General features: G+C 71.9%; 52 protein-coding genes, 4 tRNA genes and 1 riboswitch (1 of these 57 only partly in view). Of the genes, 16 read left to right on the top strand and 40 right to left on the bottom strand.

All coding sequences use genetic code 11. The features are described 5' to 3' along the window. The 10 genes from AB0N63_RS11155 to AB0N63_RS11110 all read right to left on the bottom strand — a co-directional run. Nucleotides 1-1605 carry the 5' end (the start) of a DNA-directed RNA polymerase subunit beta' gene (locus AB0N63_RS11155; protein ID WP_365527182.1) on the bottom strand. It extends 2295 nt beyond the left edge of the window, so the window shows 1605 of its 3900 coding nt (coding positions 1-1605); the start codon lies at nucleotides 1603-1605; its stop codon lies off the left edge, out of view. A 102-nt stretch (nucleotides 1606-1707) separates the two neighbouring features. After that, entirely contained in the window at nucleotides 1708-5193 is a 3486-nt protein-coding gene (rpoB, locus tag AB0N63_RS11150; RefSeq protein ID WP_365527179.1) for a DNA-directed RNA polymerase subunit beta, read from the bottom strand. A gap of 635 nt (nucleotides 5194-5828) precedes the next feature. Next, nucleotides 5829-6218 carry a 50S ribosomal protein L7/L12 gene (rplL, locus tag AB0N63_RS11145; protein ID WP_365527176.1) on the bottom strand — a complete coding sequence of 130 codons (390 nt, stop codon included), beginning with the start codon at nucleotides 6216-6218 and terminating at the stop codon, nucleotides 5829-5831. A gap of 116 nt (nucleotides 6219-6334) precedes the next feature. Then, nucleotides 6335-6865: a 50S ribosomal protein L10 gene (rplJ, locus tag AB0N63_RS11140; protein WP_009190103.1), complete on the bottom strand. Its 531-nt coding sequence runs from the start codon at nucleotides 6863-6865 to the stop codon at nucleotides 6335-6337. A 748-nt stretch (nucleotides 6866-7613) separates the two neighbouring features. After that, nucleotides 7614-8549 carry a hypothetical protein gene (locus AB0N63_RS11135; protein WP_365527173.1) on the bottom strand — a complete coding sequence of 312 codons (936 nt, stop codon included), beginning with the start codon at nucleotides 8547-8549 and terminating at the stop codon, nucleotides 7614-7616. Between the two features lie 156 nt (nucleotides 8550-8705). Continuing rightward, nucleotides 8706-9431: a 50S ribosomal protein L1 gene (gene rplA / locus AB0N63_RS11130; protein WP_019980902.1), complete on the bottom strand. Its 726-nt coding sequence runs from the start codon at nucleotides 9429-9431 to the stop codon at nucleotides 8706-8708. A gap of 96 nt (nucleotides 9432-9527) precedes the next feature. Beyond that, complete coding sequence (gene rplK, locus AB0N63_RS11125; RefSeq protein WP_055493153.1) at nucleotides 9528-9962, bottom strand: 50S ribosomal protein L11; 435 nt, start codon at nucleotides 9960-9962, stop codon at nucleotides 9528-9530. A 170-nt stretch (nucleotides 9963-10132) separates the two neighbouring features. Next, complete coding sequence (gene nusG, locus AB0N63_RS11120) at nucleotides 10133-10999, bottom strand: transcription termination/antitermination protein NusG (RefSeq protein WP_365527168.1); 867 nt, start codon at nucleotides 10997-10999, stop codon at nucleotides 10133-10135. Nucleotides 11000-11080: 81 nt separating this feature from the next. Then, the gene (gene secE, locus AB0N63_RS11115; protein ID WP_164581840.1) at nucleotides 11081-11368 is read right to left on the bottom strand and encodes a preprotein translocase subunit SecE; all 288 of its coding nucleotides are present in this window, start codon (nucleotides 11366-11368) and stop codon (nucleotides 11081-11083) included. A gap of 108 nt (nucleotides 11369-11476) precedes the next feature. Continuing rightward, nucleotides 11477-11549, bottom strand: a tRNA-Trp gene (locus tag AB0N63_RS11110). Between the two features lie 281 nt (nucleotides 11550-11830). On the opposite strand from AB0N63_RS11110, the gene AB0N63_RS11105 reads away from it, so the two are divergent. Continuing rightward, nucleotides 11831-13057, top strand: coding sequence for a pyridoxal phosphate-dependent aminotransferase (locus AB0N63_RS11105; RefSeq protein ID WP_365527165.1), 1227 nt, complete (start codon nucleotides 11831-11833; stop codon nucleotides 13055-13057). Nucleotides 13058-13242: 185 nt separating this feature from the next. Beyond that, nucleotides 13243-14274, top strand: coding sequence for an adenosine deaminase (locus AB0N63_RS11100; protein WP_365527162.1), 1032 nt, complete (start codon nucleotides 13243-13245; stop codon nucleotides 14272-14274). 53 nt (nucleotides 14275-14327) lie between these two features. On the opposite strand, the gene AB0N63_RS11095 is transcribed toward AB0N63_RS11100, so the two are convergent. Both AB0N63_RS11095 and AB0N63_RS11090 read right to left on the bottom strand, forming a co-directional pair. Continuing rightward, complete coding sequence (locus AB0N63_RS11095) at nucleotides 14328-15056, bottom strand: thioredoxin domain-containing protein (protein ID WP_365527160.1); 729 nt, start codon at nucleotides 15054-15056, stop codon at nucleotides 14328-14330. Nucleotides 15057-15165: 109 nt separating this feature from the next. Further along, on the bottom strand, nucleotides 15166-15846 hold the full coding sequence (locus AB0N63_RS11090) for a TetR/AcrR family transcriptional regulator (protein ID WP_365527158.1): 681 nt from the start codon (nucleotides 15844-15846) through the stop codon (nucleotides 15166-15168). Between the two features lie 119 nt (nucleotides 15847-15965). Here AB0N63_RS11090 and AB0N63_RS11085 point away from each other — a divergent pair, with 119 nt between their 5' ends. Continuing rightward, entirely contained in the window at nucleotides 15966-16598 is a 633-nt protein-coding gene (locus tag AB0N63_RS11085) for an NAD(P)H-binding protein (protein WP_365527156.1), read from the top strand. Between the two features lie 121 nt (nucleotides 16599-16719). On the opposite strand, the gene AB0N63_RS11080 is transcribed toward AB0N63_RS11085, so the two are convergent. From AB0N63_RS11080 to AB0N63_RS11055, 6 genes are all read right to left on the bottom strand, one after another. Beyond that, nucleotides 16720-17775, bottom strand: a complete 1056-nt coding sequence (locus AB0N63_RS11080) for a UDP-N-acetylmuramate dehydrogenase (RefSeq protein ID WP_365527153.1) — start codon at nucleotides 17773-17775, stop codon at nucleotides 16720-16722. Nucleotides 17776-17882: 107 nt separating this feature from the next. Beyond that, nucleotides 17883-18311 carry a MaoC family dehydratase gene (locus AB0N63_RS11075; RefSeq protein ID WP_365527150.1) on the bottom strand — a complete coding sequence of 143 codons (429 nt, stop codon included), beginning with the start codon at nucleotides 18309-18311 and terminating at the stop codon, nucleotides 17883-17885. Nucleotides 18312-18318: 7 nt separating this feature from the next. After that, nucleotides 18319-18771 (bottom strand): MaoC family dehydratase N-terminal domain-containing protein, encoded by a 453-nt coding sequence (locus AB0N63_RS11070; protein WP_365527147.1) that lies wholly within the window; start codon nucleotides 18769-18771, stop codon nucleotides 18319-18321. A gap of 215 nt (nucleotides 18772-18986) precedes the next feature. Next, nucleotides 18987-19151, bottom strand: coding sequence for a 50S ribosomal protein L33 (rpmG, locus tag AB0N63_RS11065; protein ID WP_003948671.1), 165 nt, complete (start codon nucleotides 19149-19151; stop codon nucleotides 18987-18989). Between the two features lie 90 nt (nucleotides 19152-19241). Next, a tRNA-Met gene (locus AB0N63_RS11060) sits at nucleotides 19242-19314 on the bottom strand. A gap of 46 nt (nucleotides 19315-19360) precedes the next feature. Continuing rightward, nucleotides 19361-19433: transfer RNA gene (locus AB0N63_RS11055), tRNA-Thr, on the bottom strand. Nucleotides 19434-19715: 282 nt separating this feature from the next. On the opposite strand from AB0N63_RS11055, the gene AB0N63_RS11050 reads away from it, so the two are divergent. Together AB0N63_RS11050 and AB0N63_RS11045 are read left to right on the top strand one after the other, a co-directional pair. Continuing rightward, nucleotides 19716-20978, top strand: a complete 1263-nt coding sequence (locus tag AB0N63_RS11050) for an amidohydrolase family protein (protein WP_365527144.1) — start codon at nucleotides 19716-19718, stop codon at nucleotides 20976-20978. A 136-nt stretch (nucleotides 20979-21114) separates the two neighbouring features. Next, nucleotides 21115-21771, top strand: a complete 657-nt coding sequence (locus AB0N63_RS11045; RefSeq protein ID WP_365527142.1) for an SDR family oxidoreductase — start codon at nucleotides 21115-21117, stop codon at nucleotides 21769-21771. A gap of 40 nt (nucleotides 21772-21811) precedes the next feature. Here AB0N63_RS11045 and AB0N63_RS11040 read toward each other — a convergent pair whose 3' ends face one another. The 3 genes from AB0N63_RS11040 to AB0N63_RS11030 all read right to left on the bottom strand — a co-directional run bounded on the left by AB0N63_RS11040 (nucleotide 21812) and on the right by AB0N63_RS11030 (nucleotide 22868). Beyond that, a complete protein-coding gene (locus tag AB0N63_RS11040; RefSeq protein ID WP_365527139.1) occupies nucleotides 21812-22024 on the bottom strand; it encodes a hypothetical protein in 213 nt (70 codons plus the stop codon). A gap of 105 nt (nucleotides 22025-22129) precedes the next feature. Beyond that, on the bottom strand, nucleotides 22130-22642 hold the full coding sequence (locus AB0N63_RS11035) for a hypothetical protein (protein ID WP_365527137.1): 513 nt from the start codon (nucleotides 22640-22642) through the stop codon (nucleotides 22130-22132). 144 nt (nucleotides 22643-22786) lie between these two features. Then, nucleotides 22787-22868: transfer RNA gene (locus AB0N63_RS11030), tRNA-Tyr, on the bottom strand. A gap of 235 nt (nucleotides 22869-23103) precedes the next feature. Between AB0N63_RS11030 and AB0N63_RS11025 the strand changes: the two genes are divergently transcribed. After that, nucleotides 23104-23592 carry a YajQ family cyclic di-GMP-binding protein gene (locus AB0N63_RS11025; RefSeq protein ID WP_365527134.1) on the top strand — a complete coding sequence of 163 codons (489 nt, stop codon included), beginning with the start codon at nucleotides 23104-23106 and terminating at the stop codon, nucleotides 23590-23592. A gap of 122 nt (nucleotides 23593-23714) precedes the next feature. Here the strand turns inward: AB0N63_RS11025 and AB0N63_RS11020 are convergent, their stop codons facing one another. The 13 genes from AB0N63_RS11020 to AB0N63_RS10960 form a co-directional block, all read right to left on the bottom strand. Continuing rightward, a complete protein-coding gene (locus AB0N63_RS11020; protein WP_365527132.1) occupies nucleotides 23715-23981 on the bottom strand; it encodes a GlsB/YeaQ/YmgE family stress response membrane protein in 267 nt (88 codons plus the stop codon). 172 nt (nucleotides 23982-24153) lie between these two features. Next, entirely contained in the window at nucleotides 24154-24546 is a 393-nt protein-coding gene (locus AB0N63_RS11015) for a YccF domain-containing protein (protein ID WP_365527129.1), read from the bottom strand. Then, on the bottom strand, nucleotides 24543-25406 hold the full coding sequence (htpX, locus tag AB0N63_RS11010; protein WP_365527126.1) for a zinc metalloprotease HtpX: 864 nt from the start codon (nucleotides 25404-25406) through the stop codon (nucleotides 24543-24545). The genes AB0N63_RS11015 and htpX overlap by 4 nt, the downstream gene beginning before the upstream one ends. 321 nt (nucleotides 25407-25727) lie before the next feature. Further along, nucleotides 25728-27251 (bottom strand): NADH-quinone oxidoreductase subunit N, encoded by a 1524-nt coding sequence (locus tag AB0N63_RS11005; protein ID WP_365527123.1) that lies wholly within the window; start codon nucleotides 27249-27251, stop codon nucleotides 25728-25730. Continuing rightward, entirely contained in the window at nucleotides 27248-28822 is a 1575-nt protein-coding gene (locus AB0N63_RS11000; protein ID WP_365527121.1) for an NADH-quinone oxidoreductase subunit M, read from the bottom strand. The genes AB0N63_RS11005 and AB0N63_RS11000 overlap by 4 nt, the downstream gene beginning before the upstream one ends. Nucleotides 28823-28828: 6 nt before the next feature. Beyond that, the gene (locus AB0N63_RS10995) at nucleotides 28829-30823 is read right to left on the bottom strand and encodes an NADH-quinone oxidoreductase subunit L (RefSeq protein ID WP_365527118.1); all 1995 of its coding nucleotides are present in this window, start codon (nucleotides 30821-30823) and stop codon (nucleotides 28829-28831) included. Then, nucleotides 30820-31221 carry an NADH-quinone oxidoreductase subunit NuoK gene (gene nuoK / locus AB0N63_RS10990; protein ID WP_365527116.1) on the bottom strand — a complete coding sequence of 134 codons (402 nt, stop codon included), beginning with the start codon at nucleotides 31219-31221 and terminating at the stop codon, nucleotides 30820-30822. Before nuoK ends, AB0N63_RS10995 begins: the two co-directional genes overlap by 4 nt. Beyond that, entirely contained in the window at nucleotides 31221-31901 is a 681-nt protein-coding gene (locus AB0N63_RS10985; protein WP_365527114.1) for an NADH-quinone oxidoreductase subunit J, read from the bottom strand. Before AB0N63_RS10985 ends, nuoK begins: the two co-directional genes overlap by 1 nt. Further along, entirely contained in the window at nucleotides 31898-32500 is a 603-nt protein-coding gene (locus AB0N63_RS10980; RefSeq protein WP_365527112.1) for an NADH-quinone oxidoreductase subunit I, read from the bottom strand. Before AB0N63_RS10980 ends, AB0N63_RS10985 begins: the two co-directional genes overlap by 4 nt. Next, on the bottom strand, nucleotides 32500-33468 hold the full coding sequence (locus AB0N63_RS10975; RefSeq protein ID WP_365527109.1) for a complex I subunit 1 family protein: 969 nt from the start codon (nucleotides 33466-33468) through the stop codon (nucleotides 32500-32502). The genes AB0N63_RS10980 and AB0N63_RS10975 overlap by 1 nt, the downstream gene beginning before the upstream one ends. Continuing rightward, nucleotides 33465-34775 (bottom strand): NADH-quinone oxidoreductase subunit C, encoded by a 1311-nt coding sequence (locus tag AB0N63_RS10970; RefSeq protein ID WP_365527106.1) that lies wholly within the window; start codon nucleotides 34773-34775, stop codon nucleotides 33465-33467. Before AB0N63_RS10970 ends, AB0N63_RS10975 begins: the two co-directional genes overlap by 4 nt. Then, a complete protein-coding gene (locus tag AB0N63_RS10965; RefSeq protein WP_365527104.1) occupies nucleotides 34772-35515 on the bottom strand; it encodes an NADH-quinone oxidoreductase subunit B family protein in 744 nt (247 codons plus the stop codon). Before AB0N63_RS10965 ends, AB0N63_RS10970 begins: the two co-directional genes overlap by 4 nt. Next, the gene (locus AB0N63_RS10960; protein ID WP_365527590.1) at nucleotides 35506-35928 is read right to left on the bottom strand and encodes an NADH-quinone oxidoreductase subunit A; all 423 of its coding nucleotides are present in this window, start codon (nucleotides 35926-35928) and stop codon (nucleotides 35506-35508) included. Before AB0N63_RS10960 ends, AB0N63_RS10965 begins: the two co-directional genes overlap by 10 nt. Nucleotides 35929-36147: 219 nt before the next feature. On the opposite strand from AB0N63_RS10960, the gene AB0N63_RS10955 reads away from it, so the two are divergent. The 5 genes from AB0N63_RS10955 (at nucleotide 36148) to AB0N63_RS10935 (ending at nucleotide 43304) form a co-directional block, all read left to right on the top strand. Next, a complete protein-coding gene (locus AB0N63_RS10955; protein WP_365527101.1) occupies nucleotides 36148-37500 on the top strand; it encodes a sensor domain-containing protein in 1353 nt (450 codons plus the stop codon). A gap of 166 nt (nucleotides 37501-37666) precedes the next feature. Continuing rightward, a complete protein-coding gene (locus AB0N63_RS10950) occupies nucleotides 37667-39046 on the top strand; it encodes a sensor domain-containing protein (RefSeq protein WP_365527098.1) in 1380 nt (459 codons plus the stop codon). 343 nt (nucleotides 39047-39389) lie between these two features. Then, a complete protein-coding gene (locus tag AB0N63_RS10945) occupies nucleotides 39390-40049 on the top strand; it encodes a response regulator transcription factor (protein WP_365527587.1) in 660 nt (219 codons plus the stop codon). 254 nt (nucleotides 40050-40303) lie between these two features. Next, nucleotides 40304-42232: a 2-oxoacid:acceptor oxidoreductase subunit alpha gene (locus tag AB0N63_RS10940; protein ID WP_365527096.1), complete on the top strand. Its 1929-nt coding sequence runs from the start codon at nucleotides 40304-40306 to the stop codon at nucleotides 42230-42232. Further along, nucleotides 42225-43304, top strand: coding sequence for a 2-oxoacid:ferredoxin oxidoreductase subunit beta (locus AB0N63_RS10935; protein WP_365527094.1), 1080 nt, complete (start codon nucleotides 42225-42227; stop codon nucleotides 43302-43304). Before AB0N63_RS10940 ends, AB0N63_RS10935 begins: the two co-directional genes overlap by 8 nt. A 113-nt stretch (nucleotides 43305-43417) precedes the next feature. On the opposite strand, the gene AB0N63_RS10930 is transcribed toward AB0N63_RS10935, so the two are convergent. Beyond that, on the bottom strand, nucleotides 43418-43891 hold the full coding sequence (locus AB0N63_RS10930) for a helix-turn-helix domain-containing protein (protein ID WP_365527091.1): 474 nt from the start codon (nucleotides 43889-43891) through the stop codon (nucleotides 43418-43420). A gap of 91 nt (nucleotides 43892-43982) precedes the next feature. Here AB0N63_RS10930 and AB0N63_RS10925 point away from each other — a divergent pair, with 91 nt between their 5' ends. The 3 genes from AB0N63_RS10925 (at nucleotide 43983) to AB0N63_RS10915 (ending at nucleotide 46605) form a co-directional block, all read left to right on the top strand. Next, the gene (locus AB0N63_RS10925) at nucleotides 43983-44837 is read left to right on the top strand and encodes an SDR family oxidoreductase (RefSeq protein WP_365527089.1); all 855 of its coding nucleotides are present in this window, start codon (nucleotides 43983-43985) and stop codon (nucleotides 44835-44837) included. Between the two features lie 134 nt (nucleotides 44838-44971). Then, nucleotides 44972-45997, top strand: a complete 1026-nt coding sequence (rarD, locus tag AB0N63_RS10920; protein ID WP_365527086.1) for an EamA family transporter RarD — start codon at nucleotides 44972-44974, stop codon at nucleotides 45995-45997. 125 nt (nucleotides 45998-46122) lie between these two features. Beyond that, complete coding sequence (locus AB0N63_RS10915) at nucleotides 46123-46605, top strand: VOC family protein (RefSeq protein ID WP_365527083.1); 483 nt, start codon at nucleotides 46123-46125, stop codon at nucleotides 46603-46605. 115 nt (nucleotides 46606-46720) lie between these two features. Here the strand turns inward: AB0N63_RS10915 and AB0N63_RS10910 are convergent, their stop codons facing one another. Beyond that, nucleotides 46721-48103: a tetratricopeptide repeat protein gene (locus tag AB0N63_RS10910; protein ID WP_365527080.1), complete on the bottom strand. Its 1383-nt coding sequence runs from the start codon at nucleotides 48101-48103 to the stop codon at nucleotides 46721-46723. Between the two features lie 177 nt (nucleotides 48104-48280). On the opposite strand from AB0N63_RS10910, the gene AB0N63_RS10905 reads away from it, so the two are divergent. Then, nucleotides 48281-48874, top strand: coding sequence for a hypothetical protein (locus tag AB0N63_RS10905; protein ID WP_365527078.1), 594 nt, complete (start codon nucleotides 48281-48283; stop codon nucleotides 48872-48874). A gap of 129 nt (nucleotides 48875-49003) precedes the next feature. Here AB0N63_RS10905 and AB0N63_RS10900 read toward each other — a convergent pair whose 3' ends face one another. The 4 genes from AB0N63_RS10900 to AB0N63_RS10885 form a co-directional block, all read right to left on the bottom strand. Beyond that, the gene (locus AB0N63_RS10900) at nucleotides 49004-49954 is read right to left on the bottom strand and encodes an ABC transporter permease (protein ID WP_365527076.1); all 951 of its coding nucleotides are present in this window, start codon (nucleotides 49952-49954) and stop codon (nucleotides 49004-49006) included. After that, nucleotides 49941-50975, bottom strand: coding sequence for an ABC transporter ATP-binding protein (locus AB0N63_RS10895; RefSeq protein ID WP_365527073.1), 1035 nt, complete (start codon nucleotides 50973-50975; stop codon nucleotides 49941-49943). The genes AB0N63_RS10900 and AB0N63_RS10895 overlap by 14 nt, the downstream gene beginning before the upstream one ends. 91 nt (nucleotides 50976-51066) lie before the next feature. Next, nucleotides 51067-52293, bottom strand: coding sequence for a DUF2092 domain-containing protein (locus AB0N63_RS10890; RefSeq protein WP_365527071.1), 1227 nt, complete (start codon nucleotides 52291-52293; stop codon nucleotides 51067-51069). A 341-nt stretch (nucleotides 52294-52634) separates the two neighbouring features. Beyond that, a complete protein-coding gene (locus AB0N63_RS10885; protein ID WP_365527069.1) occupies nucleotides 52635-53645 on the bottom strand; it encodes a polyprenyl synthetase family protein in 1011 nt (336 codons plus the stop codon). A 574-nt stretch (nucleotides 53646-54219) separates the two neighbouring features. After that, a riboswitch (cyclic di-AMP (ydaO/yuaA leader) is annotated at nucleotides 54220-54415 on the top strand. Nucleotides 54416-54420: 5 nt separating this feature from the next. Here AB0N63_RS10885 and AB0N63_RS10880 point away from each other — a divergent pair. Then, nucleotides 54421-54900: a transglycosylase SLT domain-containing protein gene (locus tag AB0N63_RS10880; protein WP_365527067.1), complete on the top strand. Its 480-nt coding sequence runs from the start codon at nucleotides 54421-54423 to the stop codon at nucleotides 54898-54900. Nucleotides 54901-55101: the final 201 nt, after the last annotated feature.

The raw sequence follows: 55101 nt of genomic DNA, 5'->3' as shown, positions 1-55101 counted from the left end.
GTCCGCGTTGAACGCGGTGCACACGAGCGGGTGGATCTGGATGGCCTTGCCCTCGACCAGCTGCGGCTCGAAGGCCTGGATGCCGAGGCGGTGCAGCGTGGGCGCACGGTTCAGCAGAACCGGGTGCTCCGCGATGACCTCTTCCAGCACGTCGTACACGACCGTGCGGCCGCGCTCGACCATGCGCTTGGCCGACTTGATGTTCTGCGCGTGGTTCAGGTCCACCAGGCGCTTCATCACGAACGGCTTGAACAGCTCCAGCGCCATCGCCTTGGGCAGACCGCACTGGTGCAGCTTGAGCTGCGGGCCGACGACGATGACGGAACGCGCCGAGTAGTCGACTCGCTTGCCGAGCAGGTTCTGACGGAAGCGGCCCTGCTTGCCCTTGAGCATGTCGGACAGCGACTTCAGCGGACGGTTGCCGGGGCCCGTGACCGGGCGGCCGCGGCGGCCGTTGTCGAAGAGCGCGTCGACGGCCTCCTGGAGCATGCGCTTCTCGTTGTTCACGATGATCTCGGGCGCGCCGAGGTCGAGAAGCCGCTTCAGGCGGTTGTTGCGGTTGATGACACGGCGGTACAGGTCGTTCAGGTCGGAGGTCGCGAAGCGGCCACCGTCCAGCTGCACCATCGGACGCAGGTCCGGCGGGATGACCGGGACGCAGTCCAGGACCATGCCCTTGGGGCTGTTGGAGGTCTGCAGGAACGCGGAGACGACCTTCAGCCGCTTGAGGGCACGGGTCTTCTTCTGGCCCTTGCCGGTGCGGATGATCTCGCGGAGCTTCTCCGCCTCCTCCTCCAGGTCGAAGGACTCCAGGCGCTTCTGCAGCGCCGCGGCGCCCATCGAACCGTCGAAGTAGGTGCCGAAGCGGTCACGCAGCTCGCGGTAGAGCAGCTCGTCGCCCTCCAGGTCCTGGACCTTGAGGTTCTTGAACCGGGTCCAGACCTCGTCGAGGCGGTCGATCTCGCGCTGCGCGCGGTCGCGCAGCTGCTTCATCTCACGCTCGGCGCCCTCGCGCACCTTGCGGCGCACATCGGCCTTGGCGCCCTCGGCCTCCAGCTCGGCCAGGTCGGTCTCGAGCTTCTTGGCGCGGGCCTCCAGGTCGGCGTCGCGGCGCTGCTCGATCTGCTGGCGCTCGACGGAGACGTGGGCCTCCAGCGAGGGCAGGTCGCGGGTGCGGCGCTCCTCGTCGACGTACGTGATCATGTACGCCGCGAAGTAGATGACCTTCTCCAGGTCCTTCGGGGCGAGGTCCAGCAGGTAGCCCAGCCGGCTCGGGACGCCCTTGAAGTACCAGATGTGGGTGACGGGGGCGGCGAGCTCGATGTGGCCCATCCGCTCACGGCGCACCTTGGCGCGCGTGACCTCGACGCCACAGCGCTCGCAGATGATGCCCTTGAAGCGGACGCGCTTGTACTTGCCGCAGTAGCACTCCCAGTCCCGGGTGGGGCCGAAGATCTTCTCGCAGAAGAGCCCGTCCTTTTCCGGCTTGAGGGTGCGGTAGTTGATGGTCTCGGGCTTCTTGACCTCGCCGTGGCTCCACTGACGGATGTCGTCAGCGGTGGCCAGGCCGATCCGGAGCTCGTCGAAGAAGTTGACGTCGAGCACTATGCGTCAATCCCTCTCAGGGTCGTAAGTCTGTGGTCTGAAACGGGGGCCTGGGGGTCGGCGGGGGCCTCACTCATCGGCGAGGCCCCTGCCGGACTCCCGTCAGACCTCTTCGACGCTGCTCGGCTCGCGCCGGGACAGGTCGATGCCGAGCTCCTCCGCGGCGCGGAAGACATCCTCGTCGGTGTCGCGCATCTCGATGGACATACCGTCGCTGGACAGCACCTCCACGTTCAGGCAGAGGGACTGCATCTCCTTGATGAGCACCTTGAAGGACTCGGGGATGCCGGGCTCGGGGATGTTCTCGCCCTTGACGATGGCCTCGTAGACCTTCACGCGGCCGGTGACGTCGTCGGACTTGATGGTCAGCAGTTCCTGGAGGGCGTAGGCGGCGCCGTACGCCTCGAGTGCCCACACCTCCATCTCGCCGAACCGCTGGCCGCCGAACTGCGCCTTACCGCCCAGCGGCTGCTGGGTGATCATCGAGTACGGACCGGTCGAACGGGCGTGCAGCTTGTCGTCGACCAGGTGGTGCAGCTTCAGGATGTACATGTAGCCGACCGAGATCGGGTCCGGGAACGGCTCACCGCTGCGGCCGTCGAACAGCCGCGCCTTGCCGGTCGGGAGCACCATGCGCTCGCCGTCCCGGTTCGGGATGGTGTGCTGCAGCAGACCCGCCAGCTCGTCCTCGCGCGCACCGTCGAAGACCGGGGTGGCGACGTTGGTGCCGGGCTGGACGTTGTCGGCGCCGATGGCCTGGAGGCGCTGCGCCCACTCGTCGGCGAGGCCGGAGACGTCCCAGCCGCGGCTGGCGAGCCAGCCGAGGTGGATCTCCAGGACCTGTCCCGGGTTCATTCGGGACGGGACGCCGAGCGGGTTCAGGATGATGTCGACCGGGGTGCCGTCCTCCAGGAACGGCATGTCCTCGATCGGCAGGATCTTGGAGATGACGCCCTTGTTGCCGTGGCGGCCGGCGAGCTTGTCACCGTCGGTGATCTTGCGCTTCTGCGCGACGTAGACGCGCACCAGCTGGTTCACACCGGGGGGAAGCTCGTCGCCCTCCTCGCGGTCGAAGACGCGCACGCCGATGACCTTGCCGGTCTCGCCGTGCGGCACCTTCAGCGAGGTGTCGCGGACCTCACGGGCCTTCTCGCCGAAGATCGCGCGCAGCAGGCGCTCCTCCGGCGTCAGCTCGGTCTCGCCCTTGGGCGTGACCTTGCCGACCAGGATGTCGCCGGCGATGACCTCGGCGCCGATGCGGATGATGCCGCGCTCGTCGAGGTCGGCGAGGACCTCCTCGGAGACGTTCGGGATGTCCCGGGTGATCTCCTCGGGGCCGAGCTTGGTGTCACGGGCGTCGACCTCGTGCTCCTCGATGTGGATCGAGGAGAGGACGTCGTCCTGCACGAGGCGCTGCGACAGGATGATCGCGTCCTCGTAGTTGTGACCCTCCCACGGCATGAACGCCACGAGCAGGTTCTTGCCGAGGGCCATCTCGCCGTTCTCGGTGGCGGGACCGTCGGCGAGGACCTGGCCCTCGACGACGTGGTCGCCCTCGTTGACGATGACCTTCTGGTTGACCGAGGTGCCCTGGTTGGAGCGGGCGAACTTGGCCAGCCGGTAGGTGATGTAGGTGCCGTCGTCGTTGGCGGTGGTGATGTAGTCCGCGGAGACCTCCTGGACCACACCGGCCTTCTCGGCCTTGACGACGTCGCCGGCGTCGACGGCGGAGCGGTACTCCATGCCGGTGCCGACGAGCGGGGCCTCGGACTTGATCAGCGGCACGGCCTGACGCATCATGTTCGCGCCCATGAGGGCACGGTTGGCGTCGTCGTGCTCGAGGAACGGGATCATGGCGGTCGCGACCGACACCATCTGGCGCGGCGAGACGTCCATGTAGTCCACGTCGTCACCGGCGACGTAGTCGACCTCGCCGCCACGGCGGCGGACGAGGACCCGGGCCTCGGAGAAGCGCATGTCGTCGTTGAGGCCGGCGTTGGCCTGCGCGATGACGAAGCGGTCCTCCTCGTCAGCGGTCAGGTAGTCCACCTCGTCGGTGACCTGGCCGTCGACGACCTTGCGGTACGGGGTCTCGACGAAACCGAACGCGTTGACCCGGCCGTAGGAGGCGAGCGAGCCGATCAGACCGATGTTCGGGCCTTCGGGCGTCTCGATCGGGCACATGCGGCCGTAGTGCGAGGGGTGCACGTCACGGACCTCGAAGCCGGCCCGCTCACGGGAGAGACCACCCGGGCCGAGCGCCGACAGACGGCGCTTGTGGGTGAGACCCGACAGCGGGTTGTTCTGGTCCATGAACTGCGACAGCTGGCTGGTGCCGAAGAACTCCTTGATGGAGGCGACGACCGGCCGGATGTTGATCAGGGTCTGCGGCGTGATCGCCTCGACGTCCTGGGTGGTCATCCGCTCGCGGACGACGCGCTCCATACGGGCCAGGCCGGTGCGGACCTGGTTCTGGATGAGCTCGCCCACGCTGCGCAGACGGCGGTTGCCGAAGTGGTCGATGTCGTCGGTCTCGACGACGATCGTGTCGCCGTTGTCACCGGCGGTCTCGGTCTCGCCCGCGTGCAGCTTCACCAGGTACTTGATCGTCGAGATGATGTCCTCGACGGTCAGGATGCCGGCGTCCAGCGGCGCGTCCGCGCCCAGCTTCTTGTTGACCTTGTAGCGGCCGACCTTGGCGAGGTCGTAGCGCTTCGGGTTGAAGTAGAGGTTGTCGAGCAGCGTCTGCGCGGCCTCACGCGTGGGGGGCTCGCCCGGGCGCAGCTTGCGGTAGATGTCGAGCAGCGCGTCGTCCTGGCCCTGGGTGTGGTCCTTCTCCAGGGTGGCGCGCATCGACTCGTACTCGCCGAACTCCTCGAGGATCTGCTCGTTGGTCCAGCCGAGCGCCTTCAGGAGGACGGTGACGGACTGCTTGCGCTTGCGGTCGATGCGGACACCGACCATGTCGCGCTTGTCGATCTCCATCTCCAGCCAGGCACCCCGGGAGGGGATGATCTTGGCGGAGAAGATGTCCTTGTCGGACGTCTTGTCGATGGAGGAGTCGAAGTAGACACCCGGCGAACGGACCAGCTGCGACACCACGACACGCTCGGTGCCGTTGATGACGAAGGTGCCCTTGTTGGTCATGAGCGGGAAGTCGCCCATGAAGACCGTCTGGGACTTGATCTCGCCGGTCTCGTTGTTGGTGAACTCGGCCGTGACGAAGAGCGGGGCCGCGTACGTGAAGTCGCGCTCCTTGCACTCGTCGATGCTGTTCTTCGGCGGCTCGAAACGGTGGTCGCGGAACGTCAGCGACATCGACCCGGAGAAGTCCTCGATCGGGGAGATCTCCTCGAAGATCTCCTCCAGACCGGACTTGGTGGGGACGTCCTGACCGGACTCCAGAGCCGCCTCGACGCGAGCCTTCCACGCGTCGTTGCCGAGCAGCCAGTCGAAGCTCTCGGTTTGCAGCGCGAGAAGGTTCGGAACCTCGAGGGGCTCCTTGATCTTTGCAAAGGAAATGCGCAGCGGGGCGGTGCTGGCGCCGTTGTTCGTATTCGCGGTCGAGGCGTTGCGCGAGGCGGCCAAGAGGGGGTCCTTCCGAGGGCTCGGACTCACTACGCGCGTACCGGCCCCTCTCCCGGGCCATCGGGACAGACGGTGCCCGACGTGGCCGATGGGCCAGGTCAGGTGCGGTCCGGTCGTCGATGTTCGAGCGAGGGCATGCCCCTGGTGACGGGCAGGGGACAGCTAACAGGCAGCGCAAAGGGTCAGTGTAGCCACTTGGCCCACTGATGTCCAGTGCCGGTTTCCCGAGACCCTCGTCGTCGTCACCGCCTATGGCCTGCTTGCCCTCAACGCAGGTTGATACTGCCCTCTTCGCCGTCGATCCATGCCTCGGATTCGGATCCTCGTGACGACGCGTCCTGAGAATTGCGCGCTGCGTGCGGTTCGTCAAGGCCTCCCATGCCCGAACCGGATGCTGCGATCGTCACGTGCAGCCTGCCGTCGGGCGCCTCCAGAGGCACAGCGAAGATCACCTTACCCCTCCCGGTGTCGGGTGCAAGGCCGCCACAGCCACCCCCCGGGAAGGCCGAAGAGCGACCACCCGGATGGATGATCGCTCTTCGGTGCGTTCGCGTTACAGCCCTTCGTGGACCGTCCTACGGGACGGGCCGCGGGCCGCTGACGGCGCGCGTGAGTCCGTGCGGACCCGTGAGGTCTTACTTGACCTCGACGGAGGCGCCGGCGCCCTCGAGGGACTCCTTGGCCTTGTCCGCGGCCTCCTTGTTGACCTTCTCCAGGACGGGCTTCGGCGCACCGTCGACCAGGTCCTTGGCCTCCTTCAGGCCGAGGGAGGTCAGCTCGCGCACGACCTTGATGACCTGGATCTTCTTGTCGCCGGCACCGGTGAGGATGACGTCGAACTCGTCCTTCTCCTCGGGGGCCTCGGCGGCGGCGCCACCAGCGGCACCACCGGCGACGACGACCGGGGCGGCCGCGGCGGCGGTGACGTCGAACTTCTCCTCGAAGGCCTTCACGAACTCGGAGAGCTCGATGAGGGTCATCTCCTCGAACTGGGCGAGCAGGTCTTCCTGGCTGAGCTTCGCCATGATGGGCGATCCTTCCACTGATTCGGCAGGTGCCGGATGTACTGGATGTGGCGGGCGTACGTCGGCCCGCTGCGACCCTCGCCGCCTAGGCGGCCCGGGTCAGAAAGCGAGCCGAGTTACTCGGCACCGCCCTGCTCGTCGCGCTTGGCGCGAAGCGCGTCCACGGTGCGGACGAGCTTCGAGGGAAGCGCCTGGAAGAGCGAAGCAGCCTGGGACTGCTTGCCCTTGAAGGCACCCGCCAGCTTGGAGAGCAGAACCTCGCGGGACTCGAGGTCCGCAAGCTTCTTGATCTCGTCGGCGGACAGCGCCTTGCCGTCAAGGACACCGCCCTTGATGACGAGATTCGGGTTGTCCTTGGCGAAGTCACGGAGACCCTTCGCCGACTCCACCGGGTCACCGGTGACGAAGGCGACAGCCGTCGGACCAGCGAAGAGCTGGTCGTCGAGCGTGATCCCGGCCTCGTTGGCCGCAATCTTGGTCAGCGTGTTCTTCACCACGGCGTACTGGGCGTTCTCACCGAGCGACCGGCGCAGCGTCTTGAGCTGCGCCACGGTGAGACCGCGGTACTCGGTCAGCACGGCGGCGTTGGAGCTGCGGAACTTGTCCGTCAGCTCGGCAACCGCGGCAGCCTTGTCGGGCCTCGCCATAGAGCCTCGGCCTCCTTCCGGGTGATTCGGACCGCGCGGACCCGAAGGAGGACTGGGAAAACGAAACGCCCCGGCGCAGGGCACGGGGCGGACTCGACCGGTCGGACGCACGGCACGAGCGTGCGCACTCCGGGAGTTCTTCCACAGTCACCTGCGCGGGTCGTCCGCATGTACAGCGGATCCTTCGGCCACCGCGCCCTCGAACGAGTGCACGGCAACGACCAGCGGTCTTTGGCTTCCTGAGGAGAGTACGTGAACGGCACACCCCCAGGCAAATCCGCGCGTCATGACCCCCCACCCGGGTGACACACGCGCCGGCACGCCTCGGCGAGGCTGAGCCACACGGTGCAGCGCGGCGCGACGCCCCGCCGTCGGCACGCGGCGCGATGCCCGGCGCGGACAGGCCCGCCCCGACGGTGCCCGACGCGGCGGTAGGCGCCGCGGCGACCGGTCGCCGGGCAGCGCCCCCGTGACCGCCGCCGCTTGCGGCGGAACCCGTCCTCTGCACCGGGACCCGGCGAGGAGCGCCCACAAGGCGGCGCCCGGCGCGGGACGGCCCGTACGACGGCGCCGCCGGGGCGGTACGCGCCGCGGGGGCCGGTGGGGGGCCCCACTCCAGCGGCGCGCACCCGGCTCGGTGGCCGCCCGGTTCGGAGGACGCCCGGTTCGGAGGACGCCCGGTTCGGAGGACGCCCGGTTCGGAGGACGCCGCGCCAGCGGGCGCCCGACGCCCGCGGCGCCCCCGGTGTCAGGACGACGGGGTCGTCGCGCCGCCCGACGTCGCGCCCGCCGCGCCGCCCAGGCCCTGCTTCTCCAGGATCTTCGCGAAGTCCGCGGTGTCGTCAGCCGGCGGGGCGGTGACGGAGACCTTCACGCCGTAGTCGCGGTAGACGGCCGTGCTGTTCATCGCGCCGTTCGCCGTGTCCGCCTTCTCGGTCTTCTTCACCAGGAGGTTCTGGTCGTCGATCCAGAGGTCCACGGTCTCCGTGGTGATGCCCGACTGGCTGAGCTGCTTCTTCAACGCGTCGAGCTGGGCGGCCGAGAGGTTGTGGTTGCTCTTGTCGGCGAAGTCGGCGACGTTCACCGTGCCCGTGTAGTGCGTGGTGCGCTTCCCGGCGACCTGCTCCTCGCCGACCTTCTTCACGTCGCCGGAGGCCAGCAGCAGCCGCACTCCCTGGTTCGGCGTGCTGTTCTGCATCTGGTCCTTGAGGTACGCGCCGGAGCCGCCGGCCATCGTGGCCAGGTCGTCGTAGCTGTACTTGAGCCAGTGCTTGCCGCCCACCAGGCCGGCGTACTCGTCGCTCATGCGCGTGTAGTAGCCCTCGGGCAGGTAGCGCGCCTCGGTCGTCGTGTTGCCGAGCTTGCGCAGCGTCTCGGCCGCGGTGCCGCCGGTGTACGTGATCGTCATGGTGCCCGTGATGCCGTGGCTCCAGTCGAGCTTGCCGCCGCCCTTCATCGACATCAGCGTGCCGAGGCTGGTGGTCGACTCCACCTGGGCCGAGTCGGCCTTCGCGGTGGACGTCTCGGCGCTGAGCAGGGCCGCGATCGGGTTCGCCCGCGCCACACCGCCGCCCACCGTCTTGCCGCCCTCGCCCGAGGAACCGGAGCCGCAGGCCGCCACCCCCGTCAGCGCCGCCACCGCCGCGATCGAGAACGTCGTCCGGCGCACGGTCCTGGTCATCATCTCGTCCCCACCCCTAAGCCTTCGCTGTGTCCCGTCACGCTAGCGCGGGCCACCGACAACCCCACGGCAGCTCCGCACAGGCGTCCCACAGAAAAGGGACGAGCCCCGCAACCGTTCGGTTGCGGGGCTCGTCGCCGACCTGTGCGAGCCGGGGGCTCAGACCGCGGCCGGGTCCTCCTCGACGAGGAGGTTCCGGGTGCGGTTCGGGTCGATCTGGATGCCGGGGCCCATCGTGGTGCTGATGGCGGCCTTCTTGATGTAGCGACCCTTGGCGGCGGACGGCTTCAGACGGAGGATCTCCTCCAGGGCCGCGCCGTAGTTCTCCACCAGCTTGCTGTCGTCGAACGACGTCTTGCCGATGATGAAGTGCAGGTTCGAGTGCTTGTCGACGCGGAACTCGATCTTGCCGCCCTTGATGTCGGTGACGGCCTTGGCCACGTCGGGGGTGACGGTGCCGGTCTTCGGGTTCGGCATCAGACCACGCGGGCCGAGGACGCGGCCGAGGCGGCCGACCTTGCCCATGAGGTCCGGGGTGGCGACGACGGCGTCGAAGTCCAGACGGCCCTTGGCCACCTCATCGATCAGTTCGTCGGAGCCGACGATGTCGGCGCCCGCGGCCTCCGCGGCCGCAGCACGGTCACCGGTCGCGAAGACCAGGACCCGGGCGGTCTTGCCGGTGCCGTGCGGAAGGTTCACGGTGCCACGGACCATCTGGTCGGCCTTGCGCGGGTCGACACCCAGGCGGAAGGCGACCTCGACGGTGCCGTCGAACTTGGTCGTGGAGGTCTCCTTGGCGAGACGGACGGCCTCGAGCGGGGCGTAGAGCTTCTCCCGGTCGACCTTGGCGTCCGCAGCGCGAAGGGCCTTGCTGCGCTTGCTCACAACTGCTCCTGTGGTTTCTGAAAGGAGTCGTGGTACGGGCCGAGCAGGCCCTTCCACGTGCGGCGTATCACGGCCGCATGACTACGAAGGTGGGGTTCAGCCCTCGACCGTGACGCCCATGGAACGCGCGGTGCCGGCGATGATCTTCGCGGCGGCGTCCAGGTCGTTGGCGTTGAGGTCGGGCATCTTGGTCTGGGCGATCTCGCGGACCTGCGCCTCGGTGATCTTGGCGACCTTGGTCTTGTGCGGCTCGCCGGAGCCCTTCTCCACGCCCGCGGCCTTGAGGATCATCTTGGCGGCCGGCGGCGTCTTGGTGATGAAGGTGAAGGAGCGGTCCTCGTAGACCGTGATCTCCACCGGGATGACCCAACCGCGCTGCGACTCGGTCGCGGCGTTGTAGGCCTTGCAGAACTCCATGATGTTGACGCCGTGCTGACCCAGCGCCGGGCCGACCGGCGGAGCCGGGTTGGCGGCACCGGCCTGGATCTGGAGCTTGATGAGCCCCGTGACCTTCTTCTTCTTGGGAGGCATAGCTCTCCGGGTCCTTTCGATTCGGGTCCTGCCCGCCTCCGGGAAACCACCCGGACGCAGGCATACCGCACAACGATAACGGGTATAGCTGTGCGGCTGAAAACCGCGCAGGTCAGACCGGCTGCGAGCAGCCCGCCTGACCTGCGCGGAAGCGGTTCGTCCAGAAAGAACTAGTTCTTCTGGATCTGGTCGAAGCTCAGCTCGACCGGGGTCTCGCGGCCGAAGATCTCGACGAGGCCCTTGACCTTCTTCGAGTCGGCGTTGATCTCGTTGATCGTCGCCTGCAGCGTGGCGAACGGGCCGTCGGTGACGGTGACCGAGTCGCCGACCTCGAAGTCCAGCACCTGGACCTCGACCTTGCGCTGCGGGGCCGGCTTGCCCTCGGCCTCGGCGGCCTCGCGGGCGGCCTTCTCCTCCGCCTCCGGGGCGAGCATCTTCACGATCTCGTCCAGGGACAGCGGGTAGGGGTCGTAGGCGTTGCCGACGAAGCCGGTGACGCCCGGGGTGTTGCGGACGACGCCCCAGGACTCGTTCGTCAGGTCCATGCGGACGAGGACGTAACCGGGCAGCTTGTTCTGCCGGACGGTCTTGCGCTCGCCGTTCTTGATCTGGACGATCTCTTCCTCGGGCACCTCGGCCTGGTAGATGAAGTCCTCGACGTTCAGCGAGACGGCGCGCTGCTCCAGGTTGGCCTTCACGCGCTTCTCGTAGCCCGCGTAGGTGTGGATCACGTACCACTCGCCGGGCAGCGTGCGCAGCTCCTCGCGGAGCTTGGTGACCGGGTCCAGCTCGGGCTCGGGCTCCTGAGCGACGGCCTCTTCGCCGGCCTCGGCGTCGTCCGCCTCGTCCTGGGCGGCCTCCGCCTCGACGGCCTCGTCCTCGTCCTCGACGTGGAGGGCGGCTTCCTCGGCCGGCACGCCCGCGGCGGCCTCGGCAGCCTCCGCCTCGTCGACCTCGTCGGCACCCTCGACGATGTCGAGCTCGTCATCCACGGACTCGGTCGGCTCGATGGCGTCGTTCAGGTTCGGGTCAGACACGGTGGCTGCTTCTTCCTGGATACATAGGGGTGGAACATGCGAAAAGGGGCGCCGGTAACCACGGCGCCCTTCGCTCTTGGCTCAGCCGAAGACGTACTTGGCCGCGTGGTTGAGCCCATAGTCAATCACGGTCACCAGGGCGATCATGATGGCGACGAAGAAGATCACCACGGTGGTGTACGACGACAGCTGGCCGCGCGTAGGCCAGACGACCTTGCGAAGCTCCGCGACGATCTGCCGGTAGAAGAGCGCAAGCCGCTTGAGCGGGCCCTTCTTGGCACGCTTGCCGCCCTTGCGGGGCTTCTTCTTGGACTCCGCCACCTCGTCCTGGGCATCAGGCGTGTCGATGGAGCCCACGGCGTCCGTCATGCGTCCTCACCTGATTCCGGGTCGTGGCCGTGCCGCGCCCGGTCGAGCCGCACGGCGGTGCATTTCTGTACGTACATGCGCACACATCCCTGGCGAAGGTGTGTGTAGCAGGGCCGGAGGGACTTGAACCCCCAACCGCTGGTTTTGGAGACCAGTGCTCTACCAATTGAGCTACGACCCTTTGTGTGTCCCCCAACGTACCGCATCCGACCGGATGCCCGGTGCGCACCGGGTGCGGCGGCTGCTGAAGGCCAACGAGGTGAGAGTGTACGTGGTCCGCGGCCCAGCGTCGAACAGAAAGTGTTCTTCGATGTCCCGCGTGCGGCGGCCGGTTGGCGGTCCGCGGCGAAGATCGCCTGGCCGGAGCGCGGAACCGGACGCGTGTTCAAGCCGTAGACCGGACCTGCCCAGTCCGTGAAACCCGTGTGCCCGCGGCGTTCGCGGTCTGGAACGATGGGCGGTATGAGCGCTGCCATCCCTCCCACCGAGCGCCGGGTCTCCGCCCGAATCGGCGCGATCTCCGAGTCCGCCACCCTCGCCGTGGACGCCAAGGCCAAGGCCCTCAAGGCCGCCGGGCGTCCGGTGATCGGCTTCGGCGCGGGCGAGCCCGACTTCCCGACTCCGGACTACATCGTCGAGGCGGCCGTCGAGGCCTGCAAGAACCCGAAGTACCACCGGTACACCCCGGCCGGCGGTCTGCCCGAGCTGAAGTCCGCGATCGCCGCGAAGACGCTGCGCGACTCCGGCTGGGAGCCGGACGTCTCCCAGATCCTGGTCACCAACGGCGGCAAGCAGGCCATCTACGAGGCCTTCGCCGCGATCCTGGACCCGGGCGACGAGGTCATCGTGCCGGCGCCGTACTGGACGACCTACCCGGAGTCGATCCGCCTGGCCGGCGGCGTCCCCGTCGAGGTCGTCGCCGACGAGACCACCGGCTACCGGGTCACGGTCGAGCAGCTGGAGGCCGCCCGCACCGAGAAGACCAAGGTCGTCCTGTTCGTCTCCCCCTCCAACCCGACCGGCGCGGTGTACTCCGAGGCCGAGACCGAGGCGATCGGCCGCTGGGCGCTGGAGCACGGCCTGTGGGTGCTGACCGACGAGATCTACGAGCACCTGGTGTACGGCGACGCGGTCTCCGTGTCCCTGCCGGCGCTCCTGCCCGAGCTGCGCGACAAGTGCGTCGTCGTCAACGGCGTGGCCAAGACGTACGCCATGACCGGCTGGCGGGTGGGCTGGATCATCGGCCCCAAGGACGTGGTCAAGGCCGCGACCAACCTCCAGTCGCACGCCACGTCCAACGTGTCCAACGTCGCGCAGGCCGCCGCCCTGGCCGCCGTCTCCGGTGACCTGGAGGCCGTCGCGAAGATGCGCGAGGCCTTCGACCGCCGCCGCAAGACCATCGTGCGGATGCTCAACGAGATCGACGGCGTGCTCTGCCCGGAGCCCGAGGGCGCGTTCTACGCCTACCCGTCCGTGAAGGCGCTGCTCGGCAGGGAGATCCGCGGCAAGCGCCCGCAGAACACGGTCGAGCTGGCCGCGCTCATCCTGGAGGAGGCCGAGGTCGCGGTCGTCCCGGGCGAGGCGTTCGGCACGCCGGGCTATCTGCGCCTGTCCTACGCCCTCGGCGACGAGGATCTGGTGGAGGGCGTGAGCCGGATCCAGAAGCTGCTGGCGGAGGCGCGGGACTGACGCGTCCGCCTTTCCCGCAGGGGCTTTCGCTCGGGCCGGTCCGGCCTGCTCACGTGAGCAAGTCGGGCCGGCCCGCTCGTTTGTGCGTGCCGTCGGCGCGCACGTGTGTGGTTCGCGCGTGCGAGCAAGCCCACGAACGGGGAAACGGCTTCCGGTTGCGGCCCTGTGTGCGGCAGGATCCTGGGATGGAGCGTGTACGTGATGTCTCTGAGCTGCCGAAGGCCCATCTGCACCTGCACTTCACCGGGTCGATGCGGCCCACCACCCTGCTGGAACTGGCCGACAAGTACGGCGTGCGCCTGCCCGAGGCGCTGACGGACGCCCTGTTCAGCGGGGAACCGCCCAAGCTGCGGGCGACCGACGAACGGGGCTGGTTCCGCTTCCAGCGGCTGTACGACGCGGCGCGTTCCTGCCTGCGCGAGCCCGAGGACATCCAGCGTCTGGTGCGCGAGGCCGCCGAGGAGGACATCAGGGACGGCTCGGGCTGGCTGGAGATCCAGGTCGACCCGACGTCGTACGCGCCCCGGCTCGGCGGGCTGATCCCGGCGCTGGAGATCATCCTGGACGCGGTCGACACGGCGTCCCGTGAGACCGGCCTGGGGATGCGCGTCCTGGTGGCGGCCAACCGGATGAAGCATCCGCTGGACGCCCGTACGCTGGCCCGCCTCGCCGTGCGCTACCGCGACCGCGGCGTGGTCGGCTTCGGCCTGTCCAACGACGAGCGCCGGGGCATGGCCCGCGACTTCGACCGGGCGTTCGCCATCGCGCGCGAAGGCGGCCTGTTCGCGGCCCCGCACGGCGGCGAGCTGTCCGGTCCGGCCTCGGTCCGCGACTGCCTGGACGACCTGGACGCCCGGCGGCTGGGCCACGGCGTGCGCGCGGCGGAGGACCCGCGTCTGCTGGGCCGGCTGGCGGACCGGGGCGTGACCTGCGAGGTGTGCCCGGCCTCCAACGTGGCCCTGGGCGTCTACGACAAGCCGGAAGACGTCCCTCTGCGCACGCTGTGGGAGGCCGGGGTGCCGATGGCGCTCGGCGCCGACGACCCCCTGCTGTTCGGCTCCCGGCTGGCGGCGCAGTACGACATCGCCCGCCGCCACCACGCTTTCACCGACGCCGAACTCGCCGAGCTGGCCCGCCAGTCGATCCGCGCCTCGGCCGCCCCGGAGGACGTCCGGAGGAAGCTGCTGTCGGGCGTGGACGACTGGCTGGCGGGCTGAGGGGCAGGCTCCGGGGCCTTCGGGCCGGGTCGGCGGGCGGTCGGAGGGAGGGCTCAGTCCTCGGCCATCAGCCTGATCACCGTGGACAGCGTGTCCCCGTCGTAGATGTTCCCCACCAGCGGGTCGATGCCCTCCCCGTTGACCTTCACGGTCGGCGTGCCGGCCGCCCCGGACGTCTCGTAGGCGCGCTCGGAGGCGGTCACGAAGCCGCGGTACCTCATGCCCGTGACGGCCGCGTCGAACTCCTTGCCACGCAGGCCCTTCACTTGGGAGGCCATCTCCAGCAGGAACGCGTCGCTGAAGCCGTCGACGCTCTCCTCGGGCTGGTGGGCGTAGAGGACATCGTGGTACTCGGCGAACCTGCCCGCCTCCAGGGCGGCCCGCAGGGCGTTGGCGGCCTTCTCGGAGCCGTGGCCGCCGAGCCGGCCGTCGAGGAAGGAGGCGAGCGTGTACTCCACCCTTACCTCGCCGGTGTGGACCATCCGGCGCAGGGCGTCGCCGCCGCTGCCGGTTTCGAGCTGTTCGCAGTACGGACAGCGCAGGTCCTCGTAGAGCGCGACGACGGTCTTCGCCCGCGGGGAGCCGACGCGGACGGTGGTGCCGTCGGGCGCCAACGACTCGACATTCCGCACGGGCGCCGTGGGCGCCGGCGGCGCGGCCGGCGTGTCGGCGTCGCCCGCGCCGTCGCCCGGCATGACCAACGGCGTGCAGCCCGTGGCGAGCACGCCGACCAGCACGGCCGCTGTCGCGGCGGCGGTGACGCCTCTGCGTCTGCCTCGCATGTCTGTTCCCCTCCCGGTCGAACGGGGACCGACCCTATGCGATCTCCGTGACAGCCCCTCGCCAGTTTCCCGATTTCACCGGCCTCCCGGCTTCACGAACCTTCCGGCTTCACGGACCATCCGGTGCGGGCGGTGCGGGCCGCTCGGCGGTCGGCGCCGCGATGCCCGCCAGCAGCGTGGCGGCCAGTCGGGCGGCGAAGGAGTCGGCGTCCGGGCGGGCGTCCGCCGCGTCGTACGCGAAGGCACGCTGCGCGCAGGCGCCGAGCAGCAGGGAGGCGGCGGCGAAGGGGTCGGCGCCGGGAGCGATCCGGCCGAGGGACCGCTCGGCGCGGAGGTAGGCGGCCAGTTCCTCGATCGGCACGTGCGGGCCCGAGCCCATCTGCCGCATCGCCTGGTCGTGGCGGCGCTTGAGCTGGGTCTCGGCGTACAGGGATGCGGCGATCGGGAAGCTCTGCTCGTAGAACAGGGCGGCCTGGCGGGCGATCTCGGTGAGGTTGTCCGCCAGGCCGCCCCGGCCCGGCTCGGCGGCCAGCGCGCGCAGCAGCGGGGTCAGGCGCGGCAGCCGCTCGTGCAGCACCTGGATGAACAGGTCCTCCTTGCCGTCGAAGTGCTTGTAGAGCGCCGCCTCCGAGCAGCCGGCCGCCTTGGCGATCTCCTTGGTGGTGGCGCGGGCGAGGCCGACGGTGAGCATCAGGGCGTGGGCCGCGTCGAGGATGCGGGCCCGGGTGGGTCTGCCCGCGGCGGATCGGTCGGGGGTGCCGGGCTGCTCGCGTGCGGGTTCTTGCTGCATGGGGTCCAAGGGTTCCACGAGGGCTCCCGACGGGCTTGACGGGTGGGTGAGTGTTTACTCACTCTAGGAGAAGACAGGGTGAGTGAACACTCACCCACTACCAGCCGAAGGGGCACCTGATGAATCTCACTGTTTTCGGCGCCACCGGCGGCATCGGCCAGGAGATCGTGCGGCAGGCGCTGGCTGCCGGGCACCGGGTCACCGCCGTGGTCCGCGATCCCGCCCGGCTGACCGTCGCGGGCCCCGGGCTGGAGGTGTTCCGCGCCGATCTGCGCGCCCCGGAAGCCGTGCGTCCCGCGGTCGCGGGCCGGGACGCGGTGCTGTCCGGGCTGGGCGCCCGCAGCCGCAAGGACGCCGGGGTGGCGACCCGGCTGACCCGTACGGTGCTCGGCGCGATGGAGGCGGAGGGCGTCCGGCGGCTGCTCGTGGTGAGCGCGGGCCCGGTGGGGCCGGAACCGGCCGGCGACGGCCCCCTCGACCGCACCGCCCGGCGTCTGGTCTCCGCGGTGCTCAAGGGCGTCTACGCCGATCTGCGCGCGATGGAGGCGGAGGTGGCCCGCAGCGCCACGGACTGGACGGTGGTCCGCCCGCCGCGCCTCCAGGACAAGCCGCTGACCGGCACGTATCGCACGGTGATCGGCGGTTTCCCGCCGCACGGCCGTTTCATCGCGCGGGCGGACGTGGCCCACGCGATGCTGGCGCTGACGGACGACCCGGCGGCGGTGAAGCAGGGGGTGGGGGTGGCGTACTAGGGGGCGAGGCGGGGCGGCGACCGGTGTGCGGGGACGGCGCGCCCAGGCTGCGCGCGGGGGTTGTGCGCGGGGGCGCGGCTGAGTCCGTGGCCGGGCTCGGCGGGAGCGGTGGCCCGCCGCGTCAGAGGCTGACGCCCACCGTCACCGGCTCGTTGACCAGGGTGACCCCGAAGACCGCACGGACTCCGGCCACGACCTCGCGGGCCAGCGTGAGCAGGTCATCGGTGGTCGCGCCGCCGCGGTTGGTGAGGGCGAGGGTGTGCTTGGTGGAGATGCGGGCCGGGCCGGTGCCGTAGCCCTTGGTGAAGCCGGCCTTGTCGATCAGCCAGGCCGCCGAGGTTTTGGTACGGCCCTCGCCCGCCGGGTAGGCGGGCGGCTCGACGTCCTCGCCCAGCCGCTCCCGCACTCGCGCGCGGAAGGCGGCGAAGTCGGTGTCGGTGAGGATCGGGTTGGTGAAGAAGGACCCGGCGGACCAGGTGTCGTGGTCCTCGGGGTCGAGCACCATCCCCTTCCCCGCACGCAGCTTCAGCACCGTGTCGCGGGCGGTGGGGAGGGCGACCCGGTCGCCGGCCTCGACACCGAGTGCCCGGGCGGTCTCGGCGTACTTGACGGGGGCGGACAGGCCTCCGGCGTCCTCCAGGGCGAAGCGGACGCGCAGGACGACGTACCGCTCGGGCTCGTCCTTGAAACGGCTGTGCCGGTAGGAGAAGGCGCACTCGGCGTTGGTGAGGGTGACCGTCTCGCCGGCCGTGCGGTCGTAGGCGACGACCTCGGTGATCGTGGTGGAGACCTCCTGGCCGTACGCGCCGACGTTCTGGATCGGGGTGGCGCCGGCGGAGCCGGGGATGCCGGACAGGCATTCGATGCCGGCGAGTCCGGCCTCGACGGTGCGGGCGACGGCGTCGGTCCACACCTCGCCGGCGGCCAGTTCCAGCGTCGTGCCGCTGAGTTCGACGCCGCGGGTGGCGATGCGCAGGGCGGTGCCGTCGAAGCCCTTGTCGCCGATGACCAGGTTCGAGCCGCCGCCGATGACCAGCAGCGGGGTGCCTGCGGCGTCGGCCTCGCGGACGGCTTCGATCACCTCGGCGTCGGTGGTCGCGGTGATCAGCCGGGTCGCGGGACCGCCCAGCCGGAAGGTGGTCAGCGGGGCGAGGGGCGCGTCGTGGAGTACCTGCACGCGCCCAAGACTACGAGACGGCGCCGGAGGGACGGCACGACGGCGGGCCGTGGGCCCGGACCCGGAGCCACCCGGGTCCGGGGTCCAGGCCCAGGACCCCGTGCCGCTCAGGCCAGCTGCACGACCGCTCGGGACATGCCGAGGACCTTCTGGCCGGCGCTGGTGACGGTCAGGTCGACCCGGACCTTGCGGTCGTCCAGCTTGGCCGCGACCTTGCCCGTGACCTCGATCACGGCGCCCTTGTCGTCGTCGGGGACGACGACCGGCTTGGTGAAGCGGACGCCGTACTCGACCACGGCGCCCGGGTCGCCGGTCCAGTCGGTGACGACGCGGATCGCCTCGGCCATCGTGAACATGCCGTGCGCGATCACGTCCGGCAGCCCGACCTCCTTGGCGAACCGCTCGTTCCAGTGGATCGGGTTGAAGTCCCCGGAGGCGCCCGCGTACTGCACGAGAGTGGCGCGGGTCACGGGGAAGGACCGGGCCGGCAGCTCGGTGCCGACCTCGACGTCGTCGTAGTCGATCTTCGCCGTCATCGGTTCCTCACGCCTCCTCGGCCGCACGGGCCACCAGCTTGATCCAGGTGGTCACGACGTGCTCGCCGGCCTCGTCGTGCACCTCACCGCGGACGTCCAGGATGTCGTTGCCGGCCATGGTCCTGATCGCGTCGATGGTGGACGTGACGGTCAGCCGGTCGCCGGCGCGCACGGGGCGGACGTAGGCGAACTTCTGGTCGCCGTGCACCACGCGGTCGTAGTCGAGGCCGAGCTGCGGGTCGTGGACGACCTGGCCCGCGGCCTTGAAGGCGATCGCGAAGACGAAGGTCGGCGGGGCGATCACATCGGGGTGCCCGAGCGCCTTGGCCGCCTCCGGGTCCGTGTACGCCGGGTTGGCGTCCCCGACCGCCTCCGCGAACTCCCGGATCTTCTCCCGGCCCACCTCGTAGGGGGCGGTGGGCGGGTAGGACCGCCCCACGAAGGACTGGTCGAGCGCCATGGCCCGGAACCTCCTGGTGTCAGCTGTGGTCGTGCGGATGATGCGATCCGGCGGATGAGGCGGCAGTTCCGCGCCGGATGGGCGAGCGGATCAGCGGGTGAGGCTGATCACCCTGTGAACCGATACGCGTCCCATCGGATGAACTGCCGGTCGAGCCGGTGAAGCACCATGAGGCCGCCCCCTGGTGTGGGGACGGCCTCATGGATGAGCCTGATTTATCGCGTTTCGCGGTGCGCGGTGTGCGCGTTGCAACGCGGGCAGTGCTTCTTCATCTCCAGACGATCCGGGTTGTTACGCCGGTTCTTCTTGGTGATGTAGTTCCGCTCCTTGCACTCCACGCAGGCCAGCGTGATCTTCGGGCGGACGTCGGTGGCAGCCACGTGAGTGCTCCTAAGACGAACGGGTGGACTAATTCAACGCAAGAAAGAGTAGCCGATCGAAGGACCGACCCCGCAATCGGCTACTGTCAGTAGCGGTGACCGGACTTGAACCGGTGACACAGCGATTATGAGCCGCTTGCTCTACCGACTGAGCTACACCGCTTTGATGAGATCAGCTCCCGCCTTGCGACGGGAACCTCTCACACCAGAGCCCCAATACGGAATCGAACCGTAGACCTTCTCCTTACCATGGAGACGCTCTGCCGACTGAGCTATTGGGGCGAGCGATGAAGACATTACACGGTCCGCGGCCGTTCACCCAAATCCGTTTCCCGTGCCCTCGCGGCCGGTGTCTCCGAGCCCGCCGACCGGGTGCCGCGCGGCCCGGCCTCCCGTGCCACACCGGTACGACTATTGCGCTCCTCCCCCGTCCGCGCGGGCCGCGACCCTAGGCTCGACTCACTCTGCGTGATCTTGCGGGGCCTGGCCCGTCGCCCGTCCGCCGGCCATCGACACCGTGACCGTCACGCGTCAGCCCTTGTCGTCCGCCGCAGCTGGAGTGCGATGCCCCCCGGTAAGTCGCAGCCGCCCCACTCGCCGCCCCCGCCGGATCCACCGGAGCCACCGGGGCCGCCCGCACCGGACGGCCTGCTGTTGTGCGGTGCCCGGCTGACCGACGGCCGCGCCGTGGACGTACGGCTGGCCGGCGGACGGATCGAGGCGGTCGGCACGGCCGGCAGCCTGGACCCGGCCCGTGGCACCCGGGTGGACCTGACCGGCTGGCTGCTGCTGCCGGCCCCCGCCGAACCGCACGCGCACGCGGACACGGCCCTGACCGCCGACGGCAGCGGCCCGGTCTCGTACGACGCGGAGGACGTCCAGCGCCGGGCGACCGAGGCCGCGCTGCTCCAGCTCGGCCACGGGGCCACCGCCCAGCGCGCGCACGTGCGCGTGGGCGACGTCCAGGGGCTCGGCGCCCTCCGGGCGGTCCTGCGGGCACGCCGGGCGCTGCACGGGCTCGCCGAGCTGACGGCGGTGGCGGTGCCGCGCGTGCTGACCGGGGCGGCCGGCGCGGACGGGCTGGCGGTGCTGCGGGACGCGGTGAAGATGGGCGCGGGGGTGGTGGGCGGCTGCCCGGACGTGGACCCGGACCCCACCGGCTATGTGGAGGCCGTGCTGGAGGTCGCCTCCGAGCACGGCTGCCCGGTCGATCTGCACACCGACGGCAGCGATCCGGCCCGGCTGGCGCGGATCGCCGCGATGGCGGGCGGGCTGCGGCCGGGGGTGACGCTGGCGCCGTGCGGCGGCCTGGCCCGGCTGCCCGCCGAGGCGGCCGCGCGGGCCGCCGACCAGCTGGCCGCGGCCGGGGTGGCGGTGGTGTGCCTGCCACAGGGCGGCTGCGCGGGCGCCGAGGAGCCCGGAACCGCGCCGGTACGGCTGCTGCGGGCGGCCGGGGTGCGGGTGGCCGCGGGCAGCGGCGCCCTGCGGGACGTGTCGAACCCGGTGGGGCGCGGCGACCCGCTGGAAGCGGCGTACCTGCTGGCCTCGCGGTACGGGTTGCGCCCCGAGGACGCCTACGACGCGGTGAGCGCGTCGGCCCGCTCGGTCCTCGGCCTGCCCGAGGTGCGGGTGGAGGCCGGTTTCCCCGCTGAACTCCTCGCGGTGCGCGGCGAGGGCCTCGCGGGGGCGCTGTCGCTGGCGTACAGCCGGATCGTGGTGCACCGGGGGCGCGTGGTGGCGCGGACCAGCGCGGTAAGGGAGTTCTGCGACTCCGCGGCGGCGGTGGAACTCGGGTTGCCCCGGCAGGGACGGGGGGAGTTGTCCTGAGGGGGGTTGCCGGAGCCGGGAGCGGTGACGGGGAGCGCGCCGCTGGGGCGGGCGCCCTGAGGTGAGGGGGCGGGCGCCCGGGGGTGCGGCGGGAGTTGTGCGGCGGATGCGGCCGTCCGGGCGTACGGTCGAAGACATGCGCATTGTCATCGCTGGGGGCCATGGACAGATCGCGCTGCGGCTGGAGCGGTTGCTCGCCGCGCGCGGGGACGAGGTGGCGGGGATCGTCCGCCGGGCCGAACAGGCCGACGATCTGCGGGCGGCCGGCGCCGAACCGGTCGTGCTGGACCTGGAGTCGGCCTCGGTCGAGGAGGTCGCGGAGCGGCTGCGGGGCGCGGACGCGGCGGTGTTCGCGGCGGGCGCGGGACCGGGCAGCGGGAAGGCCCGCAAGGACACGGTGGACAAGGGCGCGGCGGTGCTGTTCGCCGACGCGGCGGTCCGGGCGGGCGTACGGCGCCATGTGGTGGTGTCGGCGATGGCCGCAGACGCCCGGCACGAGGGCGACGAGATCTTCGACGCGTATCTGCGGGCCAAGGGCGCGGCGGACGACCACGTACGCGCCCAGGAGGCCCTGGACTGGACGATTCTGCGCCCCGGCGCGCTGACGGACGAGCCCGGCACCGGCCACGTCCGGCTGGAGGCGAACACCGGCCGGGGCTCGGTGACCCGCGACGACGTGGCCACCGTCCTCGCCGAACTGGTGGACACTCCGGCGACGGCCGGCCTGACGCTGGAACTGGTGTCCGGCTCCACGCCGGTGTCGGTGGCGGTGAAGTCGGTGGCGGGGAACTGAGCGCGGACCGGCCGCGGCCGAGGCTCGGGGCCGGCGGCGGCTAGAACAACGTGAGCTGCCCGGGGAACTCGGGGACGACGTACCCGTCCAGCGAGGGCTGCGCCGCGCCGAGTTGGGCGGGCCGGCGGGAGCCGGGGCAGGACGTCAACCCGCCGCTCTCCCTCGCACCCGGCGGGTCGTGCCGCGCGAACCGCCCGGCCACGACGGCGATCTCACGGCGGCACACGGAACAGACTCTGCGACGTGAGGACATGGGCCAAGTGTGCACCGGGGCACTGACAACACCGCGTCGACGGAACTCGCGTTCGCACTGGGGCGCGTGAGCGGCGAAGTCGGGCATGCCCGAGTCGGCACAGCCTCACAGCCTGCCGAAGATGACGCCCCGCCAGGTCCACCCGTTCTCGAGGACGGTGGCGCACGACGCGTCGCGCAGTGCGGCGCTGTCGTAGCGGAAGGTCTCCGTCACCCGGAGGCGCCCGTCGACGTCGCGTCCGAGACTCCCTCGGCGGCTGACCGTCCGGCTCGGACCGCGCGAGTACTTCGAGGTGACCTGAAGCCTCGGCGGACTGCCGACGCGGGTGAGTTCCCACTGTTCCTCGAGCGCGCGGACCTCGTCTTCGTCGCGGTCGAACCGCATCCGTATCCGCACGGCGTGACTGATCTCGGAACGGAGGAAGGTATGCCCCCAGGCAGGCTCCCTGAGCCGCCACTCCGCCACCAGGTCGCACTGCTCACCGGCGCTGTACCGGACGACGTAGGGAACCCCGGGCCCGTTCAGTGCGAGCAGCGCCGTCCGCACCTCGTCCCGCGAAGCCGACGGCACCCCCTCCGCCGGATACCGCGTCCCGGTCAGCCTGTCGAAGATCCCCATGCGGGCAACCTGCGAACCCGGCCCCGCGGGCAGAACCTCACGATCCGAATGCCGGACCCGGACCGCCGCGCGCCGAGGGCCCGAGAAACGAAGAAACCCCCTCCGCTCCGCGTCTCCGCAGAGTGAAGGGGGTTTTCCCCAGTGTGGCGGCGCCAGGATTCGAACCTGGGAAGGCTGAGCCGGCAGATTTACAGTCTGCTCCCTTTGGCCGCTCGGGCACACCGCCGGGGTTCGCTGCCGTTCGAACCGCCTTTCGGCGGTGCTCCCTGGCAACGACGTAAACAATACCCGATGCGCGGGGGTGCTTCGCCACCCGATTGATCTGCGCCGGGCGGAGCGGGGGGTGGCTAGGCTGGGGCGGATGCGGACCGGGACCTCGGTTCCGGCCCGGCGGTCTCCCCCACCCGCCGGCACGCACCGACACGCACCCCGACACACCCCGATACAAGGAGCCACAGGACATGGCCGACTCCAGTTTCGACATCGTCTCGAAGGTCGAGCGGCAGGAGGTCGACAACGCCCTCAACCAGGCCGCCAAGGAGATCTCGCAGCGCTACGACTTCAAGGGCGTGGGCGCCTCGATCTCGTGGTCCGGTGACAAGATCCTCATGGAGGCGAACTCCGAGGACCGGGTGAACGCAGTCCTCGACGTCTTCCAGTCCAAGCTGATCAAGCGGGGCATCTCGCTGAAGGCGCTGGACGCGGGCGAGCCGCAGATCTCCGGCAAGGAGTACAAGATCTTCGCGACGATCCAGGAGGGCATCTCCCAGGAGAACGCGAAGAAGGTGGCGAAGCTCATCCGCGACGAGGGCCCCAAGGGCGTCAAGGCCCAGGTCCAGGGCGACGAGCTGCGGGTCAGCTCCAAGAGCCGGGACGACCTGCAGGCCGTGATCGCGCTGCTGAAGGGCCAGGACTTCGACTTCGCGCTGCAGTTCATCAACTACCGGTAGGGGCCCAGACTCCCTGGACGAGTCGTCCGGCAGCGCTGAGGGCGGGCACCCTTGTGGGTGCCCGCCCTCGGTGTTCCGCTCGCCCACCGGCAGGCCTGCCGTGCCTGCGGGGGCGGCGTCGTTCAGTCCCGTGAGTTGCCGAACAGGATGCGGTAGGCGATCAGCAGGACCAGCGAGCCGCCGATCGCCGCCGCCCAGGTGGCGCCGTCGTAGAAGTGCTTGGAGACCGGGTGGTCCAGCCAGCGGGCCGAGATCCAGCCGCCGATGAACGCGCCCGCGATGCCGATGAGCGTGGTGCCGACGAAGCCGCCCGGGTCGCGGCCCGGCAGCAGGACCTTCGCGATGGCCCCGGCCAACAGTCCCAGGATGATCCAGCTGAGGATGCCCATGCCCTGAACCCGCCTTTCTCGGTGGCGGTGACGCCGCCGTACGTGCCACACGCGTGTCCGTGCCGTGTCGTGGAGGAGGACGCCAAGGCCGCGGCCTCCGGTTGCGCCGGTCGGCGGCACGAGACCCCGCCGCCTGCTCCGGCCCTCGCCGCGGCGGAGCGCTCACCGGCCGTCAGCGGGTCGCGAACGGCTGGTCCGTACGGACGATCTCGCGGCCCAGCGGCAGCAGCGAGACCGGGATCAGCTTGAAGTTGGCGATGCCGAACGGGATGCCGATGACCGTCAGGCACAGCATGACTCCGGTGACGATGTGGCCGATCGCCAGCCACCAGCCGGCCAGGACCAGCCACAGCACGTTGCCCACGCAGGACGGCGCGCCCGCGTCGCGTCGTTCGACGGTGGTGTACCCGAAGGGCCACAGGGCGTAGACGCCGATCCGGAAGGCCGCTATGCCGAACGGGATGCCGATGATGGTGACGCACAGCAGCACGCCCGCGAGGAGGTAGCCCAGGAACAGCCAGAAGCCGCTGAGGACCACCCAGATGACGTTGAGGACTGTCTTCACTGCTGTCGACCTGCCATCTGTTCGAGTCGGGCGATGCGCTCCGCCATGGGCGGGTGGGTCGAGAACATCTTCGACAGCCCCCGGCCCGGGCGGAAGGGGTTCGCGATCATCATGTGGCTGGCGGTCTCGATCCGCGGCTCGGGCGGCAGCGGGAGCTGCTGGGTGCCGATCTCCAGCTTGCGCAGCGCGCCGGCGAGGGCGAGCGGGTCGCCGGTGATGCGGGCGCCGGAGGCGTCCGCCTCGTACTCCCGGGAGCGGCTGATGGCCAGCTGGATCAGGGTGGCCGCGAGCGGGCCGAGGATCATGATCAAGAGCATGCCGAACAGGCCCGGTCCGTCGTCGTCGTCCGAGCGGCCCACCGGGATCAGCCAGGCGAAGTTGACCAGGAACATGATCACCGAGGCGAGGGCGCCCGCGACGGACGAGATGAGGATGTCGCGGTTGTAGACGTGGCTCAGTTCGTGGCCGATGACACCGCGCAGCTCGCGCTCGTCCAGGATGCGCAGGATGCCCTCCGTGCAGCACACGGCGGCGTTGCGCGGGTTGCGGCCCGTCGCGAAGGCGTTGGGCGCCTCGGTCGGGGAGATGTACAGGCGGGGCATGGGCTGGCGGGCCTGGGTGGAGAGGTCGCGGACCATGCGGTACAGGGCGGGGGCCTCGAACTCGCTGACCGGGCGGGCGCGCATCGCGCGCAGGGCCAGCTTGTCGCTGTTCCAGTACGCGTACGCGTTGGTGCCGAGCGCGACGAGGACCGCCACGATCAGGCCGGTGCGGCCGAAGAAGCTGCCGATGACGATGATGAGTGCGGACAGTCCCCCGAGGAGTACTGCGGTCCTGAGCCCGTTGTGCCGGCGGTGCACGGTACGCCCTCCAAGTGGTGCGGCAGGGGAACCCTTCGCTTGCTGCTGTTCGGTGCCACCGGTGCCGTGACGTGTGCTGCTGTCCCGTCCAGTGGACCCTTCCGTACTGGTCAACGCCAGGCGAGGGCCCCGGGTTCCCCGGCGTGTACGACGGTGCGCGGGCCGTCCGGGTGAGCCGGTCGCCGGCCGGCACGCGCGCGTGGATCACCGGATGCCCCACGCGCGCGTGCTGATGCCCCGGCCGTCCCGGAGCGTGGTTGCCGGGTCACGGGTGGCGGTGTGCGGTCCGGTCGGGACGTGTGCGGCCGGCGGCCGTCGGCCTCAGAACAGGCCGCGGGACGCGAAGCGCAGCACCAGCTGGGGTGCGCCGGACAGGGCGACGCCGAGGACGCCCGTGAGGGTGAGGGCCGCGGTGAGCGGCGCCGGGACGCGGTGCCCGGCCCGCTCGCCCTCGGGGGCGCGGAACAGCAGGGCCGTCCACCGGAGGTAGTAGTACAGCGCGATGACGACGTTGACGGCCATGACGACGGCGAGCCAGCCGAGTCCCGCGTCGACGGCCGCCGAGAAGACGGTGACCTTCGCGAACAGGCCGATGACGCCCGGCGGGAGTCCGGCCAGGCAGAGCAGGAAGAAGGCCAGCAGGAGGGCGGTCAGCGGGTTCGTGGCGTACAGGCCGCGGTAGTCGGCGACCCGGTTGTGCCCGCGGGTACGGCCGACGAGCGCGGCCACGGCGAACGCGCCGAGGTTCACGGCGGCGTACATCAGGGCGTACGCGACGGTGGAGCCGATCGCCTTCTGGGGGTCCTCGGTGTAGCCGGCGGCGGCGATCGGCACCAGGAGGTAGCCGGCCTGGCCGACGGAGGACCAGGCGAGCAGCCGTACCGCGCTGTACGCGCGCGTGGCCTGCTGGCGCAGCGCGGCGACGTTGCCGGCGGTCATCGTGAGCGCGGACAGCACGGTGAGCGCGGGGCCCCAGACGTCGGCGTAGGAGGGGAGTGCCACGACGGTGACGAGGATCAGGCCGGTGAAGCCGACCGCCTTGCCGACGACGGACAGATAGGCGGCGATCGGCAGGGGCGCGCCCACGTAGGTGTCGGGCACCCAGAAGTGGAAGGGGACGGCGGCCAGTTTGAACGCGAAGCCGACGAGGGTGAGGACGACGCCGGTCCGGGCGAGGGTGAGCAGCTGGCCGTCGACGTGCTGGACGCGCTCGGCGATCTGCGTGAGGTAGAGGGTGCCGGTGGTGGCGTAGACGAAGCTGACGCCGAGCAGGGTGACGGCGGTGGCGGTGACCGAGGACAGGAAGAACTTCAGGGCCGCGTCGGAGGACCTGCGGTCGCCGTGCCGCAGGCCCACGAGGGCGAACGCGGGCAGGGAGGCGACCTCCAGGGCGACGACGAGGGTGGCCAGGTCGCGGGCGGCGGGCATCAGGGCGGCGCCGGCGGCGGAGGACAGCAGCAGGAACCAGTACTCCCCTTCGGGGAGTCCCCCGCGCGCGTCCTTCAGCGCGGTGACCGACAGCAGGGCCGCCAGCAGGGCGCCGCCGAGGACCAGGAACTGGATGACCAGCGTGAAGTGGTCGGCGCGGTAGCTGCACACGTCCGGCTGCCCGGTGAGGCAGAAGGTGGCGCGGTCGCCGTCCAGGAGGGGGAGCAGCAGGAGCCCGGCGGCGGCGAGGCCCGCGACCGAGAGCCAGCCGAGGACGGGCTTGCGTGCCTGCGGCACGAACAGGTCGGCGACGAGCGCCGCCAGGGCGACCACCGCGGTGAGGGTGGGCGGGGCGATGGCGAGCCAGTCGACGGACTGGACCGCCGACGCGGCGAGCGGCTGGGCCAGGGCGCTCATCGGGTGCCTCCTGCCAGGAGCTGCTGCACGGCCGGGTCGGTGAGCCCGAGGAGGGCCTTGGGCCACAGCCCGGCGAGGACGGTGAGGACGACGAGCGGGGTCCACGCCGCGAACTCGAAGCCGCGGACGTCGGGCAGGGCCGGCGTCTTCTGCGGTACGGCGCCCATGCAGACGCGGCGGACCACGACGAGCATGTACGCGGCCGTCAGCAGGGTGCCGAACGCGCCGATCGCCATGAAGGTGAGGAAGGCGGGCCGACTGAGGCCGGCGGCGGGTTCGAACGCGCCGAACAGGGCGAGCATCTCGCCCCAGAACCCGGCGAGGCCGGGCAGGCCGAGCGAGGCGACCGCGCCGAAGGCGAGCAGACCGCCGAGGCGGGGGGCCCTGCCGTACAGGGCCGCGCCCGTCTGCTGGGCAAGGGCGTCGAGGTCGGTGGTGCCGGTGCGGTCCTTGAGCGCACCGACCAGGAAGAACAGCAGGCCGGTGATGAGGCCGTGGGCGACGTTGGCGAACAGGGCGCCGTTGACGCCGGTCGGGGTCATGGTGGCGATGCCGAGGAGCACGAAGCCCATGTGGCCGACGGAGGAGTAGGCGATGAGCCGTTTCAGGTCGCCCTTCGCGCCTTGCCTGGCGAGGGCGAGGCAGGCCAGGGAGCCGTAGACGATCCCGGCGACGGCGAAGGCGGCGAGGTAGGGCGCGAAGGTGTGGAAGCCGTGCGGCGCGATCGGCAGCAGGATCCGGACGAACCCGTAGGTGCCCATCTTCAGCAGCACGCCGGCCAGCAGGACCGAGCCGGCGGTCGGGGCGGCGGTGTGGGCGTCCGGCAGCCAGCTGTGCAGCGGCCACATCGGCGTCTTGACCGCGAGCCCGATCCCGATCGCGATCACTGCGACGACCTGCGTGGATGCGGTGAGTGACCGGCCGTTGTCAGTGGCGAGTGCCACCATGTCGAACGTGCCGGCTTTCAGCCCGATCAGGAGCAGGCCGAGCAGCATGACGACCGAGCCGAGGAGGGTGTACAGGATGAACCGCCAGGCGGCGGCCCGCCGGCCCTCGCCGCCCCAGCGGGCGATGAGGAAGTACATCGGGATGAGCACGGTCTCGAAGGCGAGGAAGAACAGCAGCAGGTCGAGGACGGCGAAGGTGGCGAGGGTGCCGGACTCCAGCAGGAGCAGCAGCGCGACGAAGGCCTTCGGGCTCGGGCCCGCGGGCGGCTTGAAGTAGCTGTAGAGCGCGCAGAGGAACGTCAGCAGCGCGGTCAGGACGACGAGGGGGAGGGAGATGCCGTCGATGCCGAGGTGGATGCGCACATGGAGTGCGGGGATCCAGCTGATGTCGGTCGTGGCCTGCATCTTCGACGGGTGGTCGTGGTCGAAGCCGAGCGCGAGGACGATCGCCGCGGCGAGGATCGCTCCGGTGACGGTCACGCCGTGCCGGAGGACGGCCTGCTCGGGGGACTTCCCCTTCAGTCCGGGCGGGGCCGGCAGGAGGGCGGCGAGCGCTCCCAGGAGCGGGCCGACGACGAGGAATGCCAGAAGGAACTGCATCACGGACTCGCTGATACCGATCACGCCTGCTCACGCTCCCGTGGCGACGAGGACGACGGCCACCGTCAGGACGACGGCGCCGGCGAGCAGCGCGCTCACATAGGTCTGCACATTGCCGGTCTGGGCGCGCCGTACGGCGGCCCCGAGCAGCCGGGGTACGGCCCCGGCGGCGCGTACGTAGGTCTCGACGACCTCGCGGTCCAGGAACCGCACGAGGTCGGCCGCGGCCAGGACGGGCCGGACGAAGAGGGCCGCGTACACGGCGTCGAGGTGGAAGCCGACGGCGGCGTGCCGGTGCAGCGGGCCGAGGAGCAGCCGCCCGGGGTCCGCGGGGTCGGGGGCGTAGGCGATGTCGCCGTAGGCGGGCCGGTGGGTGGCGATGGCCTCTGCCTCGACCAGGCCGGCGTCGGCGTCGTGGTGGGCGGCGACCGCGCCCATGGGGATGCGGGCGGCGAGGGCGGTGGTGTGCCGCCAGGCGCCGTAGGTCACGATGCCGCCGGCCAGGGCCAGTCCGGTGCCGAGCACGGAGGTGGTCAGGGCCGGGGCCAGCGAGCCGCCGCCGAACCAGTCGGGCAGCACGCGGAAGGTCAGGCCGCCGAGGGCGAGGGAGGGCACGGCGAGTACCCAGAGCACGGTGGTCATGGTGAGCGGCTGCCTGCCGTGGCTCGGCGCGTCGGCGCCGCGGCCGCGGAAGGCCAGCAGCCACAGGCGCGTCGCGTACGCGGCGGTGAGCACGGCGGTGATCAGTCCGGCCACGAGGACGATCCAGCCGGCCGCGCCGGGGGCGTGGGCGGTGTGACCGGTGGCGGTGTGCTCGGCCGCGCCGAGGACGGACTCCTTGGAGAAGAAGCCGCTGAAGGGAGGGATCGCGGCGAGGGCGAGGAGGGCGACGGTCATCGTCCAGTACGCGTCCGGGACGCGGTCGCGCAGGTTGCCCGTCCGGGACATGGCGGCCAGCGAGTTGGTGCCGGCGGCGTGGATGACCGCGCCGGCGGCGAGGAACAGCAGCGCCTTGAAGGCGCCGTGGGACAGGAGGTGGAAGACGGCGGCGCCGCGGTCGCCGACGGCGAGCGCGCCGGTCATGTAGCCGAGCTGGCCGATGGTCGAGTAGGCGAGGACGCGTTTGATGTCGTCCTGGGCGAGCGCGGCCAGCGCCGAGCCGGCCATGGTCACGGCGGCCATGACGGCGAGGACGGTCATCGCGGCCGGGGAGGCCTCGAAGACGGGCAGGAGCCGGGCGGTGAAGTAGACGCCGGCGGCGACCATGGTCGCCGCGTGGATCAGCGCGGAGACGGGGGTGGGGCCGGCCATCGCGTCGGGCAGCCAGGTGTGCAGCGGGAACTGCGCCGACTTGCCGGCGACGCCGGCCAGGAGCAGCAGGGCGATCAGGGTCGGGTGGGCGAGGCCGCCGCTCGCGACGGCGCCGAGGATCTCGGTGATCCGGAACGAGCCGGCGTCGGTGGCCAGGGCGAACAGCCCGATGAGGAAGGGGACGTCGCCGAGCTTGGTGACCAGGAAGGCCTTGAGGGAGGCGGCGCGGGCCTCGGGGGTCTCCCAGTAGTGGCCGACCAGGAAGTAGGAGCAGATGCCCATGACCTCCCAGCCGACCAGCAGCACCATCAGGTCGCCGGAGTAGACGACGAGGAGCATCGCGGAGGTGAACAGGGAGACGAGGGCGGCGTAGGAGGGGTAGCGGGGGTCGTCGCGCAGGTAGCCCGTCGAGTAGATCTGCACACAGGTGGCGACGACGCCGACCAGGACGGCGACGAGCGCGGCGAAGCCGTCGATGTGCAGGGCGAGGTCGACGGGGACCGAGCCGGTGGGGGTGAGCCGGGTGCCGGCGTCGATCGCCCGGCCGCCGCCCTGGTCGGCGGCGACCAGCACGGCCAGGACGAGGGCGGCGAGGGTCGGCAGGACCGCGAGCGGGCGGACGAAGCCGGGCGTGGTGCGGCCGAGGAGCAGCCCGGCGGCGGCGCCGAGGAACGGCAGGAGGGGGACGAGGACGGCGAGGGTGGTCGTGGTCACGGGGTGGCCTCAGCCTTCTCGGCGGCCCGCGCGGTCGCTGCGGCGTCGCTGTCGTGGCCGGGGTCGGGGTCGTCGTCGGGTCCCTCGGCGGCGTCGCGGAGCCGGTCGATGTCCGAGGTGCCGCGGTTGCGGTACACGGCGAGGACGATCGCCAGGCCGATGCCGATCTCGGCGGCGGCGATGGCGATGGTGAACAGGGTGAGGGCCTGCCCGGAGTGCAGGGTCTCGACGGCGGTCTTGCTGAGCCAGACGTCGAAGGCGACGAGGTTCAGGTTGACCGCGTTGAGCATCAGCTCGACGGACATCAGGACCAGGATCGCGTTGCGGCGGGCGAGGACGCCGTACAGGCCGGTGCAGAAGAGGAGGGCGGAGAGGACGGCGGGATAGACGAGGTGCATCAGCGGGCGCCTTCCTCGGCGGCCCGGTCGTCGCCGCCGGACACGGGGGTGCGGCCGCTGTCGCCCGGCGTGGGGGCGCGGTCGCCGCTGCCGTCCGCCGGGGTGCGGGCGGCGGCTGTCCGCCCGGGTGGGGCGGCGGCCTCCGCCTTGGCCTTGCGGGACAGGACGATCGCACCGACCAGGGCGGCCAGGAGCAGGACGGAGAGGGCTTCGAAGGGCAGGACCCAGTTCCGGAAGAGGTACTCGCCGGTGACCCGGGTGGTGCCCGCGGCGGCGCCGTCCAGGTCGATCCAGGTGGTGCGGAAGGCGTCGGCGACCACCCAGACCAGGGCCGCCGCGGCGATGACGGCCACACCGAGGGCGGCCCACCGGTTCGGCGAGTCGGCGTCCGGGGAGCGGCCGATGGGGGCCTTGGTGAGCATCAGCCCGAACAGGAGGAGGACGACGACGGAGCCGACGTAGATGAGGACCTGCACCCAGGCGATGAACTCGGCGGTGAGCAGGAGGTACTCGACGGCGAGACCGCCGAGGGCGACGACCAGCCAGAGCGCGGCGTGCACCAGCTGCTTGGTGGTGACGGTGACGAGGGCGGCGCCGAAGGTGGCCAGGCCGACGAGGAGGAAGGCGATCTCGACGCCGGTCGGGGAGAGGAAGCCGTGGGTCTGCGCGGCGAGGTTCACTCGTCCCCCTCCTCGGCTGCGTCGGCCCGCCCGGCCCCGGCGTCTCGCTGGGCGGCTTCCTGCTCGGCTGCTTCCTGCTGGGCGGCCAGTTTCTCGGCGGTCTTGTGGGCGGCGGCCAGTTCCTTGGGCTCCTCCGCGCCGGGGTCGAGGGCGGGCGGGGCCGGGACGGTCCACATCCACTCGCGCAGCTTGTCGCGCTCGTGGGTGAGGTCGCGGATGTCGGTCTCGGCGTACTCGAACTCGGGCGACCAGAACAGCGCGTCGAAGGGGCACACCTCGATGCAGATACCGCAGTACATGCACAGGGAGAAGTCGATGGCGAAGCGGTCGAGGACGTTGCGGCTGCGTTCCCGGCCGCCCGGGGTCGCCGCGGGCACCGTCTCCTTGTGGGAGTCGATGTAGATGCACCAGTCGGGGCACTCGCGGGCGCACAGCATGCAGACCGTGCAGTTCTCCTCGAACAGGCCGATGACGCCGCGGGTGCGGGGCGGCAGGTCGGGCTGGGTCTCGGGGTACTGCTCGGTGACGGTCTTCCGCGTCATCGTGCGCAGGGTGATGGCAAGGCCCTTGGCCAGGCCGGAGCCGGGGAAGGAAGCCATCAGGAGATCACCACCTTGACGATGCCGGTGAGGGCGATCTGGGCGAGGGCGAGGGGCACGAGGAGCGTCCAGGAGAGTTTCTGCAGCTGGTCCTCGCGCAGCCGCGGGTAGGTGACGCGCAGCCAGATGACGACGAAGGCGAGGACCGCGGTCTTCAGCAGCGTCCACACCCAGCCGAGTCCGGCGGCGCCCCACGGGCCGTGCCAGCCGCCGAGGAAGAGGACGGTCGTCAGTCCGCACAGGACGACGATCCCGGCGTACTCGGCGAGCAGGAACAGGGCGAAGCGCAGACCGGTGTACTCGGTGTACGCGCCGAAGATGATCTCCGAGTCGGCGACCGGCATGTCGAACGGCGGGCGTTGCAGTTCGGCGAGGCCGGCGACGAAGAAGACGACCGCGCCGACGATCTGCCAGGGCAGCCACCACCAGTGGAAGGCGTCGAGGATGCCGGGCAGCGAGACGGTGCCGGCCGCCATCGCCACGGAGGCCGCGGCGAGCAGCATCGGCAGTTCGTAGGCGAGCAGCTGGGCGGCGGTGCGCAGACCGCCGAGCAGGGCGAACTTGTTGGCGGAGGCCCAGCCGGCCATCAGCGCGCCGAGCACGCCGACGCCCATCACGGCGAGCACGAAGAAGACGCCCGCGTCGATCACCTGGCCGACCGCGCCCTCGCCGGGGCCGATCGGGATGACGAGCAGCACGAGCAGGTACGGCAGCAGGGCCACGGCGGGGGCGAGCTGGAAGACACGGCGGTCCGCGCCCGCGGGGACCACGTCCTCCTTCTGCGCGAACTTCACTCCGTCGGCGACGAGCTGTGCCCAGCCGTGGAAGCCGCCGGCGTACATGGGGCCGAGGCGGCCCTGCATATGGGCCATGACCTTGTGCTCGGTCTGGCCCACGATCAGGGGGAAGGCCAGGAAGACCACGAAGACGATGAGGAGTCGCAGGGCGACGTCGGCCACGTCGTTCACCGCGGGCCTCCTTCGGGGGCGTCTTCGGGGCTTTCGGGCCCGGCTTCGGGGCGGGTGGGGCGGCGCCCGGTCTCATCGGGGCTTTTCGGGTGCTCGCGGGCCTCACGCTTCTTCGGGTGCTCGCGTGCCTCGGGGCTTCCGGGGTGCTCGGAGCTTCCTTCGGCGCTCTCCGGGGGCCCGGAGGACTCCGGGTCCGGCCCGGGTTCGTCGAAGGCCGGGCGGGCGTGGTGCCAGGGGGCGTCCGCGCTGCGCGGGGGCGTGGCGGGCCTGGTCTCCCGCGGCGGCTCCTGCGGCGACTCGCGCGGGGACTCCGGCGGCGTCTCCGGGGCGGTCCGCGACCGCTGGGACGCCGAGCCGCCGGACGCGCTCCGTGCGCGGCGGGGACCGGACGGCCGTACGGCGCCGGTCGCTCCCTCGGGCGGAGCGGACTGCGCGCCCGTGTCCTCGGGGCGTGGCGCCGTCTGGCTCGCCGAGCCCTCGCTCGCACTGCGCATCCGGCGCGGCCGGGCGGCGGGCGCGGCGGCCGGGCCCCCCGCCTCGCCGGGCGCCGGGGCGTTCACCGCGTCCTCCGTCCCCGCGGCGGCCGTACCGGCGCCCGGGGCCGGGGCCTGGCTCGCGGAGCCCTCGGAGGCCGTACGCGTGCGGCGTACCGGGCGGTCGCCGGCCGCACGGGCCGGCCGGTCGGCGCCTGCGGCCCGGCCCGCGCCGCGTGCCGGGCGGGCCGGGGCGGCCGGGAGCGTGCCCTTCAGGGGGCCCCACTCGTTGGGGTCGGGCACGCCCGGCGGCAGCATCTGCCGGCGCCTGGGGCCGACGTGGTCGGACTCGCCCGGCTCCTTCGCCCCGGGCCAGGCCTTGGCGACCCGGGCGGCCAGGACGAAGTCCTTGCGCAGCGGGTGACCCTCGAAGTTCTCCGGGAGCAGGAGGTGGTCGAGCGCCGGGTGGCCGGTGAAGCCGACGCCGAACATCTCGTGGGTCTCGCGTTCGTGCCAGGCGGCGCCCGCGTAGACCTCCACCGCTGTGGGCAGGACGGGCGCGTCGTGCGGGACCGTGGTGCGCACCAGCAGCCGTCGTACCGGGGCGAGGGCGACGACGTGGGCCGAGACACGCAAGCCCGTGCCGGGCTCGTCGACCGCGCTCAGCCAGTCGAAGTAGGTGCAGCCCAGACCGTCGCGGGCGGTGAGCAGCGCGGCGATCCACGCGTCCGGCGGCACGTCGACCGTCAGGACCGCGTAGGACTCCTCCGCCGTGGCCGCGGCGCCGAACAGCTCCTCCGTGGGCGCGGGCAGCCAGCCGACACCACCGGTCATCGCGCGTCCCCTCCCGTCCCGTCGGCCCCGGCGGTCCCTTCGGTCGGGGCGGTGGCGTCGGTCGGGGCGGTGGCGTCCGGAGCACCGGCACCCGCGGCCGGCGGCCTGACCAGCCCGCTGAGGAGCGCCGCCGTCGAGGCACGTGCCGGCTCCGTCCCGTACCGCTCCCCCAGCGACTCGTGGGCGATCTTCTCCTGGAGCTTCAGGATGCCCTGGAGCAGCGCCTCAGGGCGGGGCGGGCAGCCGGGGACGTAGACGTCCACGGGGATGATCTGGTCGACGCCCTTGGTGACGGAGTAGGAGTCCCAGTAGGGGCCGCCGCAGTTGGAGCAGGCGCCGAAGGAGATGACGTACTTCGGCTCGGGCATCTGTTCGTACAGACGCTTGACCGCCGGGGCCATCTTGTCCGTGACCGTGCCGGAGACGACCATCAGGTCGGCCTGGCGCGGGCCGGGCGCGAAGGGGATCACCCCGAGGCGGATGAAGTCGTGGCGGGCCATCGACGCGGCGATGAACTCGATCGCGCAGCAGGCGAGGCCGAAGTTGAAGACCCAGAGCGAGTAGCGGCGGCCCCAGTTCAGGACGACCTTCATCGGCTCGGGGGCCAGCCGGGAGAGCGCGCCGAGCCGCTTCGGCTCCGGCAGGGCGACGGGACCGGCGGCGGCCGGGGCGCCGGTGCCGGTGTCCGCGGTACCGGTGCCGCTGTCCGGGCGGTTCGCGTCCGTGGGGTTCACGTCCATGCCAGGACGCCCTTCTTGTATGCGTACAACAGGCCCACGGCCAGGAAGCCCAGGAAGACGAACATCTCCACGAGCGTCGCCGCGCCGTAGCCGGGGGCGGCGAAGACCGTCGCCCAGGGGAACAGGAAGATCGAGTCGACGGCGAAGATCACGTACAGGAAGGCGTAGACGTAGTAGCGGACCTGGGTGTGGGCCCAGCCCTCGCCGACCGGGTCGACGCCGCACTCGTAGGTCAGGAGCTTCTCGGGCGTGGGCACCACCGGGCGCAGCAGCCGGCCCGCGCCGAACGCGACCGCGACGAACAGCACACCGACGACGGCGAGCAGCCCGGCGACCGAGTAGGAGGGGAAGTAGTCCGCCGCGACGACGGTCGACCCCCGCACCGTCTCCGGCAACGTCTCAGGCACCGTCAGTCCCTCGCTCCCTGGCCTCGTGATGTCCGTGATGTCGGTGATGCGCGTGCCACGCGTCCGGTGATCCGTACGCACGGGAGTCTAGGCCCTGATAAAGAGCGGGTAAGCAGCCCGTCACAGGGTGGGACGCGGGACGGGGACGGGGTGGGGTTATCCCCCGCCGGACCTGGGCGGCCGCCATCATGGCGTCCGGGCCCGCCGCGCGGCACGCTAGCCCGTATGACCGCACCTATCTCCTCCGCCGCCGGCGCGGCGGCCACCGGCGCCGGGGCCATGGACGAGGGCCAGGGCCGAGCGACCCGGACGGCCCGGATACGGGACCACGGCCGGGACCAGGACCCGGACCACGGCCGGGACCGGAGCCGGGAGGACCGGGACCGGGACGGCCGGGACCGGCTGCCGCCTGCGCGCTTCGCCTACGACCTGCCCACCTGGAAGGAGATCACGCATCTCCTGCTGAACCTGCCGGTGTCGCTGATCGGCTTCGTCTACGTGATGTGCGTGCTGCTCACCAGCAGTCTGCTGACGGTGACCGTGATCGGCTTCCCGATGCTGGCGGCCGGGCTCGCGGGGGCGCGGCAGCTGGGCCGGATGGAGCGGGCCCGGGCGCGGTGGCTGCTCGGGGTGCGGATCGAGGAGCCGAGCCGGCTGCCGCTGGGCCGCACGCACGGCCGGCTCAACCGGCTGTGGCTGACGCTGAAGGACCCGGTGGGCTGGCGCACGGTCCTGTACGACTTCGTCCGGATGCCCTGGGGCGTCGTCACCTTCTGCGTCACCCTGGTCTCCCTGTTCGTGCTGTGGCCGGTGCTGCCGTTCATCGCGCGCGGGCTGACGAACGTGGACCGGGCGATGGTGCGCGCCCTGCTGTCGCCCTCCGACGAGCTGGAGCGGCGGATCGCGGAGCTGGAGTCGGACCGGGGGGTCGTGGTGGACACGGCCGCCGCCGATCTGCGCCGCATCGAGCGTGACCTGCACGACGGCGCGCAGGCGCGGCTGGTGAATCTGGCGATGGGGCTGGGCCTGGCCAAGGAGAAGCTGCTGGAGGGCCAGTCCGACGAGGTGGTCGCCGCGATGGTCGCGGAGGCGCACGGCGAGGTGAAGCTGGCCCTCCAGGAGCTGCGTGACCTGGCCCGCGGCATCCATCCCGCGGTGCTGACCGACCGCGGTCTGGACGCCGCCCTGTCGTCGGTCGCCTCGCGCTGCACGGTGCCGGTGACGGTGACGGCCGATCTGTCCGAACGCCCGGCCGAGGCCATCGAGGGCATCGCCTACTTCACGGTCTCCGAGCTGCTGCAGAACGTCAGCAAGCACAGCGGGGCGCACTCGGCCTCGGTGGAGGTGTGGCGGTCGGGCGACCGGCTGCTGATCCAGGTGCGGGACGACGGCCACGGCGGTGCGCGGCTGGACGGCGGCACGGGCATGCGGGGGCTGGCGGAGCGGCTGGACGCGGTCGACGGGCTGTTCGTCGTCGACTCGCCCGAGGGCGGCCCGACCGTCGTCACGGCGGAACTGCCCTGGCGGGACCGTACGGCCGGCTCCGGCGCGCAGGCGGGCTCCTCCCGCAAGGGGTAGGGAAAACCCCCCGGCCAAGACGCCGACGCGCTCCATGGTCCCGTGACCTGCGCCCGAGCAGGCTGGAGGCAGCACGGGAAGACCACCGCGACCGCACCACGGCACCCTGCCCACGGCACAAGCGGCACAGCGGCACAGCGGCTCACGAGGGGAACGGACGACGTCGATGGCCACCCAGTACGGAACTCGGTTCGGACCGGAACACGGGCGGGGACACGGCCCCGACCACGCGTACGAGTACGGCTACGAGGGCGACGGCCGGCGCCGGCATCTGCTGCCCGCGGGCCTGCGGGCGCCGTTCGAGGGACGGAGCTGGCGGGAGCTGGCGTACGTGCTGCTGAGCCTGCCGATGGGCATCCTGCTCTTCGTCTACGCCGTCACCATGGCCTCACTCGGCGCCGGTCTGCTGGTGACGTTCCTCGGCATCCCGGTGCTGGCGGGCGCGCTGGCCGGCTGCCGGCTGCTCGGCGTGGTGGAGCGGGCGCGGGCGCGCGGGCTGCTCGGCCTGGACGTGGGCGAGCCGGAGCCGCTGCGGGCCAAGGGCCGGGGTGTGCTGGCCTGGACGGGGGCGGTGCTCAGGAGCGGCGCGTCCTGGCGGGCACTGCTCTACGCGGTGGTGCAGTTCCCGTGGGCGGTGTTCTCCTTCGTGGTCGCCGTCGTCTTCTGGACGGTGGGCTGGTCGTTCCTGACGTACCCGCTGTGGTTCTGGGTCTTCCCGATGTGGGCCGGTCAGGGCGGCGTCCAGCTCTACGGCGACGACCACCACAGCGTCTACCTCGACAACCCGTTCGAGATCGCGGTGACCGCGCTGGTGGGGCTGCTGCTGACGCTGGCCACGCCGTGGATCGTGAGGGCGCTGACGACGGTGGACCGGGTGCTGGTGCACGGGCTGCTCGGGCCGTCGCGGCTGTCGGCGCGGGTGGTGGAGCTGGAGTCGGACCGGGGGGTCGTGGTGGACACGGCCGCCGCAGACCTGCGCCGCATCGAGCGGGACCTGCACGACGGCGCGCAGGCCCGGCTGGTGGCGCTGGCGATGGACCTGGGACTCGCCAGGGAGAAGCTGGCCGAGGACCCGCGGGCGGCGGCGCGGATGGTGGACGAGGCGCACGGCGAGGTGAAGACGGCGCTCCAGGAGCTGCGCGACCTGGCCCGCGGCATCCACCCGGCGGTGCTGACCGACCGCGGTCTGGACGCGGCGCTGTCCTCGGTGGCCTCGCGCTGCACGGTGCCGGTGACGGTCGAGGTGGACCTGGCCGAGCGGCCGGCCCCGGCGATCGAGGGCATCGCCTACTTCACGGTCTCCGAGCTGCTGCAGAACGTCAGCAAGCACAGCGGCGCCCGGTCCGCGGCGGTGGACGTGTGGCGCTCCGAGGACCGGCTGATGCTCCAGGTCACGGACGACGGGTACGGGGGCGCCGAAGCCGCCGCGGGTTCGGGGCTGGCGGGGCTGGCCGAGCGGCTGGACGCGGTGGACGGCATCCTGCTGGTCGACTCGCCGGCCGGCGGGCCCACCCGGGTGACGGCCGAGCTGCCCTGGCGGCGCTGAACCCTCCGGGCACCCCGGAGAGTCCGGCTGGATCCTCCGGGTTCCCGGAGCCGTACAGCTGGACTCTCCGGGTTCCCAAGGCTTTTGAACGTCGTACGACATGGGGGCGCACCGGTCCTGGCCTGGTGCGCCCCTGAGAGGTGCCCCCTCAAGCCCCCGGGTCACGCCCCTTGCGCGCCCCCGAGACGTTGCCCCGCACGGCCCCCAGAAGCCCCTGACTTCGCTGGTCCCGGGCGTGCCGCGGTCCCGATGCTGGAATGCTGGACCCTGTGCCGCCGTCCGTGCGGACGGCGCGGGCGGCCGGGAACGAGGCTGTGGGGGGCCGAGGAACGTGGAGGACAGGGTGCGGGTGGTCATCGCCGAGGATTCGGTGCTGCTGAGAGAGGGCCTGACCCGGTTGCTGACCGACCGGGGGCATGACGTGGTGGCCGGGGTCGGGGACGCCGAGGCGCTGATCAAGACCGTCACCGAGCTGTACGACGCGGGCGAGCTGCCCGACGTCGTCGTGGCGGACGTGCGGATGCCGCCGACGCACACCGACGAGGGGGTGCGGGCGGCGGTGCGGCTGCGCAAGGCGCACCCGGAGCTGGGCGTGCTGGTGCTCTCGCAGTACGTCGAGGAGCGGTACGCCACCGAGCTGCTGGCCGGGTCCAGCCGCGGGGTCGGCTATCTGCTCAAGGACCGGGTCGCCGAGGTGCGGGAGTTCGTGGACGCGGTGGTCCGGGTGGCCGAGGGCGGTACGGCGCTGGACCCCGAGGTGGTCGCACAGCTGCTCGGCCGCAGCCGCAAGCAGGACGTGCTGGCCAACCTGACACCTCGGGAGCGGGAGGTCCTGGGGCTGATGGCCGAGGGGCGGACCAACTCGGCGATCGCCCGGCAGCTGGTGGTGAGCGACGGCGCGGTGGAGAAGCACGTCAGCAACATCTTCCTGAAACTGGGTCTGGCGCAGAGTGACGGGGATCACCGGCGTGTTCTCGCCGTCCTCACCTATCTGAACTCCTGACCGGTTGACACTGAGTCAGTAGCGGGAGGTGCGGGCCGTTCACCAGGGGCGGTGCGAGCAGCGGGCACGGAGCGCTTCGAAGGAGGTCCGGCGGGTCGGCACGGAGTGACGGAGCAAGGCATCGGGACCGGCTCGCGAGCGCGTCCAGCATGCGAAACCGTGCCGGGAAGGCGAACCAGACGGTCGTAGGGTTGAAACCGGGAACGGTCTTCGTGAAGGCCTTTCCAAAGCCGCCTCGAAGGAGGTCCAGTTCAGTGACCAGCCAGGTCAGCAGTCCAACGGAACAGGCCGACGGAGCCGTCCTAGGAGAGCAGCGCGAGGCGGCCGGAACGAAGGACGTCCGCCGTCTGGAGCGGGTGATCATCCGCTTCGCGGGCGACTCGGGCGACGGCATGCAGCTCACCGGCGACCGGTTCACCTCGGAGACGGCGTCCTTCGGCAACGACCTGTCGACGCTGCCGAACTTCCCCGCCGAGATCCGCGCCCCCGCCGGCACGCTGCCCGGCGTCTCCTCCTTCCAGCTGCACTTCGCCGATCACGACATCCTCACCCCCGGCGACGCCCCCAACGTGCTCGTCGCGATGAACCCCGCCGCCCTGAAGGCGAACATCGGCGACCTGCCGCGCGGCGCGGAGATCATCGTCAACACCGACGAGTTCACCAAGCGCGCCCTGCAGAAGGTCGGCTACGCGGCGTCCCCGCTGGAGGACGGCTCGCTGGACGGCTACCAGCTGCACCCGGTGCCGCTGACCACGCTGACCGTGGAGGCGCTCAAGGAGTTCGACCTCTCCCGCAAGGAGGCCGAGCGCAGCAAGAACATGTTCGCGCTGGGGCTGCTGTCGTGGATGTATCACCGGCCCACGGAGGGGACGGAGAGGTTCCTGCGGTCGAAGTTCGCGAAGAAGCCGGACATCGCGGCGGCGAACATCGCGGCGTTCCGGGCGGGCTGGAACTTCGGCGAGACGACCGAGGACTTCGCCGTCTCCTACGAGGTGGCGCCGGCCGCGCAGGCGTTCCCGGTAGGCACCTACCGCAACATCTCCGGCAACCTCGCCCTGTCCTACGGCCTGGTGGCGGCCTCCCGGCAGGCCGACCTGCCGCTGTACCTGGGCTCCTACCCGATCACGCCCGCCTCGGACATCCTGCACGAGCTGTCCAGGCACAAGAACTTCGGCGTGCGCACCTTCCAGGCCGAGGACGAGATCGCCGGCATCGGCGCGGCCCTCGGCGCCGCCTTCGGCGGTGCGCTGGCCGTCACCACCACGTCGGGTCCCGGGGTGGCGCTGAAGTCGGAGACCATCGGCCTGGCGGTGTCGCTGGAGCTGCCGCTGCTGATCGTGGACATCCAGCGCGGCGGCCCCTCCACGGGTCTGCCGACCAAGACCGAGCAGGCCGATCTGCTGCAGGCGATGTACGGCCGCAACGGCGAGGCCCCGGTCCCCGTCGTCGCGCCGCGCACCCCCGCCGACTGCTTCGACGCCGCCCTGGAGGCGGCCCGTATCGCGCTGGCCTACCGCACGCCGGTGTTCCTGCTCTCGGACGGCTACCTGGCCAACGGCTCCGAGCCCTGGCGCATCCCGGAACTGGACGAGCTGCCCGACCTGCGGGTGCAGTTCGCGACCGGCCCCAACCACACCCTCGCCGACGGCACCGAGGTGTTCTGGCCCTACAAGCGCGACGCCAGGACCCTGGCCCGCCCCTGGGCGATCCCGGGCACCCCGGGCCTGGAGCACCGCATCGGCGGCATCGAGAAGCAGGACGGCACCGGCAACATCTCCTACGACCCGGCCAACCACGACTTCATGGTCCGCACCCGCCAGGCCAAGGTGGACGGCATCGAGGTCCCGGACATCGAGGTCGACGACCCGGACGGCGCGCGCACGCTGGTCCTCGGCTGGGGGTCGACGTACGGGCCGATCACGGCGGCGGTGCGCCGGCTGCGCACCGCCGGCGAGGCGATCGCACAGGCCCACCTGCGCCACCTGAACCCGTTCCCGAAGAACCTCGGCACGGTTCTCGAACGCTACGACAAGGTCGTCATCCCCGAGATGAACCTCGGCCAGCTCGCCACCCTGGTCCGGGCGAAGTACCTGGTGGACGCCCACTCCTACAACCAGGTCAACGGCATGCCGTTCAAGGCCGAACAGCTCGCCACGGCTCTCAAGGAGGCCATCGATGGCTGAGACGTCCACCCCCACGGGGGACACCGTCCAGGCGCTCTCGCTGGTGCCCAAGGCCGAGGCCAGGCAGTCCATGAAGGACTTCAAGTCCGACCAGGAAGTGCGCTGGTGCCCGGGCTGCGGCGACTACGCCATCCTCGCCGCCGTCCAGGGTTTCATGCCGGAGCTGGGCCTGGCCAAGGAGAACATCGTCTTCGTCTCCGGCATCGGCTGCTCGTCCCGCTTCCCGTACTACATGAACACCTACGGGATGCACTCCATCCACGGCCGCGCCCCGGCCATCGCCACCGGTCTCGCCACCAGCAGGCGCGATCTGAGCGTGTGGGTGGTCACCGGTGACGGCGACGCCCTCTCGATCGGCGGCAACCACCTCATCCACGCCCTGCGCCGCAACGTCAACCTGAAGATCCTGCTGTTCAACAACCGGATCTACGGCCTGACCAAGGGCCAGTACTCGCCGACCTCCGAGATCGGCAAGATCACCAAGTCGACGCCGATGGGCTCGCTGGACGCACCGTTCAACCCGGTCTCGCTGGCCCTCGGCGCCGAGGCGTCCTTCGTGGCGCGGACCATCGACTCCGACCGCAAGCACCTGACCGAGGTACTGCGGCAGGCCGCGGCCCACCCCGGCACCGCGCTCATCGAGATCTACCAGAACTGCAACATCTTCAACGACGGCGCCTTCGACGCGCTGAAGGACAAGCAGCGCGCCGAGGAGGCGCTGATCCGGCTCGAACACGGGCAGCCGATCCGGTTCGGCCCGGACGGCAGCCGAGGTGTCGTGCGCGACGCGCGCACCGGCGACCTGGAGGTGGTCGCCGTGACGCCGGAGAACGAGGCCGACATCCTGGTCCACGACGCGCACGCCGCCTCTCCGACCACCGCCTTCGCGCTGTCCCGGCTGGCCGACCCGGACACCCTGCACCAGACCCCGATCGGCGTCCTGCGGTCCGTCGAGCGCCCGGTCTACGACACGTTGATGGCCGACCAGCTCGACACGGCGGTCGAACAGCGCGGCAAGGGCGACCTGGCCGCCCTGCTGGCCGGCGGCGACACCTGGACGGTCGTGGGCTGAGACGCCGTCCGGTCGCCGGTGCGCCGCCCCCCTCCAGCGGTACGGCGCACCGGTGCGGCAACTCACCGGTGCGTACGGCTCACCGGTCGGTACGGGTCACCGGTGTGTACGGCTCACCGCTGGACGCGGTTCACGAGGCCCGGGCCGCGAGACGAATTCGCGGCCCGGGCCTCGTCGTACGCCCGGCGGGCGCGTTCGACGTCCGCCATGCGGTGCTCGGTCCAGCGGGCCAGGGTGCGGACCTGTTCGGCGGCCTCGCGGCCGAGGTCGGTGAGGGAGTAGTCGACGCGCGGCGGGATCACGGGCTTGGCGTCCCGGTGGACCAGGCCGTCGCGCTCCAGGGTCTGGAGCGTCTGGGTCAGCATCTTCTCGCTGACCGGCCTCCCGCTCACCTTGCCGATGGCGCGGCGCAGCTCGCTGAAGCGGTGCGGGCGCTCCAGCAGTTCGATCAACGCGAGCACGCCCCAGCGGCTGGTGACGTGCTCCAGGACCAGCCGGTGCGGGCACACGGCCACCGGATCGGCGTCCCTGCGCGCGGCTTCCGCCGTCTTCCCCGTGCTCGCCGTCTCCCGCATGCTCACCGTCATGCACGTACCTTACTTCAAAGTGGGTACTTACGAACAGTTAGTGCACCTCCTAGGGTGAGTGTCAGAAGCCACCCACAAGGAGATTCACCTCATGAGCATCGTCGTCACCGGGGCCACCGGGCACCTCGGCCGCCTCGTCGTGGAGCAGCTGCTGGAGAAGGTTCCGGCCGACCAGGTCACCGCCGTGGTCCGCACCCCGGAGAAGGCCGCCGACCTCGCCGAGCGCGGGGTGCGCATCGCGGTCGCCGACTACAACGCGCCCGAGACCTACGACGGCGTGTTCGCGGCCGGTGACAAGGTGCTGCTGATCTCGGGCAACGAGTTCGACAAGGGCCGCGTCCAGCAGCACCGGGTCGTCATCGACGCCGCCAAGGCGGCCGGCGTCGCCCTGCTCGCCTACACCAGCGCCCCCGGCTCCCTGAAGGCCGCTCTCGCCGACGACCACCGAGGCACCGAGGAGGTGCTGCTCGCCTCCGGGCTGCCGTACACGCTGCTGCGCAACGGCTGGTACCACGAGAACTACACCGAGAGCCTCGCCCCGGTGCTGGAGCACAACGCGGTCGTGCACGCCGCGGGCGCCGGCCGGCTGTCCTCCGCCTCGCGCGCCGACTACGCCGCTGCGGCCGTCGCGGTGCTCACCGGCGAGGGCCACGAGAACCGGACGTACGAGCTGGGCGGTGACGTGGCCTGGGACTTCACCGAGTTCGCCGCCGAGCTGAGCCGGCAGACCGGCAAGGAGATCGCCTATCGGCAGGTGAGCGTCGAGGAGTTCCAGGGGATCCTCGTCGGCGCCGGGCTGCCCGAGCCGGTGGCCGCGATCATCGCGGGCGTGGACGCCTCCATCGAGAAGGGCGAACTGGTGGTGGACGGCGGCGACCTGTCCCGGCTGATCGGCCGTCCCACCACTCCCCTGGCCGACGCGATCGCCGCGGGCCTCAAGGGCTGAGCGGCCGCGGCCGGACGCCGGAGTCCCACGACCCCCGCCTGTCATGACCGTATGACGATACGGGCATGACAGACGGGGGCGTCCGGCGCTACCTTCTTGCTTGCTGTACGCACAGCGGGCGAGAAGGAGGGGCCGTGACCGACAAGCGGAGCGGCGAGAAGCGCACAGGACTGCTGAACGGTTTCGCGGCCTACGGGATGTGGGGCCTGGTGCCCCTGTTCTGGCCGCTGCTCAAGCCGGCCGGCGCGGCGGAGATCCTCGCCCACCGGATGGTGTGGTCGCTCGCCTTCGTGATCGTGGCTCTGCTCGCCGTCCGGCGCTGGGCTTGGGCCGGGGAACTGCTGCGCCAGCCGCGCAGGCTGGCCATGATCGTGGTCGCCGCCGCGGTGATCACCGTCAACTGGGGCGTCTACATCTGGGCCGTCAACAGCGGCCACGTGGTCGAGGCGTCCCTCGGCTACTTCATCAACCCGCTGGTCACCATAGCGATGGGCGTGCTGATCCTGAAGGAGCGGCTGCGGCCCGTGCAGTGGGCTGCGGTCGCCACCGGCGCGGCCTCCGTGCTGGTCCTGGCCGTCGGCTACGGGCAGCCGCCGTGGATCTCCCTGTGCCTCGCCTTCTCCTTCGCCACGTACGGTCTGGTGAAGAAGAAGGTCAACCTGGGCGGCGTCGAGTCGCTGGCCGCCGAGACGGCGGTGCAGTTCCTGCCCGCGCTCGGCTATCTGCTGTGGCTGGGCGCGCACGGCGAGGCGACGTTCGCGGGCGAGGGCGCCGGGCACGCGGCGCTGCTCGCCTCCACCGGAGTGGTCACCGCGCTGCCGCTGGTCTGCTTCGGCGCGGCCGCGATCCGGGTGCCGCTGTCCACGCTGGGGCTGCTCCAGTACCTCGCCCCGGTCTTCCAGTTCGTGCTCGGCGTCGTCTACTTCCACGAGTCGATGCCGCCTGCGCGGTGGGCGGGCTTCGCCCTGGTCTGGCTGGCGCTGTCGATGCTGACCTGGGACGGCCTGCGCACGGCCCGCCGCTCGGCCCGCCTCAGGGCGGAGGCGGTGACCAGGGCGCGGGCCCTCGGGGCCGCCGGGGCCCTGGCCGGTACGGCCGGTTCCGCCGGGACCGGGGCGGCGGACGGTCCCCGGTCGAGCACCGATCCCGTGGAGGCGTAGCCGCCTCGGGCGTGTCCGTTCGCGCGGGCGGTGCGCCCGCACCGTCCTCCCGTCCCGCCGACGCGGTCGGCCTCCGTGGGTGAACAAGCGGCGGGAGTGCGCGGCGCGGCACTATAAAGGGCTGCATGACACAGACGCCCGCGACGCCCGACGCCCCCGCACCGGTGCACTGGAAGCTCGTCATCGACTCCGCCGACCCGCACGCACAGGCCGACTTCTGGGCCGCCGCGCTGCACTACGAGGTCGAGGACAACAGCGCGTTCATCGAGCGGCTGCTGGAACTCGGCGCGCTGCCGGGCGAGGCCACCGTCGAGTTCCACGGCCGCCCGGCCTTCCGGGACCTGATCGGCGTACGGCATCCCGACGACCCGTACGACCTGGAGCGGGGCACGGGGCTGGGACGGCGGCTGCTGTTCCAGCGGGTGCCGGAGCCGAAGTCCGGCAAGAACCGGCTCCACCTCGACCTGCATCCCGGCGAGGGCCGGCGCGCGCAGGAGGTGGAGCGGCTGGAGGCGCTCGGGGCGAGCGTGCTGCGGCACGTGAAGGAACCCGCCGGGGAGTGGACGGTGCTGACGGACCCGGAGGGCAACCAGTTCTGCGTGCAGTGAGGCGGAGACGCGGCTCCTGCGGGGACGGCTCCACGGGAGGCGACTCCCCCGGGGCGCGGCTCCTGCGGAGGCGGGGTCAGTCCTGCGGGCCGCCGGCCTGTCCTCGGGGGGCCGGTCAGTCCTGCGGTCCGGTCGCCTGCCTGCGGGCGCGTTCGGTGAGGCGGTCCATGCGGGCGCGGGCGGACTCCAGTTCGTCCGCGTCCTCGGCGGCCGGGCCGCCCGCCGCGGCGAGTTCGGTCCACAGCCCGATCAGTTCGCGGCCGAGGCCGAGGCCCTGCTCGGGTTCGCGGATCGCGCGCCAGGCCGTGGCCGCGCTCAGGACGTCGCCGTAGGCGCCCTCGGCGTCGCCCGCGCGGCGGTGGGCGCCGGCCAGGTCGAGCGAGAGCCGGAAGGCGTGCAGCGGGTCGCCGGCCAGATAGGCGACGTACGCCGACAGTTCGCGCAGCCGCAGCACCTCGGGGTGGTCCGGGCCGAGCGTGCCGGAGGCCTCCGCGACGGCGGCCGGGGCGAGGGCCGCGGCCTCCTCGATACGGCCGGCCCGGACCGCCTCGTTGACCCGCTCCAGCGGTTCGGCGAGCAGCACGACGCCGCTCGGGCCGCCCGCGTCCCTCGGGTCGTCGCCGAGCACCGCCTCGGCCACCGCGTCGAAGCCGCGGGGCGGGGCGGGCTTGTTGTCGGGGTCGAGGTCGAGATAGGCCTCCGGGTCGACGAGCGCCTTCGCGGGACCGGCCGGCCGGGCGCCGGGGAGGGCGGCGGGCTCCGAGACGGCGGGGGCCTTCGGGGTGCGCGCGGTTGCGGGGGCTCGGCCCGGGCCGGCCGACCCGGCGTCCATCACCGGCGGCGGGCCGAACCGCCCGAGCGGAGCGGTGGCCGCACCGGGGAACGCATCGTCGGCCGGGGCGGCGGGCGCGGCGTCGGCGGCCGGGCCGCCGGGCTCGCCGTCGGGCCGCGCCGCCGGGGCCGCGCCCGGCCCGAACGGCGGCTCGGGCTCCCGGGCCGGCTGCGGCACCCGCCGCAGCACGTGCGTGGCCCGGTCCTCGTACGACGGCCCGTCCTGCCGGTGCCGGTGCGGCGCGTCCGGGGACGGCTTGCGCAGGCGTACGGTCCCGGCCGGACGCGCGGCGGGGCCGGCCGGGTCCGCCGGGCCCGTGCGCAGGGGTTCGGCCGTGAAGGCGCTGGAGCCGTCGCCGCTGACCTGGAGGGGGACGACGTAGCCGATGCGTTCGTCGGTGACCGTGGCGAGGACGGGACGGCCGGCGGCGAGGGCGAGGCGGTGCAGGTGGTTCAGCACGGCCTGCTGGATCTCCTCGCCGGGGGCCGACTGGATCCGTACGCCGTCGACCGAGGCCCAGGCCGGAGTGCCGGTCCCGTCCGCGGTCCCGGCGCCGGAGGCGGCTCCGGTCGCGGGCACGTGCACGGCGACCGGCGCCTGCACGGGCGCGGCCGCGCGTGCGGCGCGCTTGTCTTCCCGCTTCTTCTCGCGGCTCAGTCGAGACATCGTCTTCCTCACTCGGATGCGAGCCATCCGGCCCTGCGCGTACTGTCGAGTCTCTCCGCTCGCCTGCGCTTCCCAGGTCACCGCGACGTCACAGACTCGCACCAGGAACCGCGCCCCCGTGACCGGGGTAACGCTCCGAGCGCGACGAACATCGAGACGACGAGGTGGAGAACGGGCATGCGAAGCGGCGTGCGGCAGGGACCGGAGATATGGATCCGCGGGCCGGTGACCGCCCCGCACGCCCACGCGGTCGCCGGCCCCGGCACCGGGGCCGCGGCCGGCGCCGTCACCGGCGCACCCGACCGTGTGCCCGCTCAGGGCGCCGCCATGCCCGCGGGGATGCCGGCCGCGCTGCCCCGGCGGTACTCCTGGGTGGCCACGCACGGCGGCGCCGGCACCACCACGCTCGCCGCGGTCTACGGCGGCCACGACTGCGGGCGCGAGTGGCCCGGGCCCGGCGCGCCGCGCTCGGTGCTGCTGGTCGCGCGGACCCACGCGGCCGGGCTGACGGCCGTGGCCATGGCCGTGGAAACGTTTCGCCGCGGTGAGGCGCCGGCCGGGCTGGACCTGGACGCCGTGGTGCTGGTGGCGGACGCGCCCGGGCGGCTGCCGCGACCGCTCGCCCAGCGGGTACGGCCGCTGGAGGCCGCCATCGACGTCTACCGGGTGCCGTGGGTGCCCGACTGGCGTCTCGGCGACCTGAGCGGCCGCCCGCCGCGCGAGGCCGAGCCGCTGGCCCGTCTCACCGGCGCGGCGGTGCCACGGGTCTGAGGGGGCGTCGGCGCGTGTTCCCGCGCCGGGCCGTCGGGGGTTTCGGCGCGTGCCGCGCTCCCGGGGCCGGCGCGCGCCCTGCCTTCGGGAGCCGGTGACGCCGGGTCCGTGCTCCACCGGCGGCCCCGGCTACGCCGTGATGTCCTTCGTGGTGAACCGGGCCCAGGCCGCCGAGCCGAAGACCGCCGCGTACAGGGCCTGGAGTTCCAGGTTCTTCACCAGACCGTCCCAGTAGACGGGCTCGCGCATGAGGTCGGCGAAGGACAGCCAGTAGTGCGGGAAGAGGTAGGGCTGGATCGCGTGCAACTGCGGGATCTGGTCGAGGATCTGTGCCGTGATCACCAGGCCGACGGTCGTCGCCATGGCCGCGATGCCGCTGTTCGTCAGCGTCGAGACGAACAGACCGAGGGCCGCGAGGCCCAGCAGCGACGCGGCGACGACGAGGGCGATCAGCAGGGCCCGCGCCAGCCCCTCCCCGAAGCCGATCCGGGTGCCGGAGATGGTCGTCAGATCGCCGAGCGGGAAGAGCAGCGCGCCCACGACGAGCGCCGAGACGGCGACGACGAAGGTGGCGGCGAGACAGAAGGCCGTCACCGTGGCGTACTTGGTGAGCAGCAGCCGGGTGCGGCCGGACGGGGCGACGAGCAGATAGCGCAGGGTGCCCGCGCTCGCCTCGCCGGCGATCGTGTCGCCCGCGACCACGCCCACGGCCAGCGGCAGGAACACGGGCAGGGTCGCGGCCAGCGCGGTGAACACCAGGAACAGCCCGTTGTGGGTGATCTGCGCGATGAACGCGGGTCCCTCGCCGCCCCCGCCGCCGTGCGGCCCCGCGTCGCCGCCCGTCTCGATCCGCACGGCCACTCCGACCAGGACCGGTACGGCGGCCAGCACGGCGAGCAGCGCGAGGGTGCGCCAGCGCCGGAAGGTGGTCAGCAGCTCGCTGCGCAGCAGCCCGAGGGTCCACAGCGGCCGCGCGCCCCGCACGCCGGTGCCGTCCGGCGCGTTCGCCCCCGTCGCCCTCCCTGTCGTCCCGGTCGTGGCCGTCGTCCCTGCCGAAGCCGTCGGTTCAGCCCGCGACATCGAATCCCTCCCCGGTGAGCGCCACGAACGCGTCCTCCAGCGAGGGCCGTTCGATCCCGAAGCCGCGGACGCGGACGCCCGCCGTGACCAGCGCCGCGTTCACGTCGGCGAGGTCACGCTCCGGCGGTTCGCCGGTCACCCGGCCGCCGTCGGCCACGACGTCGCCCACGCCCTGTTCCCGCAGCACCCGGGCCGCCTGCGCCGGATCGGGAGTGGTGACCACGAGGCGGCCGCGCGCCCCGGCGGCCAGGTCGGCGACCGGGCCCTGGGTGAGGAGTCGGCCACGCGCCATGACCGCGGCGTGCGTGCACACCTGCTCGATCTCGTCCAGCAGATGGGAGGAGAGGAAGACGGTCGTGCCGTCGGAGGCCAGCTCGCGGACCAGGGTGCGGATCTCGCGCATGCCCTGCGGGTCGAGGCCGTTGGTCGGCTCGTCCAGGACGAGCAGCCGGCGCGGCCGGAGCAGGGCGGCGGCCAGCCCCAGGCGCTGCTTCATGCCGAGGGAGTAGGCACTGGCCTTCTTCCCGGCGGCGGCCGTCAGGCCCACCCGGTCCAGCGCGGCGGCGACCCGGGAGCGCCGGGTGCGGGGGTCGGCGGTCGGGTCGGCGGCGTCCTGGCGCAGCAGGTTGTCGCGGCCGGAGAGGAATCCGTACAGCGCCGGGCCCTCGATGAGCGCGCCGACCTGCGGGAGCACGGTGCGGGCGTGGCGGGGCATGGACCGCCCGAGCACCCGCGCCGTGCCGGAGGTGGGCTCGACGAGCCCCAACAGCATGCGGATGGTGGTGGTCTTGCCCGAGCCGTTCGGGCCGAGGAAGCCGAAGACGCTGCCCGCCGGGACGGTCAGGTCGAGACCGTCCACGGCGAGCTGCCCGCCGCGGTAGCGCTTGGTCAGCGCACGGGTGCGGATGACGCCGTCGGCGTCCCCGTCCCCGCCCGCGCCCGTGTCGCGCGGGGCGGGCGGGGGCGCCTGCGGCGGGGCGGCCCCGTCGCCGTCGACCGACTCGTCCCTCGGCTCGTCCATCGGCTTCCTCGATTCGGTCGGGCCGGTGGCCCGGCCCCGGCCGGGCCACCGGGCTGGCCGTGGCCGGGCCACCGGGCTGGCCGTGGCCGGGTCACTTGCCGGCGTCGGCCGCCTTCACCAGGGCGTCCTTGGTGACCGCGCCGACGTAGACCTTGCCGTCGTCGGTGATCAGGGCGTTGATCAGGCGGGTGGAGAAGACCGTGCCCTTGCCGAATTTTCCGGACACGTGGTCGCCGAGCGAGCCGAGGAAGCCGCCCACGTCGCCCTTGCCGGAGGGCGACGGGACGCCGCCCTTCTCGCCGGTGGCGAAGGTGGCGATCGAGTTCCAGCCCTTGCCGACGACCTTCGCGCCCTCGCCGCCCCCGAGCAGGCCCGCACCCGGGGCGATGCCCTCGTGCGGCGCGTCCGAGGCGTGCTCCCGGGCCGCGGCGCCCTTGTCCTCGGTGACCTTCGCGCCCTTGGGCGGGGTGAAGTCGAAGGTGCTGGCGGCCGGCTTCGCGAAGCCGACCTGGGTGAAGCCGACGTCCACGACGGCGGCGCCACCGCTCGCCGGGGTGAGCGTGAACTTCAGCGGCATCCCCGTCTTGGCGTCCACCGCGATGCTGATCACGCCGACCGTGGTACCGGAGGCGTGCTTGGGCTTGACGACCAGCTTGTAGGCGTCGCGGCCGGCCACCTGGGCGGTGCCGTCGACCGTCACCGAGGTGGTGTCGTCGGCCGCCTTCAGGGCCTCCTCGGCGAAGTCCCGGGGCGTGGCGGGCGTCCCGGCGCGGCCCTTCTCGCCGTCCTTGCCGGCCTGGCCGGCGGTGCCGTGGTAGACCTCGTCGGACTTGCTGTCGTAACCCCAGACGTCCTTGCCGTCGTGGATCAGGCTGTACTCGGCGGCGCTCTCGATCAGCGAGACCCTCTGCCGGTCCGGCCCGTCGGCGGCCACGCGCAGGGTGTGGGTGCCGGAGGCCAGTTCGGTCAGCTTGGCGGACGGGTCGGCGGACGATCCCGAGCCCTTCCCGGCCGCGCCGGAGGCGAGTCCGCTCGCCAGGCCGCCGAGGTCCGGCAGCCCGAGGTCGGTGGTGATCTTCACGGTGCCGGACAGCTGCTGCACGTCCGACTCGGCGATCTTCTGGACGAGTTGCTGCGCGGTGATCTTCGGCAGGTCGGGGTCGCCGGAGTCGGCGAGCGCCGGGACGAGCCCGATGGTCGCCGCCGCCACCCCCACCACCGCGACCGGAACGACGTAGCGCGCGGCCTTGCGCCGCGCCGAGTGCCGCTCCTCGGCCTCCTCGGCGCTCCTGCTGCCGTCGGATTCGTACGGTGCCATGTCTGCCTTACCTCCGTCGTCGGCGGCGGCTGCCCGTCTGCACTGCTCCCACCCCGAGCCGCCATTCTCACCCGAATCGGTGAGGAGTGGTGTGGTCCGTGGTTCCATCTGACCAAATCGGCGGCGACGAAGCGTCAGCCCGCGGAGGCAACTGCGCCTACGCCTGCGGTATGACAACCACGGGCCGCGCCGGCCCGTCCCCTAGGGGATCGGGCGGCGACCACGGCTCGGCCGGGGTGCGGACGCGGGTGACGAGGTACGGACGCCAGTGACGGGCGCGGACGCGGGTGACGACGTGCGGGCGTGCGCGGACGGGGTGCGGGCGCGAGGGGTGAGGCGGCTCAGCCGGCGCGGTGGACGACCGCGTCGCACAGCTGGAGCAGGGCCGCCTTGGCGTCGCACTCCCGCAGCGGGGCCAGTGCCGCGCGCGCCTCCTCGGCGTAGCGCACGGTGTCGCGGCGGGCCTGCTCCAGGGCCGGGTGGGCCCGCAGCGCGGCCAGCGCCTCGGCGTGCCGGGCGTCGTCGCTGAGGTCGGAGTCGAGCAGTTCGCACAGGGCGACGTCCTCGGGCAGCCCGAGTCGCGCCGCGCGCTCGCGCAGCCGCAGCACGGGCAGCGTCGCGATGCCCTCGCGCAGGTCGGTGCCGGGCGTCTTGCCGGACTCGTGCGAGTCGGAGGCGATGTCGAGGACGTCGTCGGCGAGCTGGAAGGCGACGCCCAGCCGCTCGCCGTACTGCGTCAGCACGTCCACGACCGTCTCCTCGGCGCCGGACATCATCGCCCCGAACCGGCAGGAGACGGCCACGAGCGAGCCCGTCTTGCCGCCCAGCACGTCGAGGTAGTGGTCGACGGGGTCGCGGCCGTCCTGCGGGCCGGCGGTCTCCAGGATCTGCCCGGTGACCAGCCGTTCGAACGCCAGCGCCTGCACGCGGACCGCCTCGGGACCGAGGTCCGCGAGGATCTGGGAGGCGCGGGCGAACAGGAAGTCGCCGGTCAGCACGGCGACGGAGTTGCCCCAGCGGGTGTTCGCGCTGGCGACCCCGCGGCGCACCGCGGCCTCGTCCATCACGTCGTCGTGGTACAGCGTCGCCAGATGGGTCAGCTCCACGACCACGGCCGAGGGCACGATCCCCGGCGCGTACGGATCGCCGAACTGCGCCGCGAGCATCACGAGCAGGGGCCGGAACCGCTTCCCGCCCGCCTTGACGAGGTGCTGCGCGGCCTCGGTGATGAAGGGGACCTCGCTCTTGGTGGCTTCGAGCAACCCTTCCTCGACAGCCGCCAACCCGGCCTGGACATCGGCTTCGACAGCCTGGTCCCGCACGCTCAGCCCGAATGGCCCGACGACGGTCACGAGGTGTCTCCTGTCTGCTGGTGTCTGCTGGCGATTACACGGTTTGTCGATAGGTCGCTGCCATCACTCAAGTCAGCGTATCCGGTCAGGTTTCGATCACCGCTAGCGCCCACCGATACAGGCCAGGCGGTATCGGGTCACGCCCGATATACATCCGATCGCCACGTATGAACAGATATACAGCGACTTGCTCCTCCCCTCGCGTGGCCACCCTCCCTCGCACACCTGCCCACAGATACACACGTACGCCAGGGCCAAGGCGTCACCTGACGTGACGACCCTCACATGCGCACACCTATAGACCGATTTAACCGTATTGCCACCCCTGTTCCACTTAGCCGTTATTGCCCACAGTAGGCAAACCGTGAGTTGGGTCACTTCCCAGGGTCGGCGCCGAGCCTGCCGCAGCTCCCTGCTTTTCCGTTCCCGACAGGCCAGTTGAGTCTTGGCAAATGCAAAGGATCAAGCATCCCAAACACCCCAGACCAAGGTCAATTAGGGCGAGGTGTGGTTTCGGCACTTGTTCTGGACATGTGCTCTCGCATACGTTCCGGGCCGTCGGGCGGAACGCCGAATCCTGCCGCCGCCCGAATCCGACGAACCGACAGCCACGGCAGGAGCGGGGGACCCAGGTAAGTCGCCGGGCCGGAGCGTCGTACGTCGTACGCCGCTCCGGAACGGCTCGGGGTGAAGCCGCGCCCTTCGGGGCGCGGCCGGGCACCTCCCCGCCCGAACCCGACAGCTCACCTCGCAGGCGACGGAGAGGAAGTCCCCCATGACCACGAACGGTCACCGTCGTACCCGCACCGCCCGTGTCCTGCGCGCCCTCGCCGCGACCGGCACCGGCGCCGCCGTGCTCGCCGTCCCGCTGATCGGTGCGGGCACCGCCTCCGCGGCCCCGGCCACCACCAAGGCCGTGAGCTCGGTCTCGTACCCGAACAACCTCGACGGCTGGATCCGAGAGTCGCTCGCGATCATGGCGGAGAAGGGCATCCCGGGTTCCTACAACGGCATCCACCGCAACATCATGCGCGAGTCGTCCGGCAATCCGCTGGCCATCAACCTGTGGGACTCCAACGCGGCCAAGGGCATCCCGTCCAAGGGCCTGCTCCAGGTCATCCAGCCGACGTTCAACACGTACCACGTGGCCGGCACGTCGTTCGACATCTACGACCCGGTCGCCAACATCACGGCCGCGTGCAACTACGCGGCGGCGCGGTACGGCTCGATCGACAACGTCTACAGCGCGTACTGATCGAGCCGGGGCGGCCCGCCCCGGCCGTGAGCGCCGGGCCGGCGCTGCGGCGGGTACGGCGGTGCCCGCCGGGCCGAAGGCCCCCGCGACCCGGCGGTCCCGGCGGTCCCGGCGGCCGGGGGGCGCGCGCAGCCCGGGGCGCCCCGGCGCGCGGGCGCGGGGGGCGCGGCGCAGAGGGGGGGGCTGGGGGGCCGGGACGCG

Origin of the sequence: Streptomyces sp. NPDC093260, assembly GCF_040683715.1 — a bacterium.
In the GTDB taxonomy this organism is placed as follows: Bacteria; Actinomycetota; Actinomycetes; order Streptomycetales; family Streptomycetaceae; genus Streptomyces; species Streptomyces sennicomposti.
Note: the sequence above shows the minus strand (reverse complement) of the source record. Positions and strands in the feature narration are given on the sequence as shown.

Excerpts from the sequence above, each read along its gene's own strand:
- rplL (WP_365527176.1), bottom strand. The coding sequence starts at position 6,218 with ATGGCGAAGCTCAGCCAGGAAGACCTGCTCGCCCAGTTCGAGGAGATG.
- rplJ (WP_009190103.1), bottom strand. The coding sequence starts at position 6,865 with ATGGCGAGGCCCGACAAGGCTGCCGCGGTTGCCGAGCTGACGGACAAG.
- AB0N63_RS11135 (WP_365527173.1), bottom strand. The coding sequence starts at position 8,549 with ATGATGACCAGGACCGTGCGCCGGACGACGTTCTCGATCGCGGCGGTG.
- rplK (WP_055493153.1), bottom strand. The coding sequence starts at position 9,962 with ATGCCTCCCAAGAAGAAGAAGGTCACGGGGCTCATCAAGCTCCAGATC.
- secE (WP_164581840.1), bottom strand. The coding sequence starts at position 11,368 with ATGACGGACGCCGTGGGCTCCATCGACACGCCTGATGCCCAGGACGAG.
- AB0N63_RS11105 (WP_365527165.1), top strand. The coding sequence starts at position 11,831 with ATGAGCGCTGCCATCCCTCCCACCGAGCGCCGGGTCTCCGCCCGAATC.
- AB0N63_RS11100 (WP_365527162.1), top strand. The coding sequence starts at position 13,243 with ATGGAGCGTGTACGTGATGTCTCTGAGCTGCCGAAGGCCCATCTGCAC.
- AB0N63_RS11095 (WP_365527160.1), bottom strand. The coding sequence starts at position 15,056 with ATGCGAGGCAGACGCAGAGGCGTCACCGCCGCCGCGACAGCGGCCGTG.
- AB0N63_RS11090 (WP_365527158.1), bottom strand. The coding sequence starts at position 15,846 with ATGCAGCAAGAACCCGCACGCGAGCAGCCCGGCACCCCCGACCGATCC.
- AB0N63_RS11085 (WP_365527156.1), top strand. The coding sequence starts at position 15,966 with ATGAATCTCACTGTTTTCGGCGCCACCGGCGGCATCGGCCAGGAGATC.
- AB0N63_RS11075 (WP_365527150.1), bottom strand. The coding sequence starts at position 18,311 with ATGACGGCGAAGATCGACTACGACGACGTCGAGGTCGGCACCGAGCTG.
- AB0N63_RS11070 (WP_365527147.1), bottom strand. The coding sequence starts at position 18,771 with ATGGCGCTCGACCAGTCCTTCGTGGGGCGGTCCTACCCGCCCACCGCC.
- AB0N63_RS11050 (WP_365527144.1), top strand. The coding sequence starts at position 19,716 with ATGCCCCCCGGTAAGTCGCAGCCGCCCCACTCGCCGCCCCCGCCGGAT.
- AB0N63_RS11045 (WP_365527142.1), top strand. The coding sequence starts at position 21,115 with ATGCGCATTGTCATCGCTGGGGGCCATGGACAGATCGCGCTGCGGCTG.
- AB0N63_RS11040 (WP_365527139.1), bottom strand. The coding sequence starts at position 22,024 with ATGTCCTCACGTCGCAGAGTCTGTTCCGTGTGCCGCCGTGAGATCGCC.
- AB0N63_RS11035 (WP_365527137.1), bottom strand. The coding sequence starts at position 22,642 with ATGGGGATCTTCGACAGGCTGACCGGGACGCGGTATCCGGCGGAGGGG.
- AB0N63_RS11025 (WP_365527134.1), top strand. The coding sequence starts at position 23,104 with ATGGCCGACTCCAGTTTCGACATCGTCTCGAAGGTCGAGCGGCAGGAG.
- AB0N63_RS11020 (WP_365527132.1), bottom strand. The coding sequence starts at position 23,981 with ATGGGCATCCTCAGCTGGATCATCCTGGGACTGTTGGCCGGGGCCATC.
- AB0N63_RS11005 (WP_365527123.1), bottom strand. The coding sequence starts at position 27,251 with ATGAGCGCCCTGGCCCAGCCGCTCGCCGCGTCGGCGGTCCAGTCCGTC.
- nuoK (WP_365527116.1), bottom strand. The coding sequence starts at position 31,221 with ATGCACCTCGTCTATCCCGCCGTCCTCTCCGCCCTCCTCTTCTGCACC.
- AB0N63_RS10980 (WP_365527112.1), bottom strand. The coding sequence starts at position 32,500 with ATGGCTTCCTTCCCCGGCTCCGGCCTGGCCAAGGGCCTTGCCATCACC.
- AB0N63_RS10970 (WP_365527106.1), bottom strand. The coding sequence starts at position 34,775 with ATGACCGGTGGTGTCGGCTGGCTGCCCGCGCCCACGGAGGAGCTGTTC.
- AB0N63_RS10965 (WP_365527104.1), bottom strand. The coding sequence starts at position 35,515 with ATGGACGTGAACCCCACGGACGCGAACCGCCCGGACAGCGGCACCGGT.
- AB0N63_RS10955 (WP_365527101.1), top strand. The coding sequence starts at position 36,148 with ATGACCGCACCTATCTCCTCCGCCGCCGGCGCGGCGGCCACCGGCGCC.
- AB0N63_RS10950 (WP_365527098.1), top strand. The coding sequence starts at position 37,667 with ATGGCCACCCAGTACGGAACTCGGTTCGGACCGGAACACGGGCGGGGA.
- AB0N63_RS10935 (WP_365527094.1), top strand. The coding sequence starts at position 42,225 with ATGGCTGAGACGTCCACCCCCACGGGGGACACCGTCCAGGCGCTCTCG.
- AB0N63_RS10930 (WP_365527091.1), bottom strand. The coding sequence starts at position 43,891 with ATGACGGTGAGCATGCGGGAGACGGCGAGCACGGGGAAGACGGCGGAA.
- AB0N63_RS10925 (WP_365527089.1), top strand. The coding sequence starts at position 43,983 with ATGAGCATCGTCGTCACCGGGGCCACCGGGCACCTCGGCCGCCTCGTC.
- AB0N63_RS10915 (WP_365527083.1), top strand. The coding sequence starts at position 46,123 with ATGACACAGACGCCCGCGACGCCCGACGCCCCCGCACCGGTGCACTGG.
- AB0N63_RS10910 (WP_365527080.1), bottom strand. The coding sequence starts at position 48,103 with ATGTCTCGACTGAGCCGCGAGAAGAAGCGGGAAGACAAGCGCGCCGCA.
- AB0N63_RS10905 (WP_365527078.1), top strand. The coding sequence starts at position 48,281 with ATGCGAAGCGGCGTGCGGCAGGGACCGGAGATATGGATCCGCGGGCCG.
- AB0N63_RS10900 (WP_365527076.1), bottom strand. The coding sequence starts at position 49,954 with ATGTCGCGGGCTGAACCGACGGCTTCGGCAGGGACGACGGCCACGACC.
- AB0N63_RS10895 (WP_365527073.1), bottom strand. The coding sequence starts at position 50,975 with ATGGACGAGCCGAGGGACGAGTCGGTCGACGGCGACGGGGCCGCCCCG.
- AB0N63_RS10890 (WP_365527071.1), bottom strand. The coding sequence starts at position 52,293 with ATGGCACCGTACGAATCCGACGGCAGCAGGAGCGCCGAGGAGGCCGAG.
- AB0N63_RS10880 (WP_365527067.1), top strand. The coding sequence starts at position 54,421 with ATGACCACGAACGGTCACCGTCGTACCCGCACCGCCCGTGTCCTGCGC.